We start from the raw sequence: 57,671 nt of genomic DNA, 5'->3' as shown, positions 1-57,671 counted from the left end.
TGAAAGTAAAATCTAAAAAGAAGAATAAAAAGAATTGGCCATTATATCATTGTAAAATAATATGAAACCCTTACGTAGATATACCTGAAAACCAGTAGTCAAAAAAAAGTCCCGATACTAAAAGCATCGAGACCAATTTTAGAATATGTGTGTTTTTTTCTATTGAATAGAGAAATCAAAAACCGATTGGTTCTCTCTACCTTGAGGTACTTGACCTTGGTATATAAAGCAATATTCACCTGGCTCTAAAGAATCAGGAGTTACTTTAAATTTGTGACTTTCAATTTCTTCAATAGCAAAGTTAAGCGCGTATTTAGGGTCTATACCACTACTGCTAGTAATCCAACTACTTTTACCAGTAATTACCTCTCTAAGATTCTTTTTCTCTTTTACGGTAAGTTTTACCAAAACAAACTCGTTAGGGTTGCTAGCCATTCTAAACCACCAGTTAAAGATACCTGTATCTCCACCTTGATTGTTTTGCATGTTATCCACTTGAGTTACACTAGGGTCAAAGATGAAAGTGAATTCAGGCTGACTTTGACGAATAACGTTGTTAGATTGTGTTTTTGGTAATTGTGCCTTTTTCTTCGCGTTTATTAAACCAGAAACTAATTTCTGTGCTACTTGGTTAGAATTAGAACCAGAGAATACACTTGGTTGTACTAATTTATCTTCACCACTGGCATCAGTATAATAAATACCCGTTTTAGACATGGTGTTCTGTTTAGACTTGTCCATAATTAAAGACAAAACTTCAGAAGATACACCGGCATTTTTCATTTGCCCAAGAGCTGTAATAGAGGCATCGAACTTAACATCAGAAGTATTTATTTTATCTATGATCATATAATCGTCAAAACCAAGTTCGACCATTTGCACTACAGATTCATTCGTAATAGTTTCTTGGGCAGCCCCAAAAGTGAATACCGATAGAGATAGTATTAGTAATGATTTTTTAATGAATTTCATTTTATAGAGTTTGGTTATTATTTACTATTATAGTTCTATTTCCAAATTTATATTAATTTTTATATTTAAAGCAGTTACTTTGTATAAAAGGACGGATTTTAGGGTAAATGGTAGGAATTGTTTATAAATCTACGGGGAGTTGGTACACTGTTAAGGCAGAAAATGGTGATTTCTATGAATGTAGAATAAAAGGGAAGTTTAGAATTAAGGGAATAAAAAGTACGAATCCTGTTGCTGTTGGTGATAGCGTTCGCTTTGAGGTTGAGACAATTGGCGATGATACCATTGGTATTATCAATGAAATTGAAACCCGCAAGAATTACATTATACGTAAGTCGGTCAACCTCTCTAAACAGACCCATATCATAGCAGCCAATTTGGATCAAGTTTTTTTATTGGTTACATTGAACAACCCGCCAACCTATCCGGTTTTTATAGACCGTTTTTTAATTACTGCCGAAGCTTATGAGATTCCTGTAGTATTACTTTTCAATAAAGTGGATACATATGCTCCAGAGGAGTTAGATGAGATTAAGTTTTTGGCAGCCTTATATCGTAATATAGGTTATACCTGTATTGGTATTTCTGCAGCTACAGGTAAGAATGTAGATAAGGTCAAGGAAATGATGAAAGGTAAAACCTCTATGTTTTCCGGTCACTCAGGTGTAGGTAAATCCACATTGGTAAATGCCATTGAACCAGATTTAGATATTAAGACCAAACAAATTTCTCAACAGCACGCTCAAGGTCAGCATACAACCACCTTTGCAGAAATGTTTGACCTTAGTTTTAATGCCCGAATTATAGATACTCCGGGTATTAAGGGATTCGGAATTGTAGATATGGAAAAAGAGGAAATAGGAAACTATTTTCCTGAGTTCTTTGAACTGAAACAAGATTGTAAATTCAATAACTGTATTCATGTAGACGAGCCAAAATGTGCTGTAAAAGATGCCTTAGAAAATGGTGATATAGCATGGAGTAGGTATAATAGTTACTTACAGATGATAAAAGGAGAAGACGAGAATTATAGGGTAGATATACATGACGAGAAAAAATGAGAGTAGTACTGCAAAGAGTTTCAAAAGCAAGTGTAACGGTTGAGGGGAAAAAAATCAGTTCCATAAATGAAGGATTGCTCATTTTTGTAGGAATTGAGGATGAAGATACCCAAGTTGATATTGACTGGTTAACGAATAAAATAGCAAACCTACGTATTTTCAATGATGAAGACGGAGTGATGAATAGGTCACTTTTAGATACAAAATGTGATGCAATAGTTGTCAGTCAGTTTACTTTACATGCCAGTACAAAAAAAGGGAATCGCCCTTCATATATAAGAGCAGCAGGACCTGATATAGCTATTCCGTTATATAAATCTTTCAATTCTACGTTAGAATCAAAGTTGGGGAAGAAAATAGGTACAGGTATATTTGGTGCAGATATGAAGGTAGAATTGTTGAATGATGGACCTGTTACTATACTAATAGATACGAAAAACAAGAAGTAAACATTATTACTTTTTTTTAACAATTTTGTAAGAAAAATTATATTTTATCGTTAGTATTGCTCAGCCAAACTAAAAATAATGCGATTTTTTTTATTAGTGAGCTTGATCTTTACTACGGTCTTAAGCGCTCAAACAAACTACTCTGTCTCTTCAATAAATGACTCTTTAAAAGAAAATGCCAATGCGGTAGTTCGGTTAGATGAAACAAATGTTGAAATCATCGCAAAAAATAAAATGGAGGTAACCAATCGTAGGGTTATTACCATTCTAAAAAAAGCAGGTGAGAGTTCGATAAAACCCTATGCGTTTTACAATCCCAAAACTAAAATAACAGATATAATAGCGCATATTTATAATGATAAAGGGGTAGAAATTGAAAAAATAAGAAGAAAGGATTTTATAGATGTTAGTGCAGTTGATGGAGGAACCTTATATGGTGATTCTAGGGTCAAGATATTTCGGTATACACCAACTTCTTACCCATATACTGTTGATTTTTCATATACTTATACAACACCTAATACGGCATTTTTACCTCGATGGATGCCTATTGATGACTATATGGTTAGTGTTGAGAGAAGTCTTTTTAATATGCAGATTGACAAATCATTAAAGTGGAGGAAAAAAGAAAAGAATTTTGATAATTATGCTGTTGTAAATAAATCATCTGAATTTCATCTAAGTTATGAAATGAACGATATAGCTGCACAAAAAAGAGAAGCTTTAAGTCCTTCTTTTTATCACTACGAACCTCAGCTAATGATTGCATTAGAAGAGTTTCATTTAGAAGGAGTTGATGGGGTCGCTAAAGATTGGAGATCGATGGGAAATTGGCAGTATAATAGTTTACTTGTTAACCGCGATATATTACCTGAGGCTACCATAAGTCTTATGAAACAAAAGCTTACGGGGATTACAGACAGGGTTGAAAAAATAAAGAAAGTATATGAATATGTTCAAAATAATACGCGTTATATTTCAGTACAACTTGGTATAGGGGGGTGGCAGCCAATCTCGGCAGAAGAAGTAGATAGGGTGAAATACGGGGACTGTAAGGGATTGACCAATTATACAAAAGCACTACTAAAATCTCAAGGCATAGAATCTTACTACAGTGTGGTTCATGCTGGTAGATCAAAACTTAACATGGAAAAAGATTTTGCTATAATGCAGGGTAACCATGTTATTCTGAATGTACCTAACAATGAAGAAGATATTTGGTTAGAATGTACAAGTCAAAAAAATCCATTCGGATTTTTAGGTGATTTTACAGATGATAGGGACGTGCTCGTGATTAAACCATCTGGAGGTGAAATAAAGCATACCCACAAATACTTGAACGACAATAATTTACAGAAAACCATAGGTGAAATGGAAGTTACTGATTCTGGAGGTATAACCGCTAATTTGGAAATGGAAACCTATGGTGTTCAGTATGATAGTCATGCTGAAGTATTGTCACTATCTGAAAAAGATAAAAACGACTATTATACTGAATATTGGAGTAATATCAATGGCTTAAACTTAGATGAGATAATTTTTGATCATGATAAGAACAATATTCGATTAACTGAAAAAATAAGGTTGTCAACACAATCATACGTTACGAAAATGGGAGATGACTTATTGTTCAAACCAAATGCTTTTAATGCGAGTAAATATGTTCCAAGTCGGTATAATGATAGGAAATTATCTTTTGAAATAGATAGAGGTTATACAGACAATGATGAAATAGATATAAAACTGCCTGTAAATTATAAGCTCGGAAAATTACCCACTCCAGTAATCATAACTTCAGAGTTTGGCAATTATGAAATGTCAATAGAGAGAATTGCTGAAAATGAATTGCGTTACAAACGAAAAATTCAGATGAAGAGCGGGCTCTACGATAAAAGTAAATATGATGGTTATCGCGATTTTCGAAAGAAAATTAAAAAGTATGATAACATGAAAATTGTATTAAATAAATAATTAGTAAATATGTCTCAGATTAAAATAGTTATATCCATAACTCTGTTCTTTTCATTAATATGTAATGCTCAAGAGTTTAATTTTGGAAAGGTGTCGAAAGAAGAATTAATCGAGCAATCGTATCCTTCAGATTCTTCTGCTGTCGCAGCTTACCTTTATAAATATAGAAAGTCTTATTACGTCTACAGTCAAAATAGCGGATTGTCACTTGTAACAGACATACATGAGCGTGTAAAGATTTATGATAAAGCCGGCTTTGATTACGCGACCAAAATTATAAATTTAAGTAAAGGTGTTGGCAGTTCAGAGGTGGTTTCCAAGATAAAGGGTTTTACGTACTCTGTAATAGATGATAAAATAGTTGAGACTAAGTTAGAAAAAGATGGCATATTTAAATCTGAGTTTTCAAAAGGTTTGAACCAAGTAAAACTTACTATGCCAAAGGTGAAAGAAGGTAGTGTTCTCGAGTATAAATATAAAATTATATCTCCTTACTATGGCAGTATTGATGAGTTTCGTTTTCAAGAAGGAATACCCGTAAAACGACTTAAAGCTAGTATGGCTATTTTCGATTACTTCAGATTCAATCAACGTCAAAAAGGTTTTTTGGTACTAAACCCAAAAACAGATCGAGTAATGAACAATCAAGTTGGCACCTATGATATTGTAACTTCATATAGCCTTACAAATATTCCAGCTTTAATAGATGAGAGCTTTGTTAGTAATATTAACAATTACAGAGCAGGAGTAGATTTTGAAATTGTATCTGTTCAGTTTCCGGGTGAGATGACGGAAAATTTTGCTAAATCTTGGGAAAATGTTGTGGAGACGATTTACAAGAATACTTCATTTGGGAATGAGTTGAAAAAGAAAAACTTTTTTGAAGAAGATTTGGACAAATACCTGGAAGGGAGTGCTGATGAGAAACGAAGAGCACGGGTCGTTCTAGAATTTGTAAAAGAAAAGGTCAAATGGAATAAAAATTACGGTGTTGGAACTGAGGAAGGTGTAAAAAAGGCATATAAAGAAGGTATAGGTAATACTGGTGATATAAATTTATTGTTAGTGACCTGTTTAAAATATGCAGGTCTAGACGCTTATCCTGTGATTTTAAGCACTAGGGATCATGGCGTTCAATTATTTCCCACTTTAAAAGGGTTCAATTATGTAATCGCTGGTATAAAAAATGGCGATTCTTATACTGTCTTAGATGCAACTGAAAAGTATAGCGCTGTTGATGTTTTGCCAATGCGGGATTTAAATTGGTTTGGTAGAGCGATCCAAAAAGATGGTACCGGGGTGATGGTGGACATGTCTCCGGAAAGAAAATCTATTGAGACTACCATGGTGAATTTGGTTCTTGGTGATGATTTAAATTTTGAAGGTTCTGTGAAACAGCGTTATTCAGATTATTATGCAATGCTTTTAAGAGAAAAGTATAATAATGTAACTGAAGCTGAATATATTCAAGATTTAGAAATAAAATATGAAGGGCTTGAAATATCAGATTTTAAAATAAAGAATGCAGCTCAATCTGACAAAAAATTAAACCAAGCTTATAGCATTAGTTTAGGAGAAAGTGTTGATGATACTGGAGATAAATTATATTTTTCCCCATTATTATACTTATCTCAATTAGAATCACCTTTTAAAGCTGAAAAAAGGGAATTTCCAGTTGATTTTGGTTATCCATGGGAAGATCGTTTTATAATTAATATTGAACTTCCAGAAAATTATCAAGTAGGAGCTTTACCGGAGAATAAAATACTTTCTTTACCAAATAAATTAGGGCAATTTCACTTTCAAGTAACTAATTTGAAAAATACACTTCAAATTTCTTCTAAAATCAGTTTTAATAAATCTTTGGTTTCTAGTGAAAATTACGAGCAACTAAAAGAATTTTATCGCCAGATTATTGAGAAGCACTCGGAAAAAGTCATGTTAGAGAAAATTTAGGAAACTCAAGAATCAAGTTTGAGGATAAATCTTTATCCAATAATATTCATCAATTTATTACTATTTATTTATGCCCTATTTTAGAGTAACAACAATCTTTTGCGCATTATTTTTTTACTTTCAAAGCGGTATCTCTCAAGAAAAACCGGAATTCGGTGTTATTTCAAAATCAGAAAGTGAATTTACTTCATATGAAAAAGATGCGGAAGCAACAGCGGTTTATCTGTATGAGTATGGTGATAATTATTTTGAAATTAGAGATGATTATATCTACTTAATAACAAAATATCATGCCAAAATTAAAATACTAGAAAAAGAAGGTTTTGATTATACAAATATTGAAATACCATTGTACCGTTCCAAGAAGAGAAAAGAGAAAATAGTTAATATAAAGGCTTTTACACATAACGGAGAAATGAAGCATTCTGTAAAGACTAGTGAGTTTTTCAATGAGGAAGTTAATGATAAATGGACGCAAACAAAATTCACTTTTCCTAATGTAAAAGAAGGGTCTATCGTTGAATATGAATATGAAATGCAATCTCCTTTTTACTTTAATTTTACAGGTTGGGATTTTCAATCCAATATTCCTAAGCTGTACTCTGAATTTAATGCTAAAATACCCGGTAATTGGCTTTATAATAGAAGTTTGAAAGGAAGTTTGGATTTAGATGTAAATGACGCTGATATTGTAAAAGGTTGTTTTAGTTTTCCAGGTACTAAAGATGATAGCGATTGCGAATCTTTAAAATATATCATGAAAGATATTCCTGCATTTAAAGATTCTGAAGAATATATGCTTTCATCTAATAACTATAGATCTAAGTTAGAGTTTGAACTTTCAGAATATAAAAGTTTCTATGGTGGTTCAGACAAATACACAAAATCATGGGACGATGTTGATAAGGAATTTAAAACAGATAAGGATATAGGAAATCAGCTTCGTAAAAAAAGTTTTTTTGAAAAAAATGTAGATAAGAGTCTATTGACGGAAGGTGATGAAATTACCCGAGCCAAGAACATTTATGAGTTTGTGAAAAATCATTTCACTTGGAATGAAAAATATAGTATTTGGCAAGGTAATAAGGTTAAAAAGGCTTTTGATGAAAAAAAAGGTAATGTAGCCGAAATAAATATTGCATTAATAAACCTTTTAAACGCTGCTAATATTAAAACAAATATGATGGTTATGGCCACTCGAAAAAGAGGATTGCCAAAGAAGACCCATCCGGTAATGAACGATTTCAATTATATAGTTGCAAAAGTTGATATTGATGGTGAATCATATTTGTTGGATGCTACTGATAAGTATATGCCTTTTGGAATGCTACCTTTTCGTTGTTTAAATTACTACGGTAGGGTTATGGATTTTGATAATAATAGTTATTGGTATGATATTATGCCAGAAAAGTCAAATGCTGTTATGTTACGTGCTCAAATGACTATCAATCCAAATGAAGAAAAACTAACAGGGATATTTGATTTAATAAATTTAGGTTATAAAAAACTTTTTCAAGATGAAGTATTGGCAACAATAAATGAAGAAAGTTATATTGAAAAATTAGAGGAAGAGATTTCAGACGATTTCTATATTACTTCACACGAAAAAATATTAAAATACTCTAATGAAAAGAAAATTACCGAAAGGTTTAATTTTGAAATTGAAAATTTAATTCAGGGAGATAATATTTATTTGAATCCATTTGTGATCAAATTCTTTGATAAGAATCCTTTTGTAGCTTCAGAGAGAAACTACCCGGTTGATTTTGGTTATCCAATGAAATATCAATATGTTGTGAATATTAAAATACCAGATGGCTATCAATTAAAATCAATACCGGAAAACAAAAGCTTTACCATGCCAGATAATGGAGGTGTTCTAAAGTTAAATGTATCTGATAATACAAGTGGTACCCTTAATTTATTTTTTACTTTTGATTTGAATTCAGCACATTATCCTAATGGATATTATACAGGATTAAAACAAATTTTTAATGAAGCCGTAAAAAGTCAAAATCAATCCTTAATTGTTTTTGAAAAAATTTAGAATATCATATGAACATCAAAAACGCACAACTAGAAGTAGATAATTGGATTAAGGAACACGGCGTTCGTTACTTTAACGAGCTTACCAATATGGCGCAGTTAACCGAAGAAGTAGGGGAGGTTGCTAGAATTATTGCTAGACGCTATGGTGAGCAGAGTGAAAAGGAATCTGATAAGAATAAGGATCTCGGCGAAGAATTGGCAGATGTCATGTTTGTAGTGTTGTGTTTGGCAAATCAGACTGGTATCGATTTACAACAAGCTTTTGATAAAAAGTTAGATTTAAAAACAAAGCGTGATCATGACCGTCATCACAACAATAAGAAGTTGAAATAGGCGTATATTTGGCGTTCTATTTTTAAAACCATACGCTTTGAAACTTCACCTAACTGGTCCGTCAAATCATCAATTAAAAGATACTATAACTATTACAGGTTCTAAAAGTGAATCTAACCGTAGTTTATTATTGGCGGCATTATTTCCGGATATCAAAATAGAGAATATCTCAAATTCCGATGATGCCCAGGTAATGGCAAGGGGATTGGAAATTTCAGAAGGTACGGTAGATATTCATCATGCTGGTACGGCAATGCGTTTTTTAACGGGGTATTTCTCTTCTCAAGAAGGTAAAGATGTTATTCTTACGGGATCTAAAAGAATGACCGAAAGACCTATAAAAATACTTGTAGAAGCATTAAGAACCTTAGGCGCCGAAATCTCTTATGTGCAAGATGAAGGTTATCCACCTATAAAAATAAAAGGTCAACGTATTGTAAAAGATAAAGTAAGTTTACCTGCAAATGTGAGCAGTCAGTACATTTCTTCTTTACTGTTAATTGCACCAAGTTTAGAAAACGGATTGGAATTAGAACTGGTCGGTAAAATTACATCGGTACCTTATATAAAAATGACCTTGGCATTGCTTGAAGAAATAGGTGTAGAAACCTCTTTTGAAGGTAATAAGATTAAAGTATCGCCAAAAGCAAAAGTAGAGCCAACAACATTGGTGGTTGAATCTGACTGGAGTTCAGCATCTTATTTTTATGGAATTTGTGCACTTGCCGCTCCGGGTACTGAAATCACGTTATCTGCATACAAGCAGAAGAGTCTTCAGGGAGATAGCGTTCTTGCGGATATTTATACGGCATTTGGTGTAGAAACTACTTTTGGCGAAAATAAGGTTACCTTAAAAAAGACAGACAAAAAGGTATTGACAGAAAATGAAATCGATTTGGCCAACGCACCTGATATTGCACAAACAATTGCGGTAACGTGTTTCGGGTTAGGAGTAGGGTGCCATTTAACAGGTCTACATACCTTAAAAATTAAAGAAACCGATCGATTGGAAGCTCTTAATACGGAGCTATCTAAATTGGGGGCGAATATTTCAGTAACAGATAAAACGCTTACCATAGTGCCAAGTACTGAAATCAATTCAGATGTAGCTATAGATACCTATAACGATCATAGAATGGCTATGGCTTTTGCTCCATTGGCTATGAAAACTACTCTTTTTGTGAATGATGCAGAAGTAGTTTCAAAGTCTTATCCAGATTTTTGGAACGACTTAAAACAGCTTGATTTCGGGATAAAAGAATTATAATTAGTGTTTTACTTGACAAGGCCTATCTGCAGATTGTATATTTGCAGCCGCAATTTGCTACATTAAATATAACAGCTACATGAAATTATCAAATTTTAATTTTGAGCTTCCAGACGAATTATTGGCGGAGCATCCATCTGAAAATAGAGATGAGTCTAAATTAATGGTAATCCACAGAGATACCGGAAAAATTGAGCACAAGATGTTCAAAGACATGATCGACTATTTTGATGAAGGTGATGTTATGGTTTTGAACAACACTAAAGTTTTTCCTGCACGTTTATACGGTAATAAGGAAAAAACAGGTGCTCGTATAGAAGTTTTTCTTTTACGTGAGTTGAACGAAGAGCAACGTCTTTGGGATGTTCTTGTAGATCCAGCACGTAAAATACGTATTGGTAACAAGCTATATTTTGGTGATGATGAAACGTTGGTAGCTGAGGTTATTGATAATACTACATCTAGAGGTAGAACATTACGTTTCTTATATGATGGTGCTTACTTAGATTTCAGAAGAAAACTAAGAGAGCTGGGTGAAACACCTTTGCCAAAATATATTAAGAGAGATGTTGAGCCAGAAGATGAGGGTCGTTACCAAACTATCTATGCTAAACATGAGGGTGCAGTTGCTGCCCCTACTGCTGGTCTTCACTTTTCTAAGCACTTATTAAAGCGTTTAGAAATTAAAGGTGTTGATTTTGCAGAGCTAACGTTGCATGTTGGTTTAGGTACTTTTAACCCAGTTGAGGTTGAGGATCTTTCAAAGCATAAAATGGACAGTGAAGAAATGTTCATTGATGAAAAAGCTGCGGAAATCGTTAACAATGCAAAGTTACAGAAGCGTCGTATTTGTGCTGTAGGTACAACTGCAATGCGTGGATTGGAAAGTGCGGTTTCTTCTAAGCAAACATTGAATACATATGAAGGTTGGACGAATAAGTTCATTTTCCCTCCGTATGATTTTAGTATTGCAAATGCCATGATTACCAATTTCCACTTACCAAAATCTACATTGTTGATGATGGTATCTGCATTTATGGGTCATGATTTAATGAACAAAGCATATAAGGAAGCTATATTGGAAAGCTATAAGTTCTATTCTTATGGTGATGCCATGTTGATTATCTAAGTTTATAGCATACCTTATTTTATAAGGACAAATTTAAAATCCCGCTTTATCTACATATTGAGAAAGCGGGATTTTTATCACTAGTAATACCTACCTTTAAACAGATGGAAGAAATAAAGAAAAAAGATATCCGGGCACTAACGCGAGAGCAGCTTAGGGAGTTCTTTGTTTCTAATGGTGACAAAGCTTTTCGTGGTAATCAAGTTTACGAATGGTTATGGCAAAAAGCCGCTTATTCTTTTGATGTAATGACAAATCTGTCAAAAGAAACCAGGGAAATGCTAGAAGCTAATTTTGTTATCAACCATATTAAGGTAGATCAAATGCAGCGTAGTAGTGACGGTACCATTAAAAATGCCGTTCGTTTGCATGACGATTTAATTGTGGAGTCGGTATTGATTCCTACAAAATCAAGAACCACTGCCTGTGTATCTAGTCAGGTAGGTTGTAGTTTAGACTGTAGGTTCTGTGCAACGTCTCGTTTAAAACGAATGCGTAATTTGAATCCCGATGAAATATACGATCAAGTAGTTGCTATTGACAATGAAAGTAGATTGTATTTTGAAAGACCATTAAGCAATATCGTTTTTATGGGGATGGGAGAGCCTTTAATGAACTATAACAATGTATTGAAGGCAATTGATAAGATTACTTCCTCTGACGGATTGGCAATGTCTCCAAAGCGAATTACCGTTTCCACTTCTGGTGTGCCAAAGTTGATTCGTAAAATGGCAGACGATGAAGTAAAATTCAAACTGGCGGTTTCTTTACATTCCGCTGTAGATGAAATACGTACTTCTATAATGCCGTTCAATGCCAAGTTTACCTTAAGCGATTTAAGAGAGTCGTTACAATATTGGTATGAAAAAACAAGAAGTCGGATTACGTATGAATATGTAGTTTGGGACGGAATCAACGATACACAAAAAGATGTAGATGCTTTGGTAGAATTCTGTCGTTTTGCACCATCAAAAGTAAATTTAATAGAATATAATCCCATTGATGACGGAGAGTTCAAACAAGCCTCAAACGCAGCCATAGACCGCTACGTAAATTCATTGGAGAAGAATAATATTGTAGTAACGGTTCGTCGTTCTAGAGGAAAGGATATTGATGCCGCATGCGGGCAGTTAGCGAATAAAAGTTAGAAGTACAAAGTAATTAGTGCGAGGTACGAAGTGGAAAGTTCAAAGTAAAGAGTATTAAGTAGGAAGTCTGAAGTTAGAAAAGAGAATATAGAGTTTAGAAAACAGACTTGTTACGAAGTGTTATATTTAGCAAAGCTAAACTTAGAAAATACAAAGTATTAAGTAATATGAATTAAAAGAGTAATAGCTAACCTAACATCTTAGTACTTTATACTTAATACTAAAAACGCGAAGCGTTTAAACCAACAACCAACAACCAACAACCAACAACCAACAACCAACAACCAACAACCAACAACCAACAACCAACAACCAACAACCAACAACCAACAACCAACAACCAACAACCAACAACCAATCCCTTTAAACCATTATCTCCTTTCCTAGTACTGTTAACTGCTAGCTTTTGACTAATTTTAGCGTTCTAATACAGAGCAACTGAAAATAGTAGCACAAATAAAGGAACCTGTCTATCAGGAAATGGAGTTGTTTGAATCGAAGTTTAGAGATTCAATGACCTCTCAGGTTGCACTACTCAATAGAATCACCCATTATATTGTAAACCGCAAGGGAAAGCAAATGCGCCCTATGTTCGTTTTTCTAACGGCAAAAATGCTGAATAACGGAGAGGTGAACGAGCGTACCTATCGCGGAGCATCGGTTATAGAGCTAATACATACCGCAACATTGGTACATGATGATGTGGTCGATGAAAGCAATAAGCGTAGAGGATTCTTCTCCATAAATGCGCTGTGGAAAAATAAGATAGCTGTTTTAGTAGGCGATTACTTGTTGTCTAAAGGTCTTTTACTTTCTATAGATAATGAAGATTTCGATTTACTTAAAATTATCTCTGTTGCCGTTCGTGAAATGAGCGAAGGCGAGTTGTTGCAAATAGAGAAAGCTAGACGTTTAGATATCACCGAAGATGTCTATTATGATATTATCAGACAAAAAACGGCAACATTGATAGCAGCATGCTGTTCTCTCGGTGCTTGTTCAGTAAAGCCAGAAAGCGAAGATGTAGAAATTTTCAGGAAATTCGGAGAACTCTGCGGAATGGCATTTCAGATCAAAGATGACCTTTTTGATTATGGAACCAAACAAATAGGAAAGCCAACCGGTATTGATATTAAAGAGCAAAAAATGACGTTGCCATTAATATATGCGCTAAACCACTGTACCAAAAAAGAGAAAAGCTGGGTCATCAATTCTATCAAAAATCATAACCAAGATAAAAAGCGCGTCAAGGAAGTTATTGCTTTTGTAAAAGAAAAAGGCGGATTGGATTATGCGGTAACTAAAATGTTACAGTATAAAGATGAGGCTTTGGGACTGCTAAGTGAATATCCAGAATCTGAGTACAAAAGTGCATTGGAATTGATGGTAAACTATGTGGTAGATCGTAAAAAGTAAATATTTCTATTAATAATTTTTAAGTTTAATTAATTGTATTTCAGTTGGTTGTAAATTATTTTTAATTTTTATTTATCTTCAGGCAACTATATGTTCTTCTTCTGCGTCTATGCTAATAGAAGACCAAACCAATATTTTGAAAATTATACCTTTTTATAAAAACGAGAAGCAGCTCATTAAAAAAGCAACATCGGGTAACCGCGATGCGCAAGAGCGTTTGTATAAAAAACATGCTCCAAAAATGTTGAGTGTCTGCCGTCAGTATATTAAAGATATTCATTTTGCAGAAGATGTAATGGTGCAAGGTTTTCTGAAAATGTTCAACAAGCTAGATACATTTAAGTTTGAAGGTAGTTTTGAAGGTTGGTTACGGCGGATAATGATCAGGGAAAGTATCTCTTATTTACGAAAACAACAGTTTGTAGTGTATGATGATGAGGTGTACGAAAAGAATCAATCTGAAGAAATATCGCAAAGTACAGATTTAGATACAGAGCATATTCAACAATTGATAGATGCTTTACCACAAGGCTATAAAATGGTGTTTGTACTGTATACTGTAGAAGGGTATAAGCATAAAGAAATTGCAGAAATGCTTTCTATAACCGAAAGCACTTCAAAAACTCAGTTATTAAAAGCCCGAAAATTGCTTCAAGATCAATTAAGGCAACAAAATATTATAGGGTATGGAAACCGATAAATTTGAAAAACATATAAAAACCAAGTTTCAAGAACGGGAGATTAATCCGTCAGAAAATGGGTGGTCTAAAATAGCATCAGAATTAAAAGATGATGATACAAAGAAGAAACCTGTGTATTTATGGATGGGTGTTGCCGCTAGCGTTATAGTGTTGTTGGGTGTTGCATTATTTTATTTTAATGATACTAATGAGTTAAACGAATCACCAATAGAATTGGTAGAGATAGAAAACGAAGATAAGGTCGAAGAGGTAATCATTAAAGACCCAGCTCATCTTAAAGAAGAACAAATAGTTGTTCTGCAAACAGAAACTAAGACGGAGAGTATACCTGTAGAAAAGGTAGAAGTTGAAGTGCCTAATACAAAAGAGAATATCAATTTAAATGATGCTATAGAAGTAGCTGCAGTAGAACATGTATCTACGGATATTTCCAATACTAAATTAGAAGTATCAGATGAAATCATTAATTCCAAAGTTGCGGATATAGTAGCTCAAGTAGATGTTTTGGAGCAAAGTAGCGTGGTTACAGATGCAGAAGTAGATTCATTATTGAAACGGGCACAAGATGAAATTTTAAGAGAACGAATATTTAATACAGATAATACTGTCGATGCAATGGCTTTGTTGACAGAGGTTGAAGAAGAACTTGATCAATCTTTCCGAGACCAAATTTTTGATTCCCTAAAAGCCGGTTTTATAAAAGTGCGAACTGCAGTGGCAGACCGCAATAATTAATCAATCACAAATCGTTTTATCCTACATCTCTATAAAATGCTATAGGGACAGGGAGCGGAGTTTTATTCATCAAAAAAATCAAAATCGAAATGAGAACAATTACAATGTATTTAATGGTGTTGCTGACACTCTTTATGGTGCAAAATTCAGTAGCGCAAGAAGATTATCAAAAGACAATCGATATTTTAAAAGAGCAGAAGCTTAGTATTACTAGGCAAGAGAAAGAAGCATTAAAATTTGAAATAGCGGAAATAGTAAAACAGTTAGAGGGTGGAGAAATTACACAAGAAGAGGCGGATGATTTGAAAATGAAAGCAGCTGAAAAGCATGCGTTAAATATTGAAGATAGAATTGCTATTATCAACAATAAAATTTCATTGCTAGAAAGGAACAATGGCGAAGTGAAAGAATTGGATACCTTGAATTATAAATTTGCATTTCAAATCGGATTTGGTGATGATAAGGATGGAGGTAAACTACTGGGTTTTAGACTTAATGAAAACCAGAATAGAAAAGAACCTATTTATGATAGAAGAACATATTCAGATTTGGTAATTGCAGTGGGTCTAAATAATGCCATAGTTGAAGGTCGGTCTCTTAATGATTCACCTTATAAAATAGGAGGTAGTAGATTTTTTGAAATGGGATGGCAATGGCGTACCAGAGTATTTAAAAACACAAATTTCTTAAGATTCAATTATGGATTCTCATTTCAGTTTAATGGTTTAAAACCTAAAGATAATCAGTATTTGGTGTCACTGGAAAACGGACAATCAGAACTACAAGAGTTTGAATATGAGTTAGACAAGTCGAAATTCAGAATGGATAACCTGGTTTTTCCTATGCATTTCGAGTTTGGACCATCAAAACAGAGTACAAGCGAAAAAAAGATGAGATACTCTTTAAAGAACCAATTCAGAGTCGGAGTTGGGGGTTATGGAGGATTTAATTTAGGCACACGTCAAAAATTAAAATACAACCTTGACGGTGATAATGTAAAGGATAAGTTGAAGCGTAGCTATAATACCAATGATTTAATTTATGGTTTAAGTGCCTACGCCGGTGTTGACGGTTTTCTATTATATGTGAAGTATGATTTAAATCCTATTTTTAAAGATGCAGCTGTAGAACAACGAAATGTTTCCTTGGGTCTTCGTTTCGACCTTTAATAAAATATTCATCAATCTAATTAGCTGTGGTGCCGTGTTTAATTACCGATTACTGCAGCTAATCAGTTGTTTTAGAAAGTTCTAAATTCATCTCTTCGGTAAACTCATTCTCATAATAACCACGTTTACAGTGACTACATTCTATGGTAGTAGTACTAGAAATTTTAAAAAGCTTGATCCAAAAAATATGAAAGTAGTTCTTTTGGGTAACAGCTATCAACGTCCCTAGTTGTTTACAATATGGGCATTCACAATTAAAAAGATGTTTAGTTTTGGGCTTTCCAGGTCTAGTACCAAAGAATAGAATCATTATTGTTATTTTTGATGTTCTAATTTACACAAATTTATTTCCCTCCTTCAGAGGGCTTAGGTAGCAATATGATTTCAAAAATTACCATAGATAAAGTTTATGAAACCGCTCGTTTAGAAGAGGTAATTGGTGATTTTGTACAGTTGAAGAAATCAGGCTCTAATTTTAAAGGTCTTAGTCCGTTTACAGATGAACGTTCCCCAAGTTTTATGGTATCTCCCGTAAAACAGATTTGGAAAGATTTCAGTAGTGGAAAAGGGGGTAATGTGGTTGCTTTTTTAATGGAGCACGAGCATTTCACCTATCCTGAGGCTATAAAGTATTTAGCAAAGAAATACAATATTGAAGTAGAGGAGACAGAACAGTCTAACGAACAAAAAGAGCAAGCCAGTGAGCGCGAAAGCATGTATCTGGTATCTGAATTCGCCCAAACACATTTTAAGGAAATGTTGTGGGAATCTGAGTTGGGTAAGGCAATTGGTTTAAGCTATTTCAAAGAGCGTGGTTTTACAGATGAAACTATTAAGAAATTTGAATTAGGATATTGTCTTGATCAATGGGACGGTTTTACAACTGCAGCATTAGATAAGGGGTATAAGCTGGAATACCTCTCAAAAACGGGACTCACTATTGTCAAAGAAGATCCTAACAACCCAAACGGTTCAAGAAAGTTTGACCGATTTAAAGGCCGGGTTATGTTTCCTATTCACTCGTTAAGTGGTCGTGTACTAGGTTTTGGCGGACGTATTTTAACGAACGAGAAAAAGGCAGCCAAATATCTGAATTCTCCCGAAAGTGAGATTTACCATAAGAGTAAGGTGTTGTATGGTATTTACCATGCAAAGCAGTCTATTGCAAAAGAAGATAATTGTTATTTAGTAGAGGGCTATACGGATGTTATTCAATTTGCGCAACGTGGTATTGATAACGTGGTGTCTTCTAGTGGTACGGCATTAACGCCAGAGCAAATTAGGTTGATCAACAGATTGACCAAAAATATAACTGTGTTGTTTGATGGGGATGCGGCAGGTCTGCGTGCATCGCTTCGTGGTATAGATTTAATTTTGGAGCAGGGTATGAATGTACGTGTATGTACATTCCCAGAAGGTGAAGATCCAGATAGTTTTGCTAAGAATAATGAGCTAGATGATGTCATGACATATCTTAATGACAACTCTAAAGATTTTATACAGTTTAAGGCGTCACTACTTGTAAAAGAGGCGGATAACGACCCAATTAAAAGGGCGGATACAGTAAGGGATATCGTGAACAGTATAGCTAAGATTCCCGATCGTATTCAAAAAGAGATTTATATACAAGAGTGCGCACAGATCATGAATATATCTGAAGCTGTATTGTTCAATACACTAGCGCAGATAGGTAAGAAGGAAGATAAAAATGTACAAGCACAACAAAAAGAAGAGCAAAAGGCTTTTGATGTTGTTCGCAATACCAATGAGGAAAAACAAGAAAAAGTAGATGTACAGTATTTGTTAGAGCGAAAAATTATTGAATCGCTTATGCTGTATGGTAATCATAAAGAGCAGTTTGAAGACCTGGTTTTAAAAGAAAATGATGCCGGAGATTTAGTACTGGAGCCGGAAATATCAGAAATTAAGGTGTACGAGAAAATCTACTTGGATCTGCAGGAAGATGAAATAGAGCTGGCCAATGAAGATTTTCGTAAAATGTATGCTAGGTTAATAGAGGCTTTAAATGAAAAGGAGGAATTTTCCATAACTACATTCGTCAATAGTCTAGAGCAAGAAATGGCCAATCAAATATCTTCTATTTTAATGGAAGAAGAACGTTACATTTTGCATGATTGGGAGCGAAAGGAAATTTTCCCCAAGAGTAAGGAAATAGGTGTGGCACAGTTAGTAAGTGAGACCATACTCACGCTACGTTGTTTTTTGATAAAAAAGAGGATGAACACTTTGCAAAACACTACTGAAGATTCTACTACGGATCATAGGGAAGTGCTAGAGGAGATTATGAACTACATTCAGTTGAATAAGTTGTTGAATAAAAAACTGAATAGGGTGTTATCATAAAATAGGGAAGAGTGTATAAATAAAAAGACCTGCTAAAAGCAGGTCTTTTTTTATTTTATTCAGTTGTAAGAATTTAGTACAATTCTAAGGCTTTTGCCTGTTGTAATAAATCTACCATGTTGTCTACATTTAATTTTTTCATTAAACGAGCTTTATAGGTACTAACTGTTTTTTCATTTAGGTTCAAGCCTAATGCAACTTCTTTGTTACGTTTACCACTAGCTAAAAGTTTTAATACTTCTATTTCTCTAGTTGATAGTTTTCTAAAGAACCTTCTTGGTTTTTTAGTTCCTTCATCAAAAGCAAGACGTTGTGCAAGTTCGTTTGTAATGAACATGCTACCTTCACTTACTTTAGTTACTGCTGCAGTAATGTATTCTACACCAGAAGATTTAGATAAATATCCAAAAGCACCGGCTCTTATGGCGCTAAGGGCATAAACATCTTCAGATTGTCCGCTGTACATAAGTACTTTTACGTCTGCGTAATCTTTTTTGATTTTGCGTAATGCCGCTATTCCATTAATATCTGGAATATCCATTTCTAGCATGACCACATCGGGGGTTGTGTCTTTGAGTTTTTCAAAAAGTTCTTCGGTAGTAGCTACCTCATCGATCAGTTCAAATCCCTCAGCGGATTCTAGAACCTTCCTAACTCCCATTCTTATGATAGGATGGTTATCCGCTATTAAAACTTTGATCATTAATTATTTTTTTATATAGAATTCAGGACTTTCTTTTGTATGAAAAGACAACATGCAATGTAAGGCTTAAAATTCTAAATTAGAAGTCAAAGTTGCATTATTTTACTTTTAACGTAAAATTTTAGACTTTATTTTCGATTTAATACCCTGATTCTTAGTTGAGTTGTTATTTTAACTCTTTTGGTATCTCACAAACCGGTATAGGTAGCATTTTATGCTGGTTCATTGTATTTAACCTTGTAAAGATAGTATAAACTTCCTTTTTTCTACCCTCAAAATCATCAATTTTTTTACCCTCGTCTTTCATGGTCATTGCCCATTCTAGTTCAGGATAAGAGGCTCCTATCTGATCTTCGTCTGTTCTATCATCACCCCATAAACCATCCGTTGGTGCTGCCTTTATAATTTCTTCATTTACACCTAATGCCTTTGCAATATCATATACTTCGGTCTTCATTAAGTCGGCTATCGGGCTTAAATCTACCCCACCATCGCCATATTTAGTATAAAATCCTACTCCAAAGTCTTCCACTTTATTTCCTGTACCTGCTACCAAATATCTTTCTAGAGCGGCAAAGTAGTACAAACTGGTCATACGTAAACGAGCTCTTGTATTGGCTAAAGACATAAATCTGTCTTCCTCATTATCAACCGTTGGTAGTGCATCCACTAAACTATCGAATACCGGTGTAAGATTAACTGGTTGTCTTCTAACATTCGGAAAATTGGCAATTAACCAGTCAATATGTCTAGAAGCACGATCACTTTGGTTCTCCGCTTGGTGAATTGGCATCTCTAGACAAAGTAGGTCTAAACCCGTCTTTGCGCAGAGGGTGGAAGTAACAGCAGAATCAATTCCGCCAGACACGCCAATTACAAAACCTTTCTGTTTTGCATTTGTAGCATAATCTTTTAACCATTTAACAATGTGCTCAATTACCTTTTCCGTTTGCATACCGCTCTAATTATTTAGTAAAATCAATTAACTTTGCCCTAAAAATAAGTTGAACACTGTAAATAATAAAATGTATTTTAAAATACTTGCCAAGGTCAAACCTATTTTTATGCTATTATCAGTTTTTTTCATTCTTTCTAGCTGTAATGATAGTGATAAGGTAGCAAAAGAGATTGCCGCTATACCGATGGACCTAAAGATTTCTCGATTTGATCGTGAGTTCGCCGCTGCAGGTGAAAAAGGTTTGCCGGGATTACGTAAAACATATCCGTACTTGTTTCCAGCACCAGATAGTGTTTGGATCGCAAAAATGCAAGATTCGCTTCAGATAGAGTTATTTCAAGAGGTGGGTAATGCATTTCGTAGTTTTGAAGATGAACAAGAAGGTTTGGTACAATTGTTCAAGCATATTAAATACTATTTTCCGCAGTATAAGGTTCCAAAAATACTAACGGTAACCAATGATGTTGATTATAATAACAGAATTATTTTAACGGATAGTTTGTTGTTCATCAGCCTTGATAATTACTTGGGGTCTGAGCATAAGTACTATGGTGGTTTTCAGCGTTACATAGCACAATCCTTAGATCGCAATTATCTAGTTAGTGATGTTGCAAGCGCATTTGCCAAGCAGGTTGTACCAAGACCTAGAGACCGCACATACCTTGCGCGTATGGTTTATTTTGGAAAAGAACTCTACCTTAAGGATAAATTGATGCCGGAGGCCAGCGATGGAAAAAAAATTGGGTATTCTCAAGAAGAAATAGACTGGGCAATTGCGAATGAAGAGCCTATGTGGAGAAACTTTATAGAGAACGAATATCTATATAGCACCGATAACAAATTAAATCAACGATTTTTAGAACCAGCACCCTTTTCTAAATTTGGATTAGAGTTGGACAATGAGTCGCCAGGAAGGTTAGGTCGTTATATAGGCTGGCAAATAGTACGTGCCTTTATGGAAAACAATGATGTAAGCATGATGCAGTTAATGCCAATGCCTGCGGATGAAATATTTAAGAAATCAAATTACAAACCGAGAAATTAGATGGCAGATTTACATACTTCAGAAATTACACTGCGCGTAGGATTAGATGAGAATAGAATTCCGGAAACATTAAACTGGTCTGCACAAGACGGTGGTATAGAGAATGAAGCCGCAAAGGCAATGCTATTATCCGTTTGGGATAGCAAAAACCAAGAGTCTTTAAAAATTGACCTATGGACTAAAGATATGCCTGTAGATGAGATGAAGACCTTCTTTCACCAAACCTTGGTTTCTTTGTCAGATACTTTTCTAAAGGCAACACAAGACGAAAAAATGACTGCTACCATGAAAGATTTCTGTGATTACTTCGCAGAAAACCTAAATCTTAAAGATCAAGGTTAAGCAGTTTTCAACTTCTTTTTTCCTTTTGTTTTTTTTATCCAATAGATAATATAGGCAGTTCCTAATACGGACGGAGTAAGCCATGACCAAAGATTATCTTGGTGCATACCTGCTACTATAAATGCGGTAACCGAGGCTATTAGAGCACCTAACATTCTGCTTAGGTGATTTATGAGCCAAAGTTTTCTGTTTTCTAATGTGGTCTTAAATAGTTTGTAGTCGCCAAAGGTTAAAAAGAGACCGGTTAGACCAAATACTAGATATAGGATACTGTGAGAATATCCTTGTATAAGTCCGGTAGTACCAAAACCAATCATTAATAGCGCGCAAACAGCCATAATTGCTGAAACTAAAATATCGGTCAAGTTCGCTTTTGTTTTTTTGGTCGATTTAAAGGTAAGTGCTCTATTACCTGCCATTACCATGTAAATGGTAAAAATGCCAATTAGGAATAAAAAGGTATTGATGTGATTGGGCATTCTAGCCACCACCAAAGAAATAGCAGAGCTTATAATCATAGACCAAGAAAACCATTTGCCCAGTCGTTTATGGTTTTGCTGTCCTTTTTTTACAATGATACTTGCAATACCGGTAATAAGTCCCACACCACCAAAAAAGGCGTGTATGTAAATGAATATTGTAATGATGTTCTCCATGGTCGGTTTGTTTTATGTTACTCAAAGATGAAGTAATCATTGTTCAGAAGTGAAGATAAGTTACTCAATTGAGGATTTTGGTTGCTGAGTTGTGCTGAGAGGTAATGAGTAAAAAGTATTAGATACAAAGTCTTTAGTAAAAAGTTTATGTCATTGAAAGGAGTGTTTTGCGATTTGGCAATCTGTGGTCTTTATATTAACAATGTCAGTTCGAGTGGTTTTATGATGTAGCATAGCGGAAGCATAAAATTGTATCGAGAACAGGTTTGGTATACGTAAAGGTTCTCGATACCTGCACATCGGCAGGCAGGCAAATTTTCTCATACTTCGAAAATTCACTCGAACTGACATTTCATTTTACCATAGTGAAAGGTGCGTAGTACCAATTTTTATAGACAAAAGATATTCCGAACGGGTTAATACTTAATACTTAATACTTAATACTTAATACAAAAAACGCGAAGCGTTTAAACAACCATCAACGAACAACCATCAACGAACAACCATCAACGAACAACCATCAACGAACAACCATCAACGAACAACCATCAACGAACAACCATCAACGAACAACCATCAACGAACAACCATCAACGAACAACCATCAACGAACAACCATCAACGAACAACCATCAACGAACAACTACTTCCTATTCTTCTTCGGCTTACAGGTCATGCAAAAATCGGAAAGGGCATTGATTTCATCAATCACCTTGTTATGTTCTTTTTGCAGTAACTCGGTGTCCTTGCCAAAATCGGTTGCTTTAAAGACTTGAGCGCTTACAGTGTTCATTTCCTCTTGTAGCTCATTGAAAATAGGTTGAAATAAACTAGCGTCGCTAAAAGCACCTTTTTCCTCGTAAATTTTCTTTCGAATTTTTCTGGAATATAGCTCTACCAGATCAAAATCGTACCGACCAAATTGTAATAATTGATTTGCGGTCAACGAATCTGGAGCAACCAAAACAGCCAAATTTCTTTGAAAAATAGCTTTTACTTTGTCGTTGAAGTTTTTGGTGAACATGAAAGAGACCGAATTCATGTTAAAACTAAAATCAATTTTAGCACCTGAATAAATAGAATAGGAGGTAAGCGTAGAGTCGATTTCCGATTCTGGAGATTGGTAGTCACTCAGTTGTAACTCATAATCTGGCGTCCATGCCATTGGCTCTTGAGCAAATACCAATGAAGATGAAAATGCTATGAATAATGTAAAGATGAATTTTTTCAAGGGAATTGTATTTTCCATCGAATGTACTATAAAAAATAATCTGTAAAGTAGATTGGTGAAGTTTTGAATATTAAAGTTTGTTAAAACCTACAATTGAAACTCGGTCTGGTTACTATTGGGGTCAAAAATATTTGGGTAGTGTTCTCGTGCATTCCGTTCCATAAATTCCATCGGCACATCTTCAAAGTGACCGTAATCTTCTAGGTACTCCATAAATTGTGTTCCGTCTGCACTGAATTCTTGTAAAACAGCATCATTTTCGCCATCAAAATCTAAAGGAGCAACATTAAGCATTTTACATAAAGATGCATTGAAGGAAGGGGAGAGTTTCAGCCATTTGCCGTTAATATAAGCATCCACCATTCCATGGGGCGTAAGTTCGTTAGAACCGAATTTCTCTATTAATCGTTCTACGCCAATATGGTTTTTAACTTTCGCCAAATGGATTCTAGCGGGTATACCTAGGGCACGAAGTCCTGCAATTAAGATAATAGACTTATCGATACAATGACCTTTTGGGCGTTTTACTATTTCACTGGCTCGGTATTTTTCTTTGTTGAAGCTTAAGCTATATGGATCATATCGCCATGTATCGCGTACTTTGTTGTAAAGTGCGATAGTAATTTCCTTTTCGGAATGTGAAGTGTTTTTAAAATCCGATACTAAATCTTGTATCTCGTCACTTTCATAATCAAAAAAATAGGTAGGGGATAGGTAGTCCATAGAAGTTTCAATTTGAAAAATGTTTCATGTTCAATTTACGAAATAGTTTTGGCATACATGGTTCGTCAATGTTAGAGGGTTTAAATTAAGTAGCTATTGTAAAGTGGAATAGAGAAAATAGATGATAGAGAATAGACTTGTTTTATTAGAAGCTTAAAATCAGTATTAAGTACAAAGTATTAAGTAATAATTGTAAAGTTTAAAGGGAGAAAATCGAAGATAGAAAATAGAGTATAGATGTTAGACTTGTTTTTAATTTGTATTTAGCTAAGCTAAATTGTTTACATAGCCAATAGCCAATAGCCAATAGCCAATAGCCAATAGCCAATAGCCAATAGCCAATAGCCAATAGCCAATAGCCAACAGCCAACAGCCAATAGCTAGAACTAGCTAAACACTAACCCACTGTCAACTGAACACTGAACACTGATACTGCCAACTGATACTGAATACTGTTACTGAATACTGCCTACTAAAACCTAAAACCTAGTTCTTAAACTCTTCCGGTCTACTTTGCCAAATGTGGATATACTGCCCTGTAGACATTCTGCGGGCCATGTCTTTAGCTCTCGTAGCCAATTCACCCTCGTACAGTTCGTCAATGGTTTCGAACCAAAGTTGTAGCCATTGTGCAAAGTGGTCTTGTGATATGGAATGATGAAGATTTTTATCGACCTTGACGTGGGCCTTGGACGGACTCCCCCTGAACGTGCGGACACCAAAAAGATTAGACTCCCAAAAATCGGTGAGTTTGCTTAAATGCGTAGGCCATTGCTCATCGGTAATATGTCCGTTGAAAATGGGTCCTAGCATTTCATTTTGCCGTATTTTATCGTAAAAGGTATGTACCAATACACGCACATCTTCTCTATTGGTAATTTGGGTCATAGTCTCTTTTTATGAATCGGCAACAACTTTTTCTACTCGTTCAGCGGCATCTTGTTTAGAAAGGGTAAGACGCACTATACTGTCGGATTTTGCTAAAAGGTCATGCGGAACATTGGCAGCTAAGGTAATGATATCTCCTTGTTTTAGCATATGAACTTTGCCTTCAACACCAAAGTCAATACTCCCTTCAACCATATGTAAAATAATGGAAAAAGGAGCCTTGTGCTCTTTCATAAGTTGTCCTTTCTTTAAAAGAATTCTAATCTCTTTTGAGAAAGAAGTTTCTAAAAGAACTTTGGAGACTATTTTATCATCGTTAAAATCTAAATTTTCAGTAAAAGATACCTTTTGCATGCTTGTGTTTTTACAATAGTATAAAACGTTGGTATGCTAAACTATGACACTTCTCAGGTAATTATAAACTCTCGGCATCAATACCTAGGGCAATCATTTCATCGAACACGGCGTCTTCGGCATAGCACAAAGTAGCTTTTTTTAGATTGGGAAATTGTTTTGCATCTACTGCACTTTTAATATCCCAGTAATCTTCACTACCACTACCAAATCGTAGTAGGTTCATGTAAACATCGTTTCCGCCATCTTGGTAAATTTCGGTCAAAAGAGGCGCCATATGTTTAGGTATTTTAATATCTCTAAAGAACTGGGTTACTTCTGCAATAGGTTCATAGCCCTCTTCTTCAATATCAATTTCTCGTTCGGTATACCATTCTATAAATTCGTACAATTCAAATTTAGGATGAAGTACCTCTTGGGTGTACATCAATTCTTCAATAACCGCTAATTTAAACCCGAAGTCCGTAAATTCAATATGCTCCTCTGCTAGCGGTCGTAGTATGTATTTATCTTTCGGTATTTCTTTTTTGTCTTCTAAATTGGCACCTAACGAAAGCGCATATGGTTCTTCTTGACCTTTATAAGTTAGTTTACTGACTATATAGTTAGATTGCTTGATTTTTGAAAAATCATTGAACTGCACTTCTTTATTATTAATGATGATAGATCCTGAAAATTTATTTTTAGGAGGCAGATCAAGTTCATGTTTCTTAGAAAGTATAAGGCTAAAACTGAATATGTTTCCATAACTACCACATGAGCAGTATACACCTTCATAATCCCAACAAATTACCGGACTTTTAGAAAGTTTAGTCTTTCCGGTACGTGAAGGTTCCCCAAAAGCCGAAACTAACGTCTCGTAGTTTGTTGGGAAAGTTACGGCAATGTCATTAATAAGAAGTTGCTCATCAGTACCTACAATATGTATAGGTTTCGGTTTTTTCTTTAAGAAAGAGAACATAAGTTATTTAAATATAAGTCCGTTTTCAGCATCAAATTGTGCTTGTTCTTCAGGGGATAATCCGTCGCGTATAGCGCGAATGGTAAATCCGCCAACTACTTTGCCTTCTTCATAATACATCCAATCACTAATATTAGATCGCTTTACGGTAATGGTATCACCTAATTGAACTTGGTTGGTGTACATGGGTTCATTGGCAATGATACCCATAAAGTCATTATCTATTAATTGAATGTCACCTACCCAAATATGTTCAGCACCACCATCCGCATCAAATTTCTGTTTAATGGTAAAAAATGATTGATCAGGATTCTCGCTGGCTAATGCCTCTTTAAATTCATCAATAGAATTTTTAGCATCTACAATGGCTTGGTTCATTCTAGCATCATCATCTTCCACATTGTAAACATCTGGTTCGCCAGAGCGTTCCGTTTTATCGGCAGAACCTTCTTTGCAAGAAGTTAGCATAAAAAGTAGTGATGCGATAAAAATTAGCGATTTCTTCATAGGATAAGTTTCTGTATAATTTAATGTGAATTGTGGTACTACCAAGCACAACGGAATATTCTTTCTATTGTTTCACTTAATCAACAAGAATTCCATTAGTTCTAAACCAAGTGAGGTTACTTCGGGTTTTTGCCGTTCCGTGGGTCTTGTTTAAGCACCTTGGCGGTGGTACGGTAAAAGGTAGGTGAATAAGAATAAAACTCATGAGGTTGCTCAAAAAACGTTTCTAACGTAATAGCAAAAAGCTCCATTAGGTTAGTACCACCATAATCCCTGAAAATGGTGTATTTACCGGCACGAATAAGAGGTATTTTTTTTGTTGCCAATTCTTTCCAAGCGTTAAGATCCGTATCATTGAATACCTTAGAGAAGTAGGAACCTTTAGCATGTTCAATAATCAGGCAATGGCTGAATTCGTGTATGGCAATGTTTAGTCCGTCATCGTTAATGATAAAACCCTTCTCTACGGCAGGCCATGACATGTTTACACGCTTGGTAACCGTATTTACATCACCATCATATAAAACATCTCTGCCTGTGTATGCGTATGAAGATGGAGTAACGAATACGGTTTTAAAGATGCTTAAAACATCTTGCTTTAGACCAAAAGTAATCTCAACAAAAGCACTGGAAATGACCAGTTTCATTTCTGTCGTAAGTTCAAAACCTTCCTTAGAGCCAAAATTTGTAGTATTTAAGAACAACAAAGTTCTCACCACAAAAGACTGTTGGTGTTTTTTGGATAAGGCGGTATAATACACATTCCATTTGCTAAGCACTTCATGGCATTCATGCTTGCTGCTAGATTTTAGAAAAAAGTTGACGAAAGTATGTTTTACGTTCAAGTAACTGGTTTGGTTAGGAGTATGTTTTTTTGATGAGGTTTAGCGAAGAACGCTGGCGTAAAATTAGTATTATTCGGTGATAATGACACTACCTTTTAGTTCATTTTCGGTAGGTTTTTCAAACCAGGTTTCCATGAAATCGAAATTCTCTTGGCTAACTTCAAAATCAAACGTAGCTCCTTTTTCGGTGTTGCGCTGTTGTACACGTTGCCATCTGGTTTCTTTAGAAATATCTAAAAAGTGAAGTTGAATTTCGAATCCATTAGAAGCTGCAAAAGCTCTAAACTTCTCGCGATGTTCAAATTTAGATAAGCCCAAATCTAAAATAGCGTCTGTATCAGATTCTTCTAATTGCCTTACCACGTTCAAAATCATTTTCTCTGCCCGCTCTATACGTTCTAAAAACCATTCTAATCCGTCGCTTTCGGTTTTGTCTGGTAGAAATAAGGTTTTGTTCCAAGTGTCAATAGAAAAGAGCACGCCTTTGGTTTTCTTTTTAAGTTTGTTGGAGTAGGTAGTTTTACCTGATCCTGTATTCCCGACGATGAGGTGTAGCATGATTGGTTATTGCGAGGTTAATTAAATTTGTCTCTATGCTTTTCAGCATAAGTACGATATAAGTCCGGCATTGATCCATCTGGATAGTCTGAAAATGTACTATCGAATGTCAGCATTAATTGTTCTGAGCTTTTGGTTGCATTTTTAAAAAAAGAAGTGCCGTCTTTAGGTAGTAATGCTACTGCAAGTTTTATGGTTGCCGCAGATTTAATTGCACCTATTTCAGTTAATGATAGAATTACCTGTTCTCTTTGCTCTGGAAACCATTCTTCTAAAAAAGTGAGTATAGTTCCTGATTGACCTGCATTTTCTAAATTCATACTCAAAAATAAATTCCATTCAATATGATTCATCGAATCTGGATTCTTTTCGTACCTATTTGCAAGAATTTCATATAAAGCTATTGAAAAATCTCGGTTGTCTTCCAACGAAAATAGGCTTTCAAAATCCACTTCACTTACGATTTCACTTATATCTTTTTGTTCAGATGTATCAACTTTTCTATTCTCTACCTTACTGTTATTCTTACAACTATTAAAAATGAATATAGATATCCCTAAAATAAATATGGATGCTAATTTATAACCGCTTTTTTTTGAATTTTTAAATATCATAATATCTGATTATTCAACTCTAAAACCCTTCTCAATCAAATCAAAGCCTGGTTTATTTGTCACATTATCTTCCATAGCTTCTTGTATTAGAATTGCAAAAGTTTTATTGCCCTTATAAAAGAAGTGAATATTACCTTCATGATCTAAGCCTAGAATACTTGCGGTAAACCCTATGGAAGAAGTATCAATGTCGTTATAGGTATCGTCAACGGCATCTTCAAATTGAATGTTAGAATTTCTATAAATAATATTATTCGTCAATTCTTCTTGAAAAATATACGCCCATTCACCAAGGTCAATTTCACCATTGATCCATGTCATAGTTACAATGCCACTAGAATCAAAACCATCTTTTTCTATAGAAAGGTAATATCCTTGATCATCTATGTTTTCTTGATCTGTAATTTCCCAACCTGTTGGGCTGGTTATTAAAACCCCGTCTCTTTCAAATTTTGCAGGTTTGCTTTCGCTGCAAGAAGTTATGAATAGAAATAGGGAAGCAATTAATAATAGTGGTTTTTTCATTTGGTTTTGGTTAGTCTTAATTTGGAGGTTTTTGTTATGAAAACTATTGCATAGGTGCTGGAGGCGGGGGCGTTAGGGATTCTTTATAATCTGTTGTTTGTAAAATATCACCATTTTCCAAAAAAGAAATTAGCTCCGTTGCTTTGCTTACTACCTTTTCAATACTGCCATTTTCATTAACTACAATGTGAGTAGGGTAGCCTTTGACGAAAAGTTTATTTTCAATAAAATCTTCTTGGTTAGGTACAGTATTATATTTAAAAATTTTCTTGGTGAAGAATCTATCTAATGCAGCCTTATCGTCTAATGCCAAACTTATAAATTCAACATCTTCTCTTTTTGAATATTCGTCGGCGAACTCATTTAACTCAGGAAATTCAGCTACACAAGGTTTACAATTAATAAACCAACATTTAAAAATTAAAGTTTTTCCTTTGGTATTATCATTGGTGTAAACTTTTCCGTTTAAATCGGTGAAATTAAAATTAGGAAATGGAGTTCCTTCCATTTTAAATTTAGTGTAGATTCCCTCTGAAATGGTTTTAATAGTATTTCCAATTTGTTTGTCTGCAGAGTTAGGTAATTTGTAGAGTTGGTATTTCTTTACATTGTCTGGAGCAACAAGTTTTACGGCTATATAATCTCCAGTAGTCAAAGATTTTAGAAAATCGTCTTTACTAATGGTTTCAGATTTATCGTTTATAGCAATAAATTCTGAAGATAAAATGATGTTATTTATATGATAATCCCACCACTTTTCCCAGTCCGATTCTAAAACATTTATGTCTACATCGACATCTAATTTGAGTGCTTCATTTTCAATACTTGTTTTTTGTGAAGTTTTATTTTCCTTGCAAGATGTAAAACAGATAACTAGTAATAGAATGAGTAGATTTTTCATAGATATATAGTGGTTTAAAAAGAAGCTTAATTGGTTTAGGTACAATTAAAATGAAATTAACACTCGCTTAATTTAAGTTAATTATGTCAAATTTGTAAATAAAATCTTACCAATTAGCTTTGTCCAATACTATCTATAAAAACTTAAGTATGACACTTTGTATTGGTTAACAGTTTAGAGAACTTATGCCATTTGTAAATTTCAAGTTTTCTAATGCTTGATTCTTGAGTGATTAAAAGCTTTATGTCAAATTTAGATGGACCTTTTTATTTTTCTTAAAACACTTATCTAATAGGTTTAACGATAAGAAAGGTCAGTTTATATTACCCATTCGCCTCTTTCGCCTGTTCTTCTAAATCGGCAATATTTTCAAATTTTTGCAGCGGTAGTTCTTTATTGGTCGCTTTTATTTCCGCAACTAAGGCAAGAATTAAATCTAAAGGTTTTGCTTCGTAGCCAAACATATTTTGGTCGAATTCAATACCTGCTAATATGCCGTCATTTTCCATGCCTACACCCCAATTTTCTATAAAATCTACTAATGCTATTTCTGTAATCTGGTAGTTCGCCCAATGGTTTATGGTGCAAGATTTTGCTCTGCCATTTTCTGCCCAAAAACATAGAATATCAACAGGTTTACCACGTTCATTTTCATAATGCGCAGAAGCTGAGGTGGCAAAGCCTTCATGATTTTGCAGCGCATAAACAATGTCTGTTTCGCAAACCGTTTTTATAAATTTCTTGTATCTATTTTCAATGATATCTGAACCTTGTTGTTCCATGTATTGTTTTTGTGGGAAATGTTGTTTTAAATGATTTGTTGAATTGATGACTAAGGTAATTTTAATTTTTGTGATTCACATTCCATTTTTATTAGTCAATGTCAAAGTCATAATCTCCACCCCAATCTCCGCCACTGTCAAAATCGAAGTAATCATCGATGGTATGGAACATTTCAGATATATCAGTGAATAAATCAGAAAATGAAAGGTCAGGGTCGTAGATAAAATCGATCCAATACCAATCGTTTAAAAAGTTATCATCATTATTATTTGAGATTACTGGAGATATTGATTTGAGTTTTTCTAAAAGTTCAAATTTTAAGTTCTTAAGAAGAAAGATGTTTCCTTGAAGAAATAGAATTAATTCTAATGCCTTATTTGGTTCGTTTTCAATAAAGGTTACAATATTTTCATCTGCTTCATCTAGGTACTCTCGTAGCTCTTTTTTTAGATTATTTCCCTTGAAATTGGTTTTGAACAATGAAAAAATACTTGAAACTAAATCACTTTTAAAATAAGATTTCAGTTTTAAATCACGAACAATCTCTTTTTTATATTGGTATTCAGATGGTATATTTTTGAATATGGCTCTTAAGTAAGGCTTTAATTTGAAATAGCTATCCTCGTCTATCAGTCCTGTAAAATATTCTTCAAATTTATTTGGCTTGTATTTTGTGAAATTTTTTCCAGTTTCTACAACTATATATTCTCTTAAATATGGGTCTCTTGGGTGAGATTTTAATTGAGCTTTCTTGATTCTTAAAACCTGCTTTAAAGTCAAGTCGAATAATGTCAGTTTTAAAAGTTCTATTAACTCAGTTTTAGGTTCTAAAATGAGTTTTGTAGCCGCAGGTTTCAATTCAGACAATCCATAAATATTTGAGTTTTTGAATTTCTGACTAGAATTGAACTGCATTGTATTTTTATTATTTTGAATTATAGCTAACGTTTTTGTAAATGATTAGTTGTGTTTTAAAGAGATTGAAATAAAAAAGCTCAGGAATCTGTTTTTTGAATATATGAGCCTACAATGATGTTGTCTCAGATTACAGAAGAATTTGTTTGTTTTTTACCTCAGTTCTTTGTTTGCATTTCGTTATTTTTCAATACCAAATACTTTTTCCCATTTCGCTTTGTTAATTCCAAAAATAATTCCTCCAACTAACATTATTATTCCTGTTGCTATTCCAACCATTCCAAAGAATGGGGTTTCTGGTATTCTTACTAAAATTTCTGCTGCAAACGCTGCATAAAGTCCAATAACGGACCAATACATAAATGAAAAATGAAGATATTTCCATTTATTTACTGGTTTTTTAATCCAAATGGGAACCATTCCTAGAATAATTGAAATTAAGCTCAACATAGTTGTGTAATGAAATATTCCCCAACCATTGAATAATCTATAAATCATAAAAGCAGTCAGTATCAGAATTACCATACTTGTTGCATATAAGTATCCAATTTTGATATGTTGTTTTGTTCCTTTTTTCGCAATTAGAATATAAGTCCCAAATATTAGAGCAAAACAAGATGAAATTAAGTGAACTAATCCAATATTATTTCCGACTAGGTTTTCCATTTAATTAATAACTTTTAATCCAAATCTAATATTGTTGCAATTATTAACATTCTTTTTGTTTCTCAAATGTAGAATTTTAGCGACGAGTTGTTTTTAATTTATACACGTTGTTGTAACACGTACTATTCCACATACTTTTTTATCTGCTCTTTATTTTTCAAGTCAATTAGTTCGAGTGAATTCCAATCCATAAGTAGCAAATTCCATTTCGTTCCTATTTCATTTAATACGCTTATTAGCTTTTCGTCATTCACGTCTAATCTCCCTGAAATCCAGATATTAGAAACTATGTCTTGGTTAAAATCAAAGAACAGTCCATTGTAATTTTCGCCATATCCAAACGTGTTTTTACTCAACATTTCGTCAGGTCTAATTCCAGTTGTTGCTATTGTATGTTTTTCTACAAATAGTTTAGATAGTATTTCATTAAGTTCAGAAACTTTTATTTTCCGCTCTTCGAGTTTTAGGCCGCTTTCTTCTCTAACATACATATCAGTAAAACTTCCTCCGTCAAAATGCTTTTCCGCAAAGTCTTTTACGTTTTCTGCCTCTTTAATTAGTCTATCAAAATTTTCATTTGGAATAATTTCTACTTGTCCAAAATCGTCTTCGTGATAAAAGATTGTTCCTTTAATTTCTTTTGAAGAGTTTTTGATTTCGGTTAAATCAGAGTTTGATTTATTTTCCGTTTTATTCATTTGCGTATACGCCAAAATCAAGACTATCAAAACGACCAAAATTATTATTACTGTCTTCATTTCTCGTATGTGTTACAACGGTTGGGCTAATCGTAGTGAGGAGGCAAGGAAACTTTTCGTTTCCGTCTGCGCACTAAGCTAAAGCTTTTGGTTTAGTTTTATTTTTTCTTGTCCAAAGCTAAATCCATAAGATTTAGCGACATTCTAAATATACACAGACCTTTCGGTTTTGCCCTAAAGTCCGCATTACGTTTAGGTTTTGTTGTACACAGGCTTTTTTATCCACAGCTAATTAAAATTCCACCTTGAGGATAATTAAAATCAGTTATGTATTCAGCATCTGTTAGACAACCGTATTTCTTTCGATATTTCTTTTCTCTAAAATCATATACATGTAAAATGAGATATCTATTATCAAAATGTCCTTTCTTCATTTCAACTTCAAAATTTGCGACTTCTTGATTTCCTTTTTTCAAAGTATAATAATCAAATGTTAATGTAATTTTCTCTGTTTTATCCGCCTGAATTTTCTCCCACGATTCTTTTTCCAAAATTAATTCTCCAGGATGATATCCAATTGCAATCCTATCTTTTGTCCCTTCGGCATATTCAAAGCTTAGATAAACACGTGCAATTTCTGTTGTTACCAATCGGTCATTTACATCAATGACCATATTCAAATTTTGACCAAATACGTTACCGAAAACTCCAATAATTATTAGTACAAGAAGTTTAAATTTCATTTAAGAGGTTTTTTTTTTGTCAGCTTGTGTACAACGTTTATGTATAAGAATAGTGCGGTTTTGTTTGCGAGGATTTTCCGCAGGAAAATCAGACGTAACAAAAGTGCACGAACTCTTGATTAAGCACTAAACTAAGCATTATTTTTATACGGTGTTGGCAGTAGTTTTTGTTTTCCGATTAACATATTTGAAAGAATGTAATTCCACTTTCTTCTTCAATTCCGGATACAATTTTTTCTTCTTGCTCTAAAGTTTCAATGAGGTGAGATGCATAACTTCTTGAAATTGAAAATATATGACCAATAGCTCTTACAGCGAATACTTCTGTTGGATTTTCTTTAAAGAAATTTAGAATTTTATCTTTCATTTCTTTTTCAAGACTATTTCTTAATTCAGTCGCTATTTCTATTCCGTAAGAAATTCTTGTTAAATTAATTTCAGTTGGTAATGAATGAACTTGCTCATTTCTGATTTTTTTTAGTTCATTAAATAATGTTATTTGGTGTTTAGTCAATATCTTTTTTTGCAGAGCTTCTTCCCATTTGAATGTCTTACTAAAATCAATATTATTTATGAAAAATAACCTCTTTATCAATTTGTCTATTTCTTCCCAAAATATGATTAAACTAGGAAGCGATTTGTCTTTAGTAGTATAATTAAATTCAATTTCAAAAAGGTTTTTAAGTAATAATTCTCCAATAGTTCTATATGCTTCAAGATGATTTTTGTCAACGCTTAGTCCTGTTCCTTCGTGATATAATTGATTTCTTAGCCTATGATAAAATTCTATGTCAGATAATTCTATTCCAGATATTTTGTTACTTGCTTTTTCACTTAATAGATTAACCATTTTTGGAAATGAATTTCCGATTTCGTCTTTTTCTTTAAATGAAAATTTAACTTTAGATAGACTAAATGGCATAAAAATAAAGGTTCTAATTGCTGTTTCAACCGAGTTGTCTATACTTATAAAAGCAATTCTTTTGTCAAATGCTTGTTCTTTATTAATATGCTCATCAGCGTGTTTTAATAATTCTAAAGCTCCAGATGCCCAAGTTTTTTCCATTTATGATTTTTGTATTGAGGTTCTGCTAAATTACTGCCAACTATGGTGTATGTGTACAATTACGCATATTCCCCTATATTCAGAAATATGTGTAATTACACTTCTAATATAACACTAAAGAATAAACCTACAATTAACATTTCACACTGTAATACGGGAAACCATAATTGGTCAAAAATTATGTATGGTTTGGGTATTTTTGCGACCAAAAGGTCATGTCAAAGAAAATTCTATTTATCTATAATGCCAATAGCGATACGGGCAGTAAAATGCTAGATTTCGCCCATAAAATCATTAACCCAGCTACCTATAACTGCAATCTCTGTAGCTTAACCTATGGCAGTTTTACCGAGAACAAACAGTGGAAAGGGTTTAGAGAGAGCTTGTTAGCAAAAGGCTACGAGTTAGAATTCTTTCATAAAGATGAATTTCAAGAAAGCTATAAAAGCAAATTTGGGCATAAGTATACCTATCCTATTATACTGGTAGAAACAAATCATGACCTAGAGGTATTGGTGTCTGCCGAGAAGTTGAACGCTATGGAGACAGTGGAGGAGTTGATCGCTACGCTTAGTTGATGGTTTTTGGTTGTCGGTTGTTGGTCTTACTTAGTCTCTGAGCTTACTCGGTCGCTGGGCGTAGCCGAAGTGATTCGTGTTCCAAAGTTCTCGACTGCGCTCGAAGTGACATTTCGGTTTTAAAGAGTAAAAAGTACAGCGTATGAAGTCGTAAGTAATTAAAGAGTACAAAGTAATAAGTACAACGTATTAAGTAGTGGATGTGCAGTGCAAAGAGAATAGCATAAAGCGAACAGCTCTGAGTACGAAGTACAAAGAACTAACACAAACAACTATGTACTTTGTACTTGATACGTAATACAAAAAACGCGCAGCGTTAAAAAAAACTGCCAACTGATACTGCCAACTGATACTGCCAACTGTTACTGCCAACTGTTACTGCCAACTGTTACTGCCAACTGTTACTGCCAACTGTTACTGTCAACTGTTACTGCCAACTGTCAACTGAATACTAGAACAAGTACTTAATACAAAAAACGCGCAGCGTTAAAATAACGAACAACGAACAACGAACAACGAACAACCAACAACTACTTCGTTGCCTCAAAAAACTTCTCGTTGATATCATCTATGTACGCCAGTACTTCATCACGACCGCTACGGTGGCTAGAGCTGGTTACAAAATGTGGTGGTGCTTCTTCCCACATATCGGCTAAAAGTTTGTCCAGATATTGTTTTACCTGGCGCTCAATGGCTTTCGGTTTTAATTTATCTGCTTTGGTGAAGATAATGGCAAAAGGTACTCCGTTTTCACCCATCCACTGCATGAACTCCATATCTATAGGTTGTGGGTCATGGCGAATATCTACAAGCACAAAAGAACACACTAGCTGCTCTCGTTGTAAAAAGTAATTGGTGATGTATTTTTGAAAGGTATTTTTATCTCTTTTAGAAACACGTGCATAACCGTAACCGGGTAAATCTACCAGAAACCAATTTTCATTGATCTTAAAATGGTTGATCAATTGTGTCTTACCAGGTCTGCCAGATGTTTTTGCCAAGCTTTTACGCTCGGTCAACATATTGATCAAAGAAGACTTGCCCACGTTAGAACGACCAATAAAGGCGTACTCGGGTAAAGGCTCTTTAGGGCATTTGGCAACATCAGAGTTGCTCATTACAAAGTCGGCCGACTTTATTTTCATCCGTAGGGTATTTAGAAATTGTTTTTCGTCAACCACTCATCAAGAATGGTATTGAATTGGTCTGGGTGCTCCATCATAGGTGCATGTCCACATTTATCCATCCAAAATAAATCTGAATTCGGTAAAAGCTCATCGAACAGTTCTGCAACGTCTGGCGGAGTAACCGTATCATTTTTTCCCCATATAATACAAGTAGGGGTTTTCATGCTAGGTAGGTCTTGCGCCATGTTATGGCGAATGGCACTTTTAGCGATTGCCAAGGTCTTCACCAATTTTACACGATCATTGACCGTAGCAAAAACTTCATCTACTATTTCTTTGGTAGCCACTGCCGGGTCATAGAAAACATCTTGTGCCTTCTTTTTAATGAACTCATAATCACCACGTTTTGGGTAACCGTCGCCCATAGCACTTTCATAAAGACCAGAACTACCGGTAATCACCAAAGCTTTTACTTTGGCCGGGTATAATTTAGTATGTAAAAGACCAATATGGCCACCTAAAGAGTTGCCTAAAAGAATAACATCATCCAGCTCTTTGTAGTCAATGAATTTCTTAAGGTATTTGGCAAAATTCTTTACCGTTGTCTTTAGCATCGGCATTGAGTATAGGGGCAATTCAGGAATCAGTACTTTGTAACCTTTAGGAGGGAAATAAGTATTCACTCCCTCAAAATTACTGAGTCCGCCCATTAATCCGTGTAGAATAATAATGGGTTTTCCTTCGCCTTTTTCTATATACTTAAATCCTCCGTCGTTAATCAATTCGTTTTCCATGCGCACTACTCATCAGTAATTGTCCAAATATAGGTAATTACCGAGAATAGCAAACAACTCTTTTCGATAAGGTGACCACAAGAAACTTAAAGAATTCACTTTTTCAAGATTTAGGGGCTGAGTGGGAAAATTATCCCATAAAATCCGATGAAGTGCAAAAACGTGTTCAAAAGTGGGGTAATTTATTAACAAAGTGGTTTTTAGTGGTAAAATGTGGTAATAATATTTATATATTTGAGTTATATAAACTAAACACAACCAAATTGGACATCTTTTTCTTTGGGACATTTAACTGCAAAGCTGATGCTAAGGGGCGTATTATGCTCCCTGTCGCGCTGCGCAATCAAGTGGCTCCGATCCTAAAAGATGGCTTCTTTATCAAAAAATCATATTTGAGCGAGTGTTTAGAATTATACCCTGCTTACGAGTGGCACAGAGTAATGGCAGAATTGAACGAAAAGAGCAGGTTTGATGAAGAAAACCTACAGTTTATAAGAATGTATACTGCGGGTCTTCGTCAAGTAGAAGTAGATGCTACCGGTAGATTATTGATCCCTAAAGATATTATCTCATTAGGTGGTATTACCAAAGAAGTGGTCATTGCACCAATTGGTAAACGATTAGAGATTTGGGATAAGAAGGCGTATGATGAATCTATAAACGCAACGAAAGAAGAGAAGGTGAAGTTGGCAAAGCGTGTAATGTTAGGTGAAAAACCAAGTGGAGATGTATCATAATCCTGTATTGCTGAAAGAATCGGTAGACGGTTTAAACATCAAAGAAGATGGTGTATATGTAGATGTGACATTTGGTGGTGGCGGTCACTCTAAAGAGATATTGAAAAGATTGGGCAAAAAAGGCAAATTATATGCCTTTGATCAAGATGAAGATGCGCAGGCAAATGCATTAGGTGATCCAAGATTTACGCTGATAGCGGAGAATTTTAGATACATCACCCAGTTTTTAAAGTTCTATGGCATAAAGAAGGTAGATGGTATTCTTGCGGATTACGGAGTGTCATCGCATCAGTTCGATCAAGCGGAAAGAGGATTCTCTACACGTTTTGATGCGGATTTGGATATGCGAATGAGCAAGCGCAATACGCTATCTGCTTTTGAGGTGGTGAATAAGTACTCATATGATGATTTGCGTAAGGTGTTGTTCGAGTACGGCGATATCAGAAACGCGAACGCCATGGCAAAAGTAATTGTTGCCAGTAGGGAAGGGGAGGAGATACAGACTACCGATGCATTGAAAACAGTGTTGAAGCAGTTTTTGCCGGAACATAGGCAACATAAAATTTTGGCACAGATATATCAAGCGATTCGCATAGAGGTGAATCAAGAGATAGAAGTGATCAAAGAGTTTTTGGAGCAAGCTCCGGATTTATTGAATGAAAAAGGAAGGCTAAGTGTAATTAGCTACCACTCTTTAGAAGACAGGCTTGTAAAAAGATTTATAAGGGCAGGTCAGTTTGAAGGAGAGCCGGAAAAGGATTTTTACGGCAATATAGATGTACCGTTAAAAAAGGTTGGTGGGTTGATAGTGCCGACTAAAGAGGAAATAAAATTGAATAACAGAGCACGTAGTGCAAAATTAAGAATAGCAGAGCGTAATGGCGAAAAGTAAAGTGAAAACAGGTGTTTTTGACCTTTTGAAGGGTAAATTTTTGGTGAGCGATGACGCCCCTAAAAATTGGCTGTTCATTATTTTCATTTCGTTTTTGGCAACGGTTATGATCAGTAGCTCTCATAGTGCAGATCAAAAAGTACACCGCATTGCTTTATTGAATGAAGAAGTAAAAGAGTTGCGTAATGAGTTCGTAGATATGCGATCAGATGTGCAGCAGCTAAAATTAGAATCGAGCATTACCGGTAAAATATCGGAAAAAGGACTGTATCCTTCAGAGAATCCCCCGCAGAAAATTAAGGTGAAATCTTTAAAAGAGGAGGAATAATGGCGGCAACGGATAAAAGCATATTAAAAAGGCTCTACATAGTGGCGGGTTTCATGGTGCTCTTTGCGGGTGCTGTGTTGTTTAAACTGGTTTCTATTCAAATTGTAGATGGCGAAAAATACCAGGCATTGGCAGATACACGTACCGAGCGTATGTTTACTATTGAACCGAATAGAGGTAACCTATATTCAGATGACGGTAGCCTTTTGGCGACTTCAGTATCTAAATATACTATACGTTTTGATGCCGTAACCGTTAGCAGCGAAGATTTTAAAGAAAATGTAAAACCATTGGCAGACGCCTTGGCTAAGCAATTTGGTAAAACATCTTCTCACTATCAGCAACTTTTAAGAAAAGCGAGAGAAAATAAAAATAGGTATGCGCTAATTGTGCGAAACTTGGATTATTCTGAATACATGGCGGTGAAAGAATTTCCGCTTTTCAATAAAGGAGCGTTCAAAGGCGGACTCATTATTGAGCAGAAAACGAAAAGAGAGCATCCTTTAGGTAAAATTGCCGAGCGTAGTGTTGGGTATGAGCGTGTAGATGAAAACGGATATTATACCCGTGTGGGTATGGAAGGTGCTTTTGGGGAATACCTAAGAGGAATTTCAGGGAAGCGTTTGAAGCAAAAAATTGCAAAAGGACAGTGGAAGCCAATTGGTAACGATAATATCATTGAGCCAAAAGATGGTTATGATGTGTATTCAACCATAGACATTAATATACAAGATATAGCGCACCATGCATTATTGGGTCAGTTAGAGAAATATCAAGCAGACCACGGTACGGTAATCGTAATGGAAGTGAAAACGGGTGAGGTAAAAGCAATATCTAATTTAGGTCAGACCTCGGAAGGTAAATATTACGAGCGATTGAATTACGCTATCGGTGAATCTCATGAGCCTGGTTCTACATTTAAGTTAGTGAATTTGGTGGCTGCTTTAGAAGATAAGGTGATAGATACCAGTTCTGTTATAGATACCGAAAAAGGAGCTTGGAAATTATATAAGCATACTATTAGAGATACCAAACGTGGTGGTCATGGTGAAATTACCATGTCAGAAGCTTTTGAAGTATCGTCAAATGTTGCCTTTGCTAAAATGATACATGAAGGGTATAAGAATGACCCAGAGAAATATGTGAACAGATTAATGAGCATGGGTATTCACAAAGAATTAGGGTTGCCAGTCGTTGGTGAAGGAAAACCTGTATTGCGTTACCCAGGTGATAAAGGATGGTCAGGTCTTTCTTTGGCACAAATGGCTTATGGTTATGAGGTGTCTATGACTCCGCTACAAACATTGGCGTTCTATAACGCTATTGCAAATGATGGCGAAATGGTAAAGCCGCGATTGTTGAAAGAAGTAAAAGAGTGGAACAAGACGATTGAGAAGTTTGATAAAAAGGTATTGAATGCTGAAATATGCTCACAAGCTACGGTGAAGAAAGTGCAGCAGATATTAAAGAATGTAGTAGAGAAAGAGCATGGTACGGGTCACCGTATGTATTCAAAGAATTTTTCTATGGCAGGTAAAACGGGAACTACGCAAACCAACTATGTGTCTAAGGATAAGTCTAAATACGAATACATTTCTTCGTTCGCAGGATATTTTCCGGCAGACGATCCAAAGTACTCTTGTATCGTGGTAATCCATAAGCCAGACAAAAGTGTTGGGTATTATGGTGCAGATGTATCCGGTCCGGTATTTAAGTCTGTAGCACAAAAAGTATATGCAACATCACCTTTAACAAGTGAGGTAGATGTAAAAAATGTGTTGATCGCTAAAAATGAAGATTCTCATCAAGGATACTATAAGGTGGCACAGGCAAAATATGCTGCAATGCCAAATGTAAAAGGTATGTGTGGTATGGATGCGGTTGCCATTCTTGAGAATTTGGGTATTGAAGTAGAGGTAAGAGGAAATGGCAAAGTGAAAAAACAGTCCATCACCAAAGGCACCGATTTAAAATCAGTGAAAAAAATAGTATTAGAATTAATATGATGCAATTAAAGGACATATTATATGGAGTGCGTATTACTGCTGTGAGCGGTACTACCTCTTGTGATATAGCATCAGTTCGTTTTGATTCTCGCGAGGTGCAAAAATCCGATGCCTTCGTAGCTATAAAAGGCACGTTGACCGATGGTCATAAATATATTGATCAGGTAGTTGCTGCAGGTGCAAGAGCAATAGTTTGCGAGCAGTTGCCAGCTGAGATGATAGATGATGTTACGTATGTACAAGTAGAAAGTGGCAATCAGGCATTGGCATTGATGGCTTCAAATTACTACGGTACACCATCAAAAAATTTAAAATTAGTAGGTGTTACGGGTACCAATGGTAAAACCACGGTATCTAGTTTGTTATATCAGTTATTTAAAAAAGCAGGATATAAAGTAGGCTTGTTGTCCACCATTAAGATTATGGTAGATGATACGGTTTATCCAACAAAACATACTACTCCTGATGCATTGGTGATCAATCAGCATTTGAAAATGATGAACGATGCCGGTGTAGAGTATTGCTTTATGGAAGTAAGTTCTCATGGTATTCACCAGAAAAGAACCGAAGGTTTAGTGTTTGAAGGGGCAATTTTTACGAATCTGTCTCATGATCATCTAGACTATCATAAAACATTTGCAGAGTACCGCGATACTAAGAAAATACTGTTTGATCAGCTGCCCAAAACAGCATTTGCATTAACCAATGTAGATGATAAGAATGGTTTGGTCATGTTGCAGAATACTAAGGCTAGAAAAGCAAGCTACGCCTTAAAGAACTATGCAGATTACAGAGCACAGATTTTAGAAAATCAGTTTGACGGTCAATTGTTGAAAATCAATGACCATGAGCTATGGACAAAATTAATAGGTCATTTCAATGCCTATAATATGCTAGCGATTTTTGCGACAGCAGATTTATTGGGATTGGAGCAATTAGAAACCCTTCGCTTATTGAGTGAGTTGGAGAATGTAGATGGAAGGTTTCAATATTATATATCTAAGAAAAGAATTACGGCTATAGTTGATTATGCCCATACGCCGGACGCCCTAAAAAATGTGCTTGAGACAATCAACACGTTGAGAACTGGAAATGAAAACGTCATCACCGTTGTGGGGTGTGGTGGCGATAGAGACAGATCAAAGCGTCCGGTAATGGGTAATATCGCATCTGAAATGAGTAATAAGGTTATTCTCACTTCAGATAATCCTAGAACTGAATCCCCTACTGAAATTATTGCAGAAATGGAGGCAGGGGTAGAACCTCAGAATGTAAAGAAGATCTTATCCATTGAAAATAGGGAGCAAGCCATAAAAACGGCATGTCAACTAGCAGACGATAACGATATCATATTAGTAGCCGGTAAAGGTCATGAGACCTACCAAGAAACCAATGGCGTACGCATAGATTTCGACGATTTTAAAATAGTAAAAGAGCTTTTAGCAAGCTTAGAAAAATAACCAAAGCTTAGTAGCAAAGAATACAGATTATATGTTAACCTACCTGTTCGAATATTTAGAAAAACAATACCAGTTGCCTGGAGCTTCGCTGTTTCAGTTCAGCACATTCCGTGCGGCAATGGCTATTCTGTTTTCATTGATGATTGCGACAGTGTACGGTAAGCGCGTAATTCTATTTCTACAAAAGCAACAAGTAGGAGAGACTATTCGCGATTTAGGTCTGGATGGTCAAAAGCAAAAAGCAGGTACGCCAACAATGGGTGGGGTTATCATCATCATGTCCACATTGATACCGGTATTGCTGTTTGCAAGGTTAGAGAATATTTACATTATACTATTGATATTCACCACGTTGTGGATGGGAGCAATTGGCTTTTTAGATGATTACATCAAAGTATTTAAAAAGAACAAAGAAGGGTTAAAAGGTCGTTTTAAGGTTTTAGGGCAGATAGTATTAGGGCTAATAGTAGGTGCAGTACTTTATTTTCACCCAGAGGTGACTATGCGTGATCATGATAAAACAATTATTACGCAAGACTATACGGTAGAACAAGTAAAAGGCGCTGAGATTAAGTCGACCATGACTACGGTACCTTTCTTTAAGAACAATGAGTTTGATTATGGTAGCCTCATATCTTGGGCGGGCGATGGAGCAAAAGAATATGCTTGGTTGCTGTTTATACCAATTATCATATTAATTGTAACTGCAGTATCTAACGGCGCAAATTTAACCGATGGAATAGATGGTCTCGCGGCAGGTACATCCGCAATCATTGTATTTACGTTGGGCATTTTTGCCTTGGTATCTGGTAACATCATTTTTTCTGATTATTTGGACATAATGTACATACCACGAGTAGGTGAGTTGCTAGTATTCATTACGGCTTTTGCTGGAGCCTTGATTGGATTTTTATGGTATAATGCGTTCCCGGCACAAGTTTTTATGGGCGATACGGGTAGTTTAACAATTGGTGGTGTAATAGCAGTAATCGCAATTATAGTACGTAAAGAATTATTGATACCCGTGTTATGTGGAATCTTCTTTGCGGAGTCGCTTTCCGTGATGATACAAGTAGGGTATTTTAAATACACAAAGAAAAAATTTGGTGAGGGTAGACGTATATTTTTAATGTCTCCATTACATCACCACTACCAGAAAATGGGGTACCATGAAAGTAAGATCGTAACCCGTTTTTGGATTGTAGGTATACTATTGGCAATTGTAACTGTAGTGACCTTAAAAATTAGATAATGGCATTACTGGTAGTTCTTGGAGGAGGAGAAAGTGGAGTAGGAACAGCCATTTTAGGATTGAAAAAAGGATATGATGTATTTGTATCCGATAAAGGAAAAATTAAAGAGAAGTATAAAAACGTTCTTGAACATTTTGGAATTGATTGGGAGGAAGAACAGCATTCTGAAGACCGCATACTAAAAGCCGATTTGGTAATGAAGAGTCCGGGTATACCGGACAAAGTACCCTTGGTAAAGCAGTTGGTAGCGAAAGGTGTTCCTGTAATATCAGAGATAGAATTTGCATCAAAATACACCGATGCAAAAATCATTGGTATAACAGGTAGCAACGGAAAAACAACGACTACCATGCTAACCAACCACATTTTGGCAAATGCCGAATTGAAAGTGGGTATGGCAGGAAACATTGGTGATAGCTATGCGAAAATGGTTGCAGAGAATGATTTTGAGTATTATGTGCTTGAGATCAGTAGTTTTCAATTAGACGGCATAGTGGATTTTAAACCACACATTGCCGTGATTACGAATATTACACCAGATCACTTAGATCGGTATGAATATGAGTTTAAAAACTACATAGCATCGAAATTTAGAATTACGGAAAACCAAGACGAAAACGATTATTTGATTTATGATGCAGATGATACGGTTTTGGTAGAATGGCTGAACAAGCACCCGGTTAAATCAAAATTAATGCCCTTTTCATTGAATAAAGTATTTGAACAAGGCGCATTTATAGAACAAAACGAGATAATAATAAAAACAACAACAGACACTATTAGCATGACGAAGAACACTTTGGCCTTAGAAGGTCAGCACAATGTAAAGAACACAATGGCAGCGGCAACAATTGCCAAATTAGTCGGTATCCGTAAGGAAACGATAAGAGCTTGTGTTTCTAATTTTCAAGGGGCTCCCCACCGTTTGGAAAAGGTGTTGAAAATACATCATGTGGAATATATCAATGACTCAAAAGCAACGAATGTAAACGCTGCTTATTACGCATTGGATAGCATGAAAACACCTACTGTTTGGATTGTAGGTGGTGTAGATAAGGGCAATGAGTACATGGAGTTAATGCCATTGGTACGTGAAAAAGTAAAAGCGATTATTTGCTTAGGTGAGGATAATGAAAAGATCAAGCATGTATTTGGTAATGCTGTGGATCTATTGGTAGAAACCTATGCAATGGAAGAAGCTGTGAAAGTAGCTTATAAAATTGCGGAGCGTGGCGATACGGTTTTATTATCACCGGCATGTGCAAGCTTTGATTTGTTTAAGAACTATGAAGATCGCGGAGATCAATTTAAGAACTGTGTAAAGAACCTATAAGGTGTTGAATATATTTCAAAATATAAAAGGAGATAAAGCTATTTGGGCCATTGCGGCACTCTTGGCCTTATTTTCATTTCTACCAGTATATAGTGCCAGTAGTAATTTGGTATATGTAGTAGGTAGTGGTACGCCGGTTGGGCACTTGGTAAAACATGCCATACTGTTGTTTTTAGGCTTTGGAATAATTTACGGGGTACATAAAATACCTACGCACTTTTTTAAAGGGCTATCCATGATAGCGCTGCCCATAGTGTTGGTATTGCTCATATTCGTATTGGCGCAAGGTACTTCAAGTGGTGGTACCAATGCCAGTCGTTGGATCCGTCTGCCTTTGGTAGGTTTCGGTTTTCAGCCCTCTAACTTGGCGGCAGTAGTGCTAATGATTTATGTAGCGCGTTATTTCTCTAAGGTTAGAGATATTAAAATAACGTTTACTGAAAGCATTGTGCCATTGTGGTTGCCTGTATTTGCTGTAGTGGCGTTAATATTACCAGCTAACTTTTCAACTGCTGCTATTGTTTTCTCCATGGTTATGGTATTGTGTTTTTTAGGAGGATATCCTATGAAATACTTATTAGGTATTGTAGGAACGGGAATAGTGTGCTTGTCCATATTCATATTAACGGCAAAAGCGTTTCCAGATTTGTTTCCAAATAGGGTAGATACATGGATGAGCAGGATCGATAGTTTCTCTAATCCTGAAGATTCAGAAGGAACTTATCAAATAGAAAGAGCTAAAATAGCCATAGCTACAGGTGGAGTAATGGGTAAAGGAGCGGGTAAAAGTGTGCAAAAGAACTTTTTACCTCAGAGTTCATCAGATTTTATCTATGCGATTATAGTTGAAGAATATGGTTTGATAGGTGGATTTATTTTGATGCTATTTTATTTGTTTCTGTTGTTTAGGATAGTTGTCGTTGCCAACGGATGTTCATCGATCTTTAGCAAACTATTAGTGCTAGGGGTAGGATTACCTATTGTTTTTCAAGCGCTGATAAACATGGCGGTTGCGGTAGAATTATTTCCGGTAACGGGACAGAATTTACCATTGATCAGTAGTGGTGGTACCTCTAGTTGGATGACCTGTTTGGCGATAGGAATCATTTTAAGTGCAAGTAATAAAAGTATAGCGCAGGAGAGTGCTTCTGGCAATGATGTTGATATAGATGAAACGAACCCTTTAGAGATTTTAAGTGGGCAGTTATAAGTTCATTTTGTCAGGAGGAGGTACTGGCGGACATATTTATCCGGCCATTGCCATAGCGAACGAATTGAAAAGGAGATATCCTGATGCGGAGTTTTTGTTCGTAGGGGCGAAGGATAGAATGGAGATGGAGAAAGTGCCGCAAGCAGGATATAAAATAGAAGGATTGTGGATTACGGGAATTCAGCGAAAACTGACCCTTAAAAATCTACTTTTTCCAATAAAATTGATAAGTAGTTTAATGAGAGCAAATAGCATCGTATCGAAGTTTAAACCACACGCCGTAATTGGTACGGGTGGTTTTGCTAGTGGTCCGTTGTTAAAAATGGCAACCACTAAGGGTATTCCTTGTGTATTGCAAGAACAGAATTCCTTTGCTGGTATTACCAATAAACTATTAAAAGACAAAGTGAAAAAAATCTGCGTGGCCTATGATGGCATGGAGAAGTTTTTTCCGAAAGATAAAATTGTAAAAACAGGTAATCCTGTACGTTCAGATTTGGTGGTATTGAAAGCTACTAAAAATGAAGCTTTACAGTATTTTGAATTGAATGCCGATAAAAAAACACTTTTAGTATTAGGTGGAAGTTTAGGGGCAAGACGCATCAACCAATTGGTAGCCGATCATTTAGAATATTTTGAGGCATTAGGATTGCAAGTGATATGGCAATGTGGAAAAGGGTATTACGAAACCTATAAATCGCATCAGTCAGAGAATATTAAAGTACATGCTTTTTTAAACTCGATGGATAAAGCTTATGTAGCTGCAGATTTTATCATTTCAAGAGCAGGTGCAGGTGCAGTGTCAGAATTGTGTTTGGTTGGGAAACCAACATTCTTTATTCCGTCGCCAGTTGTAGCAGAAGATCACCAAACTATGAATGCATTATCTCTTGTTGGTCATAACGCTGCAATTATGATCAGGGAGAAAGAGCTTGATACAACATTTAAAACGGAGTTTGAATCTGTATTTAAATCCGAAGAAAAGCAACAAGAATTATCAAAGAATATTAAGTCGTTGGCATTACCAAATGCAACATCTGATATCTGCGATGAAATAGAAAAATTGATTAAATAAAATGAACGTAACGCAAATACATAGGGTGTATTTTATAGGCATTGGGGGCATAGGTATGTCTGCTTTGGCGCGTTATTTTGCGTTCATTGATAAAGCGGTTGCAGGGTACGATAAAACCGAAACTCCGCTTACACAAGAATTGGCAGCCTCAGGTATGAATATTCACTATACTGATGATATTGATACAGTGCCAGATGAATTTAAGAATGATGCAGCGCATACCTTGGTAGTGTATACGCCAGCGGTACCTTCTAGTCATTCTGAATATCAGTATTTTTTAAATAATGGGTTCACGATTAAGAAACGCTCAGAGGTACTTGGTTTAATTACTAAAGACTCTTTCTGTTTGGCAGTTGCCGGTACGCATGGTAAAACAACGACCTCTAGTATTTTGGCACATTTGTTAAAAGAAACAGGAGTAAAAATGACGGCGTTCTTAGGCGGAATTTCAGAAGACTTTAATAGTAATTTTCTTTTAGAAGGAACAGACTATTCGGTAGTCGAAGCAGATGAGTTTGATCGTTCATTTATGCAGTTGACGCCAAATGTAGCGTGTGTTACGTCTATGGATGCTGATCACCTTGATATTTATGGTGATGCGCAAGAATTGGAAAGAACATTTGTTGATTTTACCAAACGCTTAAAACCGGGTGGTAAACTATTTGTTCGTAATGGTTTGCCTTTAGAAGGGTTGACCTATGGTATAGAAGACGATTCGGATTATTGCATTCGAAACATAAAAATAGAACATGGCACCTACATATTCGATTTGGAGACCCCTGACCTTAAACTGGAAGGGGTTGAATTCAACAAACCAGGTAGACATAATTTGTTGAATGGTTTGGTGGCTTTCGCAATGGCGATGCAAGCAGGTTCCCCACCGCATCGCCTTGCAGAGGCATTAGCAACATTTAAAGGAGTGCAAAGGCGTTTTTCGTACAAAATCAAAAATGATGCTTTCGTTTTTATAGATGATTATGCGCATCACCCAACAGAAATAAATGCTGTTTTTGAAGCAGTTGCAGAAATGCATCCAAATAAAAAAGTATTGGCGATTTTTCAGCCACACTTGTTTTCAAGAACACGTGATTTTGCAGATGAGTTTGCAAAAAGCTTGTCGCAATTCCAGAATATTTTGTTGCTGGATATCTATCCGGCTAGAGAAGAACCACTTGAGGGGATAACATCAGAATGGTTGTTGGAAAAGGTAAATAGCGGTAATAAAAAATTAATTTCGAAAGAACAAATCCTTTCTGAAATAAAAAAACAGGATCCTGATGTTTTACTAACAATGGGAGCCGGAGATATAGGTTTAGAAGTTGTGAAAATTAAAAAAGAAATGTCGTATGCAGGTTAATTGGAATTTTATAAAGTTAGCGGCTTTAGTTCTAGTAATCATGGGGTTATATGCTTTTTCAAATGAGCGTAATAGCGCTAAAAATGTTACGGGAATGAAGGTAGAATTCATTGGGGATCAAAATTTGTACCTCACTGAAGGAACGGTTAATAAATTGTTAATACAAAATTACGGTAGCCTTGATAATGTGCCTAAAGAAAATATAGTTTTGAATACTGTAGAAAAGGCCCTTGAGGCCAATGAAATGGTGAAAAGTGCACAAGTCTATCTAACAATAGATGGTCAGCTAACGTCTAAAATTGTTCAAAGGAAACCAATAGGGCGCATAGAAGGGAACACAAAGTTCTATTTGGACGATGAAGGAAAGAGAATGCCTCTTTCAAATAATCATTCGGCTAGAGTTCCTATCATCACAGGCAATATCAGTGGTAAAAGCCTTGAGGATGTTTATGTCATATTGGAACACATAAATATGGATGATTTTTTTCGGGAATCTGTAATTGGTATTCATATCAAAGGAGAAGAAGAATATCAGTTACGATTAAGGCTTAACAATTTTGTTGTAAACATAGGTGGTATTGAAGATTTAGATGCCAAGTTTAGCAATTTTAAGGCATTTTATGCCAAAGCGAACAAGGATGAGACCTTGGAGGATTATGCAGAAGTAAGTTTAGAATTCAATAACCAGGTGGTGTGCACTAAAATATAATAAAATGGAACAAACTAAATATTCAGTCGGTTTAGACATAGGAACAACAAAAATCGTTGCCATAATCGGAAAACAAAACGAGTATGGTAAAATTGAGATTTTGGGTATCGGTAAGTCCAAAAGTTTAGGTGTACACAGAGGGGTGGTAAATAACATTACCCAGACCATAAAATCTATACAGCAGGCGGTTGAAGAGGCAGAAGCAAATTCTGGTCTTAAGATTGGATCTGTTGTTGTTGGTATTGCCGGTCAGCATATTAGAAGTTTACAGCACAGCGATTACATCACCAGAAAAGATTCTGAGGAGGTAATAGGAGAAGAAGATGTAGACTTGTTATGTAATCAAGTGCACAAATTGATTATGCTACCAGGTGAGGAGATTATTCATGTGTTACCACAAGAATACAAAGTTGACGGGCAAGCGGAAATCCGTGAACCTGTTGGTATGTACGGTGGTAGGCTAGAAGCTAACTTTCATGTGGTAGTTGGTCAGGTAGTTTCCATTAAAAATGTAGGTCGTTGCATTAAAAGTGCAGGATTGGATTTAGGAAATATAACACTAGAGCCATTAGCATCATCTGACGCAGTACTGAGTCAAGAAGAAAAAGAAGCTGGTGTAGCATTGATCGATATAGGTGGTGGTACAACTGATCTTGCCATTTTTAAAGATGGTATCATTAGGCATACTGCGGTTATTCCTTTTGGTGGTGGAGTTATTACCGAGGATATAAAAGAAGGATGTTCAATTATTGAGAAGCAAGCCGAATTGTTGAAAACAAGATTTGGTTCTGCTTGGCCAGGTGAGAATAGAGATAATGAAATTGTGTCCATACCAGGTTTACGTGGTAGAGAGCCAAAAGAGATTTCATTGAAAAATCTATCTAAGATTATTCACGCCCGTGTAGTTGAAATTATTGAGCAAGTGTATGTAGAAATCAAAAACTACGGTCACGAAGAGCAAAAGAAAAAATTGATTGCTGGTATCGTGTTAACAGGTGGTGGTAGCCAGTTGAAGCATTTAAAGCAATTAGTAGAATATATAACAGGTATGGATACTCGTATCGGGTACCCTAACGAACATTTGGCTGGCGATTCTGATGAAGAAGTTGCTAGTCCATTGTACGCAACAGCTGTTGGTCTTTTAATGAATGCCATTAAAAACCAAGAGAAGTTGAAATTGACGCAAGAAGAGATTTTACAAGAACAGGAGCTAAAGCAAGAAGAAGAGTTGGTATATGCAGATCATAATACGGAAGCAGTAGCTCGCCCCAACCTGCATAAAGAAAGAAAATCCGTTTTTGATAAGTGGTCTGAAAAATTGAAAGAATTTTTAGATAACGCAGAGTAATAAGCATAGCATAAGAGAATACATAACCAGTAATAATTAGAATATGAGTAAGAACAGCGAATTTGATAATATCTCCTTTGATCTACCAAAGAATCAAAGCAACGTTATAAAAGTCATTGGTGTAGGTGGCGGTGGTAGTAATGCCATTAATCACATGTTCCAGGCAGGAATTAACGGAGTTGATTTTGTAATCTGTAATACGGATTCTCAGGCTTTAGACAATAGTCCGGTGCCAAACAAAATACAATTAGGTGTATCATTAACAGAAGGTTTGGGTGCTGGTGCCAATCCTGAAGTAGGTGAACAAGCTGCCATGGAAAGCATGGAAGAGATTAAAAGTATGTTGGATACAACTACTAAAATGATATTCATTACTGCTGGTATGGGCGGGGGAACAGGAACTGGTGCTGCTCCCGTAATTGCCAAGTTTGCAAAAGAAATGGATGTTCTTACTGTTGGTATCGTTACTATGCCGTTTCAATTCGAAGGTAAAATGAGAGTTGAGCAGGCACAACGTGGTATTGAAAAATTACGTAATAATGTCGATTCGCTGATCGTCATTAATAACAATAAATTAAGAGAAGTATACGGTAACCTTGGTTTTAAAGCTGGGTTCTCTAAGGCTGATGAAGTATTGGCAACTGCTGCTAGAGGTATTGCAGAAGTTATTACACATCACTATACACAAAACATAGATTTACGTGATGCTAAAACAGTACTGTCAAATAGTGGTACTGCTATAATGGGGTCTGCTATTTCATCTGGTTCTGCTAGGGCTAATGAAGCGATCATGAAAGCATTGGATTCTCCGTTGTTGAACGATAACAAGATTCAAGGAGCTAAAAACGTATTGTTATTAATTGTTTCTGGTGCACAAGAAATTACAATTGACGAGATTGGTGAAATCAATGATCATATTCAAATAGAAGCAGGATACGGAGCAAACATTATTATGGGTGTTGGTGAAGATGAGAGCTTAGGTGAGGCTATTGCTGTTACGGTAATTGCAACTGGGTTTAATATAGAGCAACAAGATGATATTGTAAATACCGAGTCTAAGAAAATTATCCATACGTTAGAAGAAGGGCAACGTGCAGAAGCAATGTTGTTATCTAACCAAAAAACAGTTCATACTTTAGAAATGGACGATGAGGAAGAGGAGGTAAAACAAGTCAAACCCGTAAAAAAGTATGAGTTCGTTGAGGAAGAAGATTTTGACTTGATACCTACAACGAACTATATTAAAAATTTCAATGTTTTTTACGAGGAAGTATTAGCCGAAAATGTTTCAGAAGAAGATTTTGTAATAGTAGATGCACCATCTTCTTTTAGAGATATGGAAGTTGTTGATCCAGAAGAATTGAAAGTTGAGGAAAAGGATGATCAATTCACGGTTGGTTTTGAGCCTTCTTCAAAAGATGAAGAGGAGAAAGAAAATGTAATCATGTTTGACTTACATGATGAAGTAAAAGATATTGATGTAAAAGAAAGCATTGAAATCGTACCGGTTTTAGAATACAATAAGAATGGTGAAAAACGCTATAGCTTAGATGACTATATGCAGTTAGAAAGTAAACTGACTGGAGCAAAGTCTAAAGCAGAAGAATTTGAGCCTAAGGTTATTGAAGATGAGTTGGTATTTGAAAGAAAGACAGTGGCACCAAGTAGGGAAACAAGTCCAGAGGAACCGTTAGATCCAATGGAAACTCCTATTGAAGAATTATTAAGAGATAGAGCTGATGAGCGCAGAAGAAAACTAAAAGATTTCAATTATAAGTTTAAAAACAACGCGCCTACAAGTTATGACGAAAAGAAGCCGGCATACCAAAGACAAGGAGTTGATTTAAATGAAAGCTCAAGAGAAAAAAAGATTTCTAGAACCTCTTTAAGCGGAGATAGTAATGATGATATTCAATTGAGATCTAACAACTCATTTTTACATGATAATGTAGACTAATAGTAAGTCTTACAATATTTTTAAAACCCGAAAACTAATATAGTTTTCGGGTTTTATTTTTTATCTTCGCAGACCAAAATAAAAGAGATATGGCTTTGCAGCAAAGAGTAATGGAACAGTTGAAATTAGCAATGAAAGCAAAGGATTCCGTAGCACTAGAATCGCTTAGAGCTATAAAATCTGCATTGTTGGTGGCAAGTACGAGTGGAGGTGAAGAAATTACCGAAGATGACGAAATACAGATTGTACAGAAGTTGGTAAAACAAAGAAAAGATAGTGCAGCCATTTTTATAGAACAAGGACGACAAGATCTTGCTGATCCAGAATTAGCTCAGATTGCTGTAATAGAGCAATTTTTACCAGAACAACTTACAGAGGAAGAAGTAGAAAAGGTTGTAGTTCAAACTATAGATGCTACCGGTGCTTCAGGTATGAAAGATATGGGTAAGGTGATGGGGATTGTTTCTAAGGAATTAGCTGGTCAAGCAGATGGTAAGTTGATTTCTACAATCGTAAAAAAGAAATTGGCATAATATAGATTCGTATTAGGGTATTTTTAATTTTGCTAATTGCTAATTGCTAATTGCTAATTGCTAATTGCTAATTGCTAATTGCTAATTGCTAATAAATAATTATGGCCTCGTGGCGCAACTGAATAGCGCATCAGATTTCGGCTCTGAGGGTTGGGGGTTTGAATCCCTTCGAGGTCACTTAAATCCAAGGTCTTGCTTTTGCAGGACCTTTTTTATTTTAAATTATGTTTTACGTATATATTTTAAGAAGTGAAATTGATGGTCGTTTATATAAAGGAATGACTACCGATCTTCAGAAAAGAATAGAACAACATAATTTAGGTAAGAATAAATCTACTAAAGGTTTTTTACCGTGGGTTATGGTTTATAAAGAAGAATTTGAAACCAGAGTTGAGGCAAGAGCAAGAGAAAAATACTTTAAATCAGGAATTGGTCGTGAGTACTTAAAAAGCATTCTTGACGATTAAGGTTAGCGTATCAGACCTGCCTGCCGGCAGGCAGGTTTCGGCTCTGAGGGTTGGGGGTTTGAATCCCTTCGAGGTCACTTAAATTAAAGGTCTTGCTTTTGCAGGGCCTTTTTTTGGTTTTAAATAATACGATTGTTTTAATTTGGTGATTGTACTTTTTGACAAACGCATATCTGTATATCTGTGTTACTATGTTTTGATGCTGTTATTTTTGAATATTAAAGTACAGTTGGATAATTAAATATTATTATTCTGTATACCGTAAGCTCAAATTATAATGGTTCTTAATGGATAGTTGTTTAATAATCTTCCGTTTGCTTACATCAATAATTAGACACATTATATAGGTGTAGAATTAAATACACTTTTTTTGACTATCCATTTTGTCATTTAGTAAGGACGAAAATTAAATATTGATACGCTTTTGTGTTTTTATTCGAGTAATAGATGGAGGAGATGATGAGTATTTGAAGCTTGTTTTGTTTTTTAAATTATGGTTTGTAGTTTAAAATACTAGCAAGGTTATAGGTGGAATATGTTACTTAATGCTGCAGTGGGTTTAATGGTTGAATTATCACCTCATTTTATCCTTCTCCAACCCTGTCAAAATCATGCAGTTATGTTTTGGTGAAAAAACTTTCGTTTTTTATTTAAAAAAATGGTTGTGTAATTAATAATAGTGTGTACATTTGCACCCCGCAAACGAGGAAGATGATTTTGGAATCGGGAGTGGGAAATAGGTTCTTAGGTATGTTGTTTTGTTCTGGTGAAAAAAAGAAAAATAATTTTTTTTCGATAAAAGTTGTCAGGTTAAAAAACAGTTGTATATTTGCAGCCGCTTAGGGAAACACCTAAGGGAAACGAGGCGGGGAAATCGAGAGATTTTGAGCTGAGTGGATAGAAGTTCATTGAAATATTGTGGAGATAAGAATCGAGAATAGGTGAGGACCTTTTCGAGAGGAACAAGAATTAAGGAAACATGAAAATTCAGTATATGCCCAAGGGTATATATAAGGAATTGAATCGAGAGTCGGGGCCGGGATGGATTTTGACTTCGTTGGGACGAATATTTACAAAACAACGATGAAGAGTTTGATCCTGGCTCAGGATGAACGCTAGCGGCAGGCCTAACACATGCAAGTCGAGGGGTAACATTTGTGCTTGCACAAGATGACGACCGGCGCACGGGTGCGCACCGCGTATGGAACCTACCTTGTACAGGGGAATAGCCCAGGGAAACTTGGATTAATGCCCCGTAGTACCGTGACCCGGCATCGGGATACGGTTAAAGCCTTCGGGCGGTATAAGATGGCCATGCGTCCCATTAGCTTGTTGGTAAGGTAACGGCTTACCAAGGCTACGATGGGTAGGGGCCCTGAGAGGGGGATCCCCCACACTGGTACTGAGACACGGACCAGACTCCTACGGGAGGCAGCAGTGAGGAATATTGGACAATGGAGGAGACTCTGATCCAGCCATGCCGCGTGCAGGAAGAATGCCCTATGGGTAGTAAACTGCTTTTATACGGGAAGAAAAAAGAGTACGTGTACTCTACTGACGGTACCGTAAGAATAAGGACCGGCTAACTCCGTGCCAGCAGCCGCGGTAATACGGAGGGTCCGAGCGTTATCCGGAATTATTGGGTTTAAAGGGTCCGTAGGCGGGCCGATAAGTCAGGGGTGAAAGTTTGCAGCTCAACTGTAAAATTGCCTTTGATACTGTTGGTCTTGAGTTATAGTGAAGTTGCCGGAATATGTAGTGTAGCGGTGAAATGCATAGATATTACATAGAACACCGATTGCGAAGGCAGGTGACTAACTATATACTGACGCTGATGGACGAAAGCGTGGGGAGCGAACAGGATTAGATACCCTGGTAGTCCACGCCGTAAACGATGGATACTAGCTGTCCGAGGCCTTGAGTCTTGGGCGGCCAAGCGAAAGTGATAAGTATCCCACCTGGGGAGTACGTTCGCAAGAATGAAACTCAAAGGAATTGACGGGGGCCCGCACAAGCGGTGGAGCATGTGGTTTAATTCGATGATACGCGAGGAACCTTACCAGGGCTTAAATGCATATTGACAGGTCTAGAGATAGATTTTCCTTCGGGCAATTTGCAAGGTGCTGCATGGTTGTCGTCAGCTCGTGCCGTGAGGTGTCAGGTTAAGTCCTATAACGAGCGCAACCCCTACCGTTAGTTGCCAGCATGTCATGATGGGGACTCTAACGGGACTGCCGGTGCAAACCGTGAGGAAGGTGGGGATGACGTCAAATCATCACGGCCCTTACGTCCTGGGCCACACACGTGCTACAATGGTAGGTACAGAGAGCAGCCACGTCGCAAGGCGGAGCGAATCTATAAAACCTATCACAGTTCGGATCGGGGTCTGCAACTCGACCCCGTGAAGCTGGAATCGCTAGTAATCGGATATCAGCCATGATCCGGTGAATACGTTCCCGGGCCTTGTACACACCGCCCGTCAAGCCATGGAAGCCGGGAGTGCCTGAAGTCCGTCACCGTAAGGAGCGGCCTAGGGCAAGATCGGTAACTAGGGCTAAGTCGTAACAAGGTAGCCGTACCGGAAGGTGCGGCTGGAACACCTCCTTTCTAGAGATTGTCCTTTAAGGACGGTCCCTGATGAAGTAAAGAATCGGAATAACGGTCCCGGTCTTTTGATTTAATAATGTTTTCGCTTTAAGAATTGTTCGAAAAAAATAATCTCCATGATCATGATATATAAGTAATTGCTTTTTCCAAAAAAGGTATTTATACTAAGAGGAAGGAGTAGGGACAGTCCCATAGCTCAGCTGGTTAGAGCGCTACACTGATAATGTAGAGGTCGGCAGTTCGAGTCTGCCTGGGACTACAAAAAAGGAATTCGTTTAGAGATAGGCGAAACGTTCATATATTGAAATATTGAAGGAAATTTTAGAAGTTGTGCTACCTGTCAACTGTAAACTGGCAACTGCCGACTTATAGAATGGGGGATTAGCTCAGCTGGCTAGAGCGCCTGCCTTGCACGCAGGAGGTCATCGGTTCGACTCCGATATTCTCCACTGGGCGATGCCCAGGGATAATTTATTTTATCTCGAAGTATCGCAGATG

At 35.9% G+C, this 57,671-nt stretch carries 56 protein-coding genes, 3 tRNA genes and 1 rRNA gene; 36 read left to right on the top strand and 24 right to left on the bottom strand.

Annotation, left to right across the window (positions count from 1 at the left end; translation table 11 throughout):
- Positions 1–159 precede the first annotated feature (159 nt).
- The gene (locus tag UH1x_RS04455) at positions 160–972 is read right to left on the bottom strand and encodes a hypothetical protein (protein WP_482625366.1); all 813 of its coding nucleotides are present in this window, start codon (positions 970–972) and stop codon (positions 160–162) included.
- Positions 973–1,079: 107 nt separating this feature from the next.
- Between UH1x_RS04455 and rsgA the strand changes: the two genes are divergently transcribed.
- The 13 genes from rsgA to UH1x_RS04390 all read left to right on the top strand — a co-directional run bounded on the left by rsgA (position 1,080) and on the right by UH1x_RS04390 (position 16,356).
- Entirely contained in the window at positions 1,080–2,033 is a 954-nt protein-coding gene (gene rsgA, locus UH1x_RS04450; RefSeq protein WP_482625364.1) for a ribosome small subunit-dependent GTPase A, read from the top strand.
- The gene (dtd, locus tag UH1x_RS04445; protein WP_482625362.1) at positions 2,030–2,482 is read left to right on the top strand and encodes a D-aminoacyl-tRNA deacylase; all 453 of its coding nucleotides are present in this window, start codon (positions 2,030–2,032) and stop codon (positions 2,480–2,482) included. Before rsgA ends, dtd begins: the two co-directional genes overlap by 4 nt.
- A 78-nt stretch (positions 2,483–2,560) precedes the next feature.
- Positions 2,561–4,453 carry a DUF3857 domain-containing protein gene (locus tag UH1x_RS04440; RefSeq protein ID WP_482625360.1) on the top strand — a complete coding sequence of 631 codons (1,893 nt, stop codon included), beginning with the start codon at positions 2,561–2,563 and terminating at the stop codon, positions 4,451–4,453.
- Between the two features lie 9 nt (positions 4,454–4,462).
- A complete protein-coding gene (locus UH1x_RS04435; protein ID WP_482625359.1) occupies positions 4,463–6,409 on the top strand; it encodes a transglutaminase in 1,947 nt (648 codons plus the stop codon).
- A gap of 70 nt (positions 6,410–6,479) precedes the next feature.
- Positions 6,480–8,456 (top strand): DUF3857 domain-containing protein, encoded by a 1,977-nt coding sequence (locus UH1x_RS04430; protein ID WP_482625357.1) that lies wholly within the window; start codon positions 6,480–6,482, stop codon positions 8,454–8,456.
- An 8-nt stretch (positions 8,457–8,464) separates the two neighbouring features.
- Entirely contained in the window at positions 8,465–8,791 is a 327-nt protein-coding gene (locus tag UH1x_RS04425) for a nucleotide pyrophosphohydrolase (RefSeq protein WP_036156250.1), read from the top strand.
- A gap of 37 nt (positions 8,792–8,828) precedes the next feature.
- On the top strand, positions 8,829–10,058 hold the full coding sequence (aroA, locus tag UH1x_RS04420; RefSeq protein ID WP_482625355.1) for a 3-phosphoshikimate 1-carboxyvinyltransferase: 1,230 nt from the start codon (positions 8,829–8,831) through the stop codon (positions 10,056–10,058).
- A 79-nt stretch (positions 10,059–10,137) separates the two neighbouring features.
- Positions 10,138–11,187, top strand: a complete 1,050-nt coding sequence (gene queA, locus UH1x_RS04415) for a tRNA preQ1(34) S-adenosylmethionine ribosyltransferase-isomerase QueA (RefSeq protein WP_036156247.1) — start codon at positions 10,138–10,140, stop codon at positions 11,185–11,187.
- Between the two features lie 104 nt (positions 11,188–11,291).
- Complete coding sequence (rlmN, locus tag UH1x_RS04410) at positions 11,292–12,335, top strand: dual-specificity RNA methyltransferase RlmN (RefSeq protein ID WP_482625354.1); 1,044 nt, start codon at positions 11,292–11,294, stop codon at positions 12,333–12,335.
- A gap of 438 nt (positions 12,336–12,773) precedes the next feature.
- The gene (locus UH1x_RS04405; protein WP_482626485.1) at positions 12,774–13,751 is read left to right on the top strand and encodes a polyprenyl synthetase family protein; all 978 of its coding nucleotides are present in this window, start codon (positions 12,774–12,776) and stop codon (positions 13,749–13,751) included.
- 136 nt (positions 13,752–13,887) lie between these two features.
- Positions 13,888–14,451: an RNA polymerase sigma factor gene (locus UH1x_RS04400; protein ID WP_324025557.1), complete on the top strand. Its 564-nt coding sequence runs from the start codon at positions 13,888–13,890 to the stop codon at positions 14,449–14,451.
- Positions 14,438–15,187 (top strand): hypothetical protein, encoded by a 750-nt coding sequence (locus UH1x_RS04395; protein ID WP_482625352.1) that lies wholly within the window; start codon positions 14,438–14,440, stop codon positions 15,185–15,187. Before UH1x_RS04400 ends, UH1x_RS04395 begins: the two co-directional genes overlap by 14 nt.
- 89 nt (positions 15,188–15,276) lie before the next feature.
- Complete coding sequence (locus tag UH1x_RS04390) at positions 15,277–16,356, top strand: porin family protein (RefSeq protein WP_482625350.1); 1,080 nt, start codon at positions 15,277–15,279, stop codon at positions 16,354–16,356.
- Between the two features lie 58 nt (positions 16,357–16,414).
- Here the strand turns inward: UH1x_RS04390 and UH1x_RS04385 are convergent, their stop codons facing one another.
- A complete protein-coding gene (locus UH1x_RS04385; protein WP_482625348.1) occupies positions 16,415–16,666 on the bottom strand; it encodes a zinc-ribbon domain-containing protein in 252 nt (83 codons plus the stop codon).
- Positions 16,667–16,734: 68 nt separating this feature from the next.
- Between UH1x_RS04385 and dnaG the strand changes: the two genes are divergently transcribed.
- Positions 16,735–18,720, top strand: coding sequence for a DNA primase (gene dnaG, locus UH1x_RS04380; protein WP_482625346.1), 1,986 nt, complete (start codon positions 16,735–16,737; stop codon positions 18,718–18,720).
- 73 nt (positions 18,721–18,793) lie between these two features.
- On the opposite strand, the gene UH1x_RS04375 is transcribed toward dnaG, so the two are convergent.
- Positions 18,794–19,423, bottom strand: a complete 630-nt coding sequence (locus tag UH1x_RS04375; protein ID WP_036156232.1) for a response regulator — start codon at positions 19,421–19,423, stop codon at positions 18,794–18,796.
- Positions 19,424–19,589: 166 nt separating this feature from the next.
- Positions 19,590–20,378, bottom strand: a complete 789-nt coding sequence (gene nadE / locus UH1x_RS04370; protein WP_482625345.1) for an NAD(+) synthase — start codon at positions 20,376–20,378, stop codon at positions 19,590–19,592.
- Between the two features lie 70 nt (positions 20,379–20,448).
- Between nadE and gldB the strand changes: the two genes are divergently transcribed.
- Both gldB and gldC read left to right on the top strand, forming a co-directional pair.
- Positions 20,449–21,426 carry a gliding motility lipoprotein GldB gene (gldB, locus tag UH1x_RS04365; protein WP_482625343.1) on the top strand — a complete coding sequence of 326 codons (978 nt, stop codon included), beginning with the start codon at positions 20,449–20,451 and terminating at the stop codon, positions 21,424–21,426.
- Positions 21,427–21,768 (top strand): gliding motility protein GldC, encoded by a 342-nt coding sequence (gene gldC / locus UH1x_RS04360; RefSeq protein ID WP_036156228.1) that lies wholly within the window; start codon positions 21,427–21,429, stop codon positions 21,766–21,768. It abuts the gene before it with no gap.
- Here the strand turns inward: gldC and UH1x_RS04355 are convergent.
- The 18 genes from UH1x_RS04355 to UH1x_RS04270 form a co-directional block, all read right to left on the bottom strand.
- Positions 21,765–22,424 (bottom strand): DUF2306 domain-containing protein, encoded by a 660-nt coding sequence (locus tag UH1x_RS04355; protein WP_482625342.1) that lies wholly within the window; start codon positions 22,422–22,424, stop codon positions 21,765–21,767. The two genes, gldC and UH1x_RS04355, sit on opposite strands and share 4 nt — an antisense overlap.
- A gap of 643 nt (positions 22,425–23,067) precedes the next feature.
- Complete coding sequence (locus tag UH1x_RS04350) at positions 23,068–23,673, bottom strand: hypothetical protein (RefSeq protein WP_482625341.1); 606 nt, start codon at positions 23,671–23,673, stop codon at positions 23,068–23,070.
- Positions 23,674–23,742: 69 nt separating this feature from the next.
- The gene (locus tag UH1x_RS04345; RefSeq protein WP_482625339.1) at positions 23,743–24,378 is read right to left on the bottom strand and encodes a transglutaminase-like domain-containing protein; all 636 of its coding nucleotides are present in this window, start codon (positions 24,376–24,378) and stop codon (positions 23,743–23,745) included.
- Between the two features lie 486 nt (positions 24,379–24,864).
- Complete coding sequence (locus UH1x_RS04340; protein WP_036156221.1) at positions 24,865–25,266, bottom strand: group III truncated hemoglobin; 402 nt, start codon at positions 25,264–25,266, stop codon at positions 24,865–24,867.
- A gap of 9 nt (positions 25,267–25,275) precedes the next feature.
- The gene (locus UH1x_RS04335; protein ID WP_482625337.1) at positions 25,276–25,620 is read right to left on the bottom strand and encodes a cupin domain-containing protein; all 345 of its coding nucleotides are present in this window, start codon (positions 25,618–25,620) and stop codon (positions 25,276–25,278) included.
- Between the two features lie 61 nt (positions 25,621–25,681).
- On the bottom strand, positions 25,682–26,581 hold the full coding sequence (locus tag UH1x_RS04330; RefSeq protein ID WP_482625336.1) for a DUF6892 domain-containing protein: 900 nt from the start codon (positions 26,579–26,581) through the stop codon (positions 25,682–25,684).
- A gap of 3 nt (positions 26,582–26,584) precedes the next feature.
- Complete coding sequence (locus tag UH1x_RS04325; RefSeq protein ID WP_482625335.1) at positions 26,585–27,088, bottom strand: YegJ family protein; 504 nt, start codon at positions 27,086–27,088, stop codon at positions 26,585–26,587.
- A gap of 116 nt (positions 27,089–27,204) precedes the next feature.
- The gene (locus tag UH1x_RS04320; protein WP_482625334.1) at positions 27,205–27,933 is read right to left on the bottom strand and encodes a zinc-dependent peptidase; all 729 of its coding nucleotides are present in this window, start codon (positions 27,931–27,933) and stop codon (positions 27,205–27,207) included.
- Positions 27,934–28,002: 69 nt separating this feature from the next.
- The gene (locus UH1x_RS04315; RefSeq protein ID WP_482625332.1) at positions 28,003–28,491 is read right to left on the bottom strand and encodes a P-loop nucleotide/nucleoside kinase family protein; all 489 of its coding nucleotides are present in this window, start codon (positions 28,489–28,491) and stop codon (positions 28,003–28,005) included.
- A gap of 17 nt (positions 28,492–28,508) precedes the next feature.
- Positions 28,509–29,105 (bottom strand): DMP19 family protein, encoded by a 597-nt coding sequence (locus UH1x_RS04310; protein WP_482625330.1) that lies wholly within the window; start codon positions 29,103–29,105, stop codon positions 28,509–28,511.
- A 9-nt stretch (positions 29,106–29,114) separates the two neighbouring features.
- Entirely contained in the window at positions 29,115–29,630 is a 516-nt protein-coding gene (locus UH1x_RS04305) for a hypothetical protein (protein ID WP_482625328.1), read from the bottom strand.
- Between the two features lie 43 nt (positions 29,631–29,673).
- Positions 29,674–30,531 carry a TlpA family protein disulfide reductase gene (locus UH1x_RS04300; RefSeq protein ID WP_482625327.1) on the bottom strand — a complete coding sequence of 286 codons (858 nt, stop codon included), beginning with the start codon at positions 30,529–30,531 and terminating at the stop codon, positions 29,674–29,676.
- Positions 30,532–30,854: 323 nt separating this feature from the next.
- Positions 30,855–31,313 carry a DUF2750 domain-containing protein gene (locus UH1x_RS04295; RefSeq protein ID WP_482625325.1) on the bottom strand — a complete coding sequence of 153 codons (459 nt, stop codon included), beginning with the start codon at positions 31,311–31,313 and terminating at the stop codon, positions 30,855–30,857.
- A gap of 91 nt (positions 31,314–31,404) precedes the next feature.
- Complete coding sequence (locus UH1x_RS04290) at positions 31,405–32,229, bottom strand: hypothetical protein (RefSeq protein ID WP_482625323.1); 825 nt, start codon at positions 32,227–32,229, stop codon at positions 31,405–31,407.
- Positions 32,230–32,409: 180 nt separating this feature from the next.
- The gene (locus UH1x_RS04285; protein ID WP_482625321.1) at positions 32,410–32,895 is read right to left on the bottom strand and encodes a DUF2306 domain-containing protein; all 486 of its coding nucleotides are present in this window, start codon (positions 32,893–32,895) and stop codon (positions 32,410–32,412) included.
- Positions 32,896–33,017: 122 nt separating this feature from the next.
- On the bottom strand, positions 33,018–33,653 hold the full coding sequence (locus tag UH1x_RS04280; RefSeq protein WP_482625320.1) for a hypothetical protein: 636 nt from the start codon (positions 33,651–33,653) through the stop codon (positions 33,018–33,020).
- Between the two features lie 218 nt (positions 33,654–33,871).
- Positions 33,872–34,336: a hypothetical protein gene (locus UH1x_RS04275; protein WP_482625318.1), complete on the bottom strand. Its 465-nt coding sequence runs from the start codon at positions 34,334–34,336 to the stop codon at positions 33,872–33,874.
- 178 nt (positions 34,337–34,514) lie between these two features.
- Positions 34,515–35,402 carry a hypothetical protein gene (locus UH1x_RS04270; RefSeq protein ID WP_482625316.1) on the bottom strand — a complete coding sequence of 296 codons (888 nt, stop codon included), beginning with the start codon at positions 35,400–35,402 and terminating at the stop codon, positions 34,515–34,517.
- Between the two features lie 215 nt (positions 35,403–35,617).
- Here UH1x_RS04270 and UH1x_RS04265 point away from each other — a divergent pair, with 215 nt between their 5' ends.
- Entirely contained in the window at positions 35,618–35,980 is a 363-nt protein-coding gene (locus UH1x_RS04265; protein ID WP_482625314.1) for a GTPase, read from the top strand.
- Positions 35,981–36,510: 530 nt separating this feature from the next.
- On the opposite strand, the gene yihA is transcribed toward UH1x_RS04265, so the two are convergent.
- Together yihA and UH1x_RS04255 are read right to left on the bottom strand one after the other, a co-directional pair.
- Positions 36,511–37,125 (bottom strand): ribosome biogenesis GTP-binding protein YihA/YsxC, encoded by a 615-nt coding sequence (gene yihA / locus UH1x_RS04260; protein WP_036156198.1) that lies wholly within the window; start codon positions 37,123–37,125, stop codon positions 36,511–36,513.
- A gap of 11 nt (positions 37,126–37,136) precedes the next feature.
- Positions 37,137–37,901 (bottom strand): alpha/beta fold hydrolase, encoded by a 765-nt coding sequence (locus UH1x_RS04255; protein WP_036156195.1) that lies wholly within the window; start codon positions 37,899–37,901, stop codon positions 37,137–37,139.
- Between the two features lie 71 nt (positions 37,902–37,972).
- Here UH1x_RS04255 and UH1x_RS04250 point away from each other — a divergent pair, with 71 nt between their 5' ends.
- The 19 genes from UH1x_RS04250 (at position 37,973) to UH1x_RS04160 (ending at position 57,622) form a co-directional block, all read left to right on the top strand.
- Positions 37,973–38,638, top strand: a complete 666-nt coding sequence (locus UH1x_RS04250; protein WP_405395606.1) for a division/cell wall cluster transcriptional repressor MraZ — start codon at positions 37,973–37,975, stop codon at positions 38,636–38,638.
- Positions 38,628–39,530: a 16S rRNA (cytosine(1402)-N(4))-methyltransferase RsmH gene (gene rsmH / locus UH1x_RS04245; protein WP_482625312.1), complete on the top strand. Its 903-nt coding sequence runs from the start codon at positions 38,628–38,630 to the stop codon at positions 39,528–39,530. Before UH1x_RS04250 ends, rsmH begins: the two co-directional genes overlap by 11 nt.
- Positions 39,517–39,858 (top strand): FtsL-like putative cell division protein, encoded by a 342-nt coding sequence (locus UH1x_RS04240; RefSeq protein WP_394330707.1) that lies wholly within the window; start codon positions 39,517–39,519, stop codon positions 39,856–39,858. The genes rsmH and UH1x_RS04240 overlap by 14 nt, the downstream gene beginning before the upstream one ends.
- Positions 39,858–41,864, top strand: a complete 2,007-nt coding sequence (locus UH1x_RS04235; protein ID WP_482625310.1) for a penicillin-binding protein — start codon at positions 39,858–39,860, stop codon at positions 41,862–41,864. The genes UH1x_RS04240 and UH1x_RS04235 overlap by 1 nt, the downstream gene beginning before the upstream one ends.
- Complete coding sequence (locus UH1x_RS04230) at positions 41,861–43,324, top strand: UDP-N-acetylmuramoyl-L-alanyl-D-glutamate--2,6-diaminopimelate ligase (protein WP_482625308.1); 1,464 nt, start codon at positions 41,861–41,863, stop codon at positions 43,322–43,324. The genes UH1x_RS04235 and UH1x_RS04230 overlap by 4 nt, the downstream gene beginning before the upstream one ends.
- Before the next feature lie 31 nt (positions 43,325–43,355).
- Positions 43,356–44,576: a phospho-N-acetylmuramoyl-pentapeptide-transferase gene (gene mraY, locus UH1x_RS04225; RefSeq protein ID WP_036156187.1), complete on the top strand. Its 1,221-nt coding sequence runs from the start codon at positions 43,356–43,358 to the stop codon at positions 44,574–44,576.
- Entirely contained in the window at positions 44,576–45,910 is a 1,335-nt protein-coding gene (murD, locus tag UH1x_RS04220) for a UDP-N-acetylmuramoyl-L-alanine--D-glutamate ligase (protein WP_482625306.1), read from the top strand. Before mraY ends, murD begins: the two co-directional genes overlap by 1 nt.
- Position 45,911: 1 nt before the next feature.
- A complete protein-coding gene (locus UH1x_RS04215; RefSeq protein ID WP_482625305.1) occupies positions 45,912–47,120 on the top strand; it encodes an FtsW/RodA/SpoVE family cell cycle protein in 1,209 nt (402 codons plus the stop codon).
- Positions 47,107–48,195: an undecaprenyldiphospho-muramoylpentapeptide beta-N-acetylglucosaminyltransferase gene (gene murG / locus UH1x_RS04210; RefSeq protein WP_036156181.1), complete on the top strand. Its 1,089-nt coding sequence runs from the start codon at positions 47,107–47,109 to the stop codon at positions 48,193–48,195. The genes UH1x_RS04215 and murG overlap by 14 nt, the downstream gene beginning before the upstream one ends.
- A gap of 1 nt (position 48,196) precedes the next feature.
- Positions 48,197–49,552 carry a UDP-N-acetylmuramate--L-alanine ligase gene (gene murC / locus UH1x_RS04205; RefSeq protein ID WP_482625303.1) on the top strand — a complete coding sequence of 452 codons (1,356 nt, stop codon included), beginning with the start codon at positions 48,197–48,199 and terminating at the stop codon, positions 49,550–49,552.
- Positions 49,542–50,261, top strand: a complete 720-nt coding sequence (locus UH1x_RS04200) for a cell division protein FtsQ/DivIB (protein ID WP_482625301.1) — start codon at positions 49,542–49,544, stop codon at positions 50,259–50,261. The genes murC and UH1x_RS04200 overlap by 11 nt, the downstream gene beginning before the upstream one ends.
- 4 nt (positions 50,262–50,265) lie before the next feature.
- Positions 50,266–51,609, top strand: coding sequence for a cell division protein FtsA (gene ftsA, locus UH1x_RS04195; RefSeq protein ID WP_482625299.1), 1,344 nt, complete (start codon positions 50,266–50,268; stop codon positions 51,607–51,609).
- Between the two features lie 43 nt (positions 51,610–51,652).
- A complete protein-coding gene (ftsZ, locus tag UH1x_RS04190; RefSeq protein ID WP_482625297.1) occupies positions 51,653–53,566 on the top strand; it encodes a cell division protein FtsZ in 1,914 nt (637 codons plus the stop codon).
- 89 nt (positions 53,567–53,655) lie between these two features.
- Positions 53,656–54,099, top strand: a complete 444-nt coding sequence (locus UH1x_RS04185; protein WP_396633599.1) for a GatB/YqeY domain-containing protein — start codon at positions 53,656–53,658, stop codon at positions 54,097–54,099.
- A 103-nt stretch (positions 54,100–54,202) separates the two neighbouring features.
- A tRNA-Arg gene (locus UH1x_RS04180) sits at positions 54,203–54,276 on the top strand.
- Between the two features lie 47 nt (positions 54,277–54,323).
- Positions 54,324–54,566 (top strand): GIY-YIG nuclease family protein, encoded by a 243-nt coding sequence (locus UH1x_RS04175; RefSeq protein WP_482625295.1) that lies wholly within the window; start codon positions 54,324–54,326, stop codon positions 54,564–54,566.
- A 1,080-nt stretch (positions 54,567–55,646) separates the two neighbouring features.
- A 16S ribosomal RNA gene (locus UH1x_RS04170) occupies positions 55,647–57,173 on the top strand.
- Between the two features lie 185 nt (positions 57,174–57,358).
- Positions 57,359–57,432 (top strand) — tRNA-Ile (locus UH1x_RS04165).
- Between the two features lie 116 nt (positions 57,433–57,548).
- Positions 57,549–57,622 (top strand) — tRNA-Ala (locus UH1x_RS04160).
- The last annotated feature ends 49 nt before the right edge of the window (positions 57,623–57,671 follow it).

The organism is Maribacter sp. UH1, from assembly GCF_056839145.1.
The sequence above is the reverse complement of the archived record's forward strand: the minus strand, read 5'-3'. Positions and strand labels throughout refer to the sequence as shown.

Coding starts and splice junctions, on each gene's coding strand:
- UH1x_RS04455 (WP_482625366.1), bottom strand. CDS start 972: ATGAAATTCATTAAAAAATCATTACTAATACTATCTCTATCGGTATTC.
- rsgA (WP_482625364.1), top strand. CDS start 1,080: ATGGTAGGAATTGTTTATAAATCTACGGGGAGTTGGTACACTGTTAAG.
- dtd (WP_482625362.1), top strand. CDS start 2,030: ATGAGAGTAGTACTGCAAAGAGTTTCAAAAGCAAGTGTAACGGTTGAG.
- UH1x_RS04440 (WP_482625360.1), top strand. CDS start 2,561: ATGCGATTTTTTTTATTAGTGAGCTTGATCTTTACTACGGTCTTAAGC.
- UH1x_RS04435 (WP_482625359.1), top strand. CDS start 4,463: ATGTCTCAGATTAAAATAGTTATATCCATAACTCTGTTCTTTTCATTA.
- UH1x_RS04430 (WP_482625357.1), top strand. CDS start 6,480: ATGCCCTATTTTAGAGTAACAACAATCTTTTGCGCATTATTTTTTTAC.
- UH1x_RS04425 (WP_036156250.1), top strand. CDS start 8,465: ATGAACATCAAAAACGCACAACTAGAAGTAGATAATTGGATTAAGGAA.
- queA (WP_036156247.1), top strand. CDS start 10,138: ATGAAATTATCAAATTTTAATTTTGAGCTTCCAGACGAATTATTGGCG.
- rlmN (WP_482625354.1), top strand. CDS start 11,292: ATGGAAGAAATAAAGAAAAAAGATATCCGGGCACTAACGCGAGAGCAG.
- UH1x_RS04395 (WP_482625352.1), top strand. CDS start 14,438: ATGGAAACCGATAAATTTGAAAAACATATAAAAACCAAGTTTCAAGAA.
- UH1x_RS04390 (WP_482625350.1), top strand. CDS start 15,277: ATGAGAACAATTACAATGTATTTAATGGTGTTGCTGACACTCTTTATG.
- UH1x_RS04385 (WP_482625348.1), bottom strand. CDS start 16,666: ATGATTCTATTCTTTGGTACTAGACCTGGAAAGCCCAAAACTAAACAT.
- dnaG (WP_482625346.1), top strand. CDS start 16,735: ATGATTTCAAAAATTACCATAGATAAAGTTTATGAAACCGCTCGTTTA.
- UH1x_RS04375 (WP_036156232.1), bottom strand. CDS start 19,423: ATGATCAAAGTTTTAATAGCGGATAACCATCCTATCATAAGAATGGGA.
- nadE (WP_482625345.1), bottom strand. CDS start 20,378: ATGCAAACGGAAAAGGTAATTGAGCACATTGTTAAATGGTTAAAAGAT.
- gldB (WP_482625343.1), top strand. CDS start 20,449: ATGTATTTTAAAATACTTGCCAAGGTCAAACCTATTTTTATGCTATTA.
- gldC (WP_036156228.1), top strand. CDS start 21,427: ATGGCAGATTTACATACTTCAGAAATTACACTGCGCGTAGGATTAGAT.
- UH1x_RS04355 (WP_482625342.1), bottom strand. CDS start 22,424: ATGGAGAACATCATTACAATATTCATTTACATACACGCCTTTTTTGGT.
- UH1x_RS04350 (WP_482625341.1), bottom strand. CDS start 23,673: ATGGAAAATACAATTCCCTTGAAAAAATTCATCTTTACATTATTCATA.
- UH1x_RS04345 (WP_482625339.1), bottom strand. CDS start 24,378: ATGGACTACCTATCCCCTACCTATTTTTTTGATTATGAAAGTGACGAG.
- UH1x_RS04340 (WP_036156221.1), bottom strand. CDS start 25,266: ATGACCCAAATTACCAATAGAGAAGATGTGCGTGTATTGGTACATACC.
- UH1x_RS04335 (WP_482625337.1), bottom strand. CDS start 25,620: ATGCAAAAGGTATCTTTTACTGAAAATTTAGATTTTAACGATGATAAA.
- UH1x_RS04330 (WP_482625336.1), bottom strand. CDS start 26,581: ATGTTCTCTTTCTTAAAGAAAAAACCGAAACCTATACATATTGTAGGT.
- UH1x_RS04325 (WP_482625335.1), bottom strand. CDS start 27,088: ATGAAGAAATCGCTAATTTTTATCGCATCACTACTTTTTATGCTAACT.
- UH1x_RS04315 (WP_482625332.1), bottom strand. CDS start 28,491: ATGCTACACCTCATCGTCGGGAATACAGGATCAGGTAAAACTACCTAC.
- UH1x_RS04310 (WP_482625330.1), bottom strand. CDS start 29,105: ATGATATTTAAAAATTCAAAAAAAAGCGGTTATAAATTAGCATCCATA.
- UH1x_RS04305 (WP_482625328.1), bottom strand. CDS start 29,630: ATGAAAAAACCACTATTATTAATTGCTTCCCTATTTCTATTCATAACT.
- UH1x_RS04300 (WP_482625327.1), bottom strand. CDS start 30,531: ATGAAAAATCTACTCATTCTATTACTAGTTATCTGTTTTACATCTTGC.
- UH1x_RS04295 (WP_482625325.1), bottom strand. CDS start 31,313: ATGGAACAACAAGGTTCAGATATCATTGAAAATAGATACAAGAAATTT.
- UH1x_RS04290 (WP_482625323.1), bottom strand. CDS start 32,229: ATGCAGTTCAATTCTAGTCAGAAATTCAAAAACTCAAATATTTATGGA.
- UH1x_RS04285 (WP_482625321.1), bottom strand. CDS start 32,895: ATGGAAAACCTAGTCGGAAATAATATTGGATTAGTTCACTTAATTTCA.
- UH1x_RS04280 (WP_482625320.1), bottom strand. CDS start 33,653: ATGAAGACAGTAATAATAATTTTGGTCGTTTTGATAGTCTTGATTTTG.
- UH1x_RS04275 (WP_482625318.1), bottom strand. CDS start 34,336: ATGAAATTTAAACTTCTTGTACTAATAATTATTGGAGTTTTCGGTAAC.
- UH1x_RS04270 (WP_482625316.1), bottom strand. CDS start 35,402: ATGGAAAAAACTTGGGCATCTGGAGCTTTAGAATTATTAAAACACGCT.
- UH1x_RS04265 (WP_482625314.1), top strand. CDS start 35,618: ATGTCAAAGAAAATTCTATTTATCTATAATGCCAATAGCGATACGGGC.
- yihA (WP_036156198.1), bottom strand. CDS start 37,125: ATGAAAATAAAGTCGGCCGACTTTGTAATGAGCAACTCTGATGTTGCC.
- UH1x_RS04255 (WP_036156195.1), bottom strand. CDS start 37,901: ATGGAAAACGAATTGATTAACGACGGAGGATTTAAGTATATAGAAAAA.
- rsmH (WP_482625312.1), top strand. CDS start 38,628: ATGTATCATAATCCTGTATTGCTGAAAGAATCGGTAGACGGTTTAAAC.
- UH1x_RS04240 (WP_394330707.1), top strand. CDS start 39,517: ATGGCGAAAAGTAAAGTGAAAACAGGTGTTTTTGACCTTTTGAAGGGT.
- UH1x_RS04235 (WP_482625310.1), top strand. CDS start 39,858: ATGGCGGCAACGGATAAAAGCATATTAAAAAGGCTCTACATAGTGGCG.
- UH1x_RS04230 (WP_482625308.1), top strand. CDS start 41,861: ATGATGCAATTAAAGGACATATTATATGGAGTGCGTATTACTGCTGTG.
- mraY (WP_036156187.1), top strand. CDS start 43,356: ATGTTAACCTACCTGTTCGAATATTTAGAAAAACAATACCAGTTGCCT.
- murD (WP_482625306.1), top strand. CDS start 44,576: ATGGCATTACTGGTAGTTCTTGGAGGAGGAGAAAGTGGAGTAGGAACA.
- murC (WP_482625303.1), top strand. CDS start 48,197: ATGAACGTAACGCAAATACATAGGGTGTATTTTATAGGCATTGGGGGC.
- UH1x_RS04200 (WP_482625301.1), top strand. CDS start 49,542: ATGCAGGTTAATTGGAATTTTATAAAGTTAGCGGCTTTAGTTCTAGTA.
- ftsA (WP_482625299.1), top strand. CDS start 50,266: ATGGAACAAACTAAATATTCAGTCGGTTTAGACATAGGAACAACAAAA.
- ftsZ (WP_482625297.1), top strand. CDS start 51,653: ATGAGTAAGAACAGCGAATTTGATAATATCTCCTTTGATCTACCAAAG.
- UH1x_RS04185 (WP_396633599.1), top strand. CDS start 53,656: ATGGCTTTGCAGCAAAGAGTAATGGAACAGTTGAAATTAGCAATGAAA.
- UH1x_RS04175 (WP_482625295.1), top strand. CDS start 54,324: ATGTTTTACGTATATATTTTAAGAAGTGAAATTGATGGTCGTTTATAT.